Annotated in this window: 49 protein-coding genes, 1 tRNA gene and 1 pseudogene; 22 read left to right on the top strand and 29 right to left on the bottom strand. The window is 72.6% G+C overall.

The annotated features are described in order from the left end of the window. The first annotated feature begins 179 nt into the window (after nucleotides 1-179). The gene (locus ACFV3E_RS03805; RefSeq protein WP_499512825.1) at nucleotides 180-401 is read left to right on the top strand and encodes a hypothetical protein; all 222 of its coding nucleotides are present in this window, start codon (nucleotides 180-182) and stop codon (nucleotides 399-401) included. 16 nt (nucleotides 402-417) lie between these two features. Here ACFV3E_RS03805 and ACFV3E_RS03800 read toward each other — a convergent pair whose 3' ends face one another. Next, the gene (locus tag ACFV3E_RS03800) at nucleotides 418-2,235 is read right to left on the bottom strand and encodes an NHL domain-containing thioredoxin family protein (protein ID WP_500533191.1); all 1,818 of its coding nucleotides are present in this window, start codon (nucleotides 2,233-2,235) and stop codon (nucleotides 418-420) included. Nucleotides 2,236-2,452: 217 nt separating this feature from the next. Between ACFV3E_RS03800 and ACFV3E_RS03795 the strand changes: the two genes are divergently transcribed. Continuing rightward, a complete protein-coding gene (locus ACFV3E_RS03795) occupies nucleotides 2,453-3,832 on the top strand; it encodes an FG-GAP and VCBS repeat-containing protein (protein WP_500533190.1) in 1,380 nt (459 codons plus the stop codon). Between the two features lie 115 nt (nucleotides 3,833-3,947). Here the strand turns inward: ACFV3E_RS03795 and ACFV3E_RS03790 are convergent, their stop codons facing one another. From ACFV3E_RS03790 to pdhA (ACFV3E_RS03775), 4 genes are all read right to left on the bottom strand, one after another. Beyond that, nucleotides 3,948-4,142, bottom strand: coding sequence for a hypothetical protein (locus ACFV3E_RS03790; RefSeq protein ID WP_499512828.1), 195 nt, complete (start codon nucleotides 4,140-4,142; stop codon nucleotides 3,948-3,950). Between the two features lie 106 nt (nucleotides 4,143-4,248). After that, the gene (locus ACFV3E_RS03785) at nucleotides 4,249-5,670 is read right to left on the bottom strand and encodes a dihydrolipoamide acetyltransferase family protein (protein ID WP_500533393.1); all 1,422 of its coding nucleotides are present in this window, start codon (nucleotides 5,668-5,670) and stop codon (nucleotides 4,249-4,251) included. A 52-nt stretch (nucleotides 5,671-5,722) separates the two neighbouring features. Continuing rightward, a complete protein-coding gene (locus ACFV3E_RS03780) occupies nucleotides 5,723-6,688 on the bottom strand; it encodes an alpha-ketoacid dehydrogenase subunit beta (RefSeq protein ID WP_500331500.1) in 966 nt (321 codons plus the stop codon). 11 nt (nucleotides 6,689-6,699) lie between these two features. After that, nucleotides 6,700-7,851, bottom strand: coding sequence for a pyruvate dehydrogenase (acetyl-transferring) E1 component subunit alpha (gene pdhA / locus ACFV3E_RS03775; protein ID WP_500533189.1), 1,152 nt, complete (start codon nucleotides 7,849-7,851; stop codon nucleotides 6,700-6,702). A gap of 310 nt (nucleotides 7,852-8,161) precedes the next feature. On the opposite strand from pdhA (ACFV3E_RS03775), the gene ACFV3E_RS03770 reads away from it, so the two are divergent. The 3 genes from ACFV3E_RS03770 (at nucleotide 8,162) to ACFV3E_RS03760 (ending at nucleotide 10,945) form a co-directional block, all read left to right on the top strand. Beyond that, on the top strand, nucleotides 8,162-8,866 hold the full coding sequence (locus tag ACFV3E_RS03770; protein WP_500533188.1) for a response regulator: 705 nt from the start codon (nucleotides 8,162-8,164) through the stop codon (nucleotides 8,864-8,866). Nucleotides 8,867-8,960: 94 nt separating this feature from the next. Continuing rightward, entirely contained in the window at nucleotides 8,961-9,641 is a 681-nt protein-coding gene (locus ACFV3E_RS03765; protein ID WP_500533187.1) for a GntR family transcriptional regulator, read from the top strand. Then, nucleotides 9,641-10,945 (top strand): MFS transporter, encoded by a 1,305-nt coding sequence (locus ACFV3E_RS03760; protein ID WP_500533186.1) that lies wholly within the window; start codon nucleotides 9,641-9,643, stop codon nucleotides 10,943-10,945. The genes ACFV3E_RS03765 and ACFV3E_RS03760 overlap by 1 nt, the downstream gene beginning before the upstream one ends. A 15-nt stretch (nucleotides 10,946-10,960) precedes the next feature. On the opposite strand, the gene ACFV3E_RS03755 is transcribed toward ACFV3E_RS03760, so the two are convergent. Next, complete coding sequence (locus tag ACFV3E_RS03755) at nucleotides 10,961-11,791, bottom strand: maleylpyruvate isomerase family mycothiol-dependent enzyme (RefSeq protein WP_500533185.1); 831 nt, start codon at nucleotides 11,789-11,791, stop codon at nucleotides 10,961-10,963. Nucleotides 11,792-11,922: 131 nt separating this feature from the next. Here ACFV3E_RS03755 and ACFV3E_RS03750 point away from each other — a divergent pair, with 131 nt between their 5' ends. The 3 genes from ACFV3E_RS03750 to ACFV3E_RS03740 all read left to right on the top strand — a co-directional run bounded on the left by ACFV3E_RS03750 (nucleotide 11,923) and on the right by ACFV3E_RS03740 (nucleotide 14,208). Further along, nucleotides 11,923-12,723, top strand: coding sequence for a carbon-nitrogen family hydrolase (locus ACFV3E_RS03750; protein ID WP_500533184.1), 801 nt, complete (start codon nucleotides 11,923-11,925; stop codon nucleotides 12,721-12,723). A 91-nt stretch (nucleotides 12,724-12,814) separates the two neighbouring features. Continuing rightward, on the top strand, nucleotides 12,815-13,183 hold the full coding sequence (locus tag ACFV3E_RS03745; RefSeq protein WP_500533183.1) for a pyridoxamine 5'-phosphate oxidase family protein: 369 nt from the start codon (nucleotides 12,815-12,817) through the stop codon (nucleotides 13,181-13,183). Then, the gene (locus tag ACFV3E_RS03740; protein ID WP_500368053.1) at nucleotides 13,180-14,208 is read left to right on the top strand and encodes a phosphotransferase; all 1,029 of its coding nucleotides are present in this window, start codon (nucleotides 13,180-13,182) and stop codon (nucleotides 14,206-14,208) included. Before ACFV3E_RS03745 ends, ACFV3E_RS03740 begins: the two co-directional genes overlap by 4 nt. Nucleotides 14,209-14,227: 19 nt before the next feature. Here ACFV3E_RS03740 and ACFV3E_RS03735 read toward each other — a convergent pair whose 3' ends face one another. Next, nucleotides 14,228-15,793 carry a protein kinase domain-containing protein gene (locus ACFV3E_RS03735; RefSeq protein ID WP_500533182.1) on the bottom strand — a complete coding sequence of 522 codons (1,566 nt, stop codon included), beginning with the start codon at nucleotides 15,791-15,793 and terminating at the stop codon, nucleotides 14,228-14,230. A gap of 245 nt (nucleotides 15,794-16,038) precedes the next feature. Between ACFV3E_RS03735 and ACFV3E_RS03730 the strand changes: the two genes are divergently transcribed. After that, nucleotides 16,039-17,817: a Stk1 family PASTA domain-containing Ser/Thr kinase gene (locus ACFV3E_RS03730; RefSeq protein ID WP_500533181.1), complete on the top strand. Its 1,779-nt coding sequence runs from the start codon at nucleotides 16,039-16,041 to the stop codon at nucleotides 17,815-17,817. 129 nt (nucleotides 17,818-17,946) lie between these two features. Here ACFV3E_RS03730 and ACFV3E_RS03725 read toward each other — a convergent pair whose 3' ends face one another. The 9 genes from ACFV3E_RS03725 to pdhA (ACFV3E_RS03685) all read right to left on the bottom strand — a co-directional run bounded on the left by ACFV3E_RS03725 (nucleotide 17,947) and on the right by pdhA (ACFV3E_RS03685) (nucleotide 26,991). Next, nucleotides 17,947-18,510, bottom strand: coding sequence for a bacterial proteasome activator family protein (locus tag ACFV3E_RS03725; RefSeq protein ID WP_499512839.1), 564 nt, complete (start codon nucleotides 18,508-18,510; stop codon nucleotides 17,947-17,949). 185 nt (nucleotides 18,511-18,695) lie between these two features. Further along, complete coding sequence (locus tag ACFV3E_RS03720) at nucleotides 18,696-19,052, bottom strand: hypothetical protein (protein WP_500368047.1); 357 nt, start codon at nucleotides 19,050-19,052, stop codon at nucleotides 18,696-18,698. A 75-nt stretch (nucleotides 19,053-19,127) separates the two neighbouring features. Further along, nucleotides 19,128-20,099, bottom strand: coding sequence for an NAD(P)H-quinone oxidoreductase (locus ACFV3E_RS03715; protein WP_500533180.1), 972 nt, complete (start codon nucleotides 20,097-20,099; stop codon nucleotides 19,128-19,130). A gap of 10 nt (nucleotides 20,100-20,109) precedes the next feature. Continuing rightward, nucleotides 20,110-21,180, bottom strand: a complete 1,071-nt coding sequence (locus ACFV3E_RS03710; protein WP_500533179.1) for a potassium channel family protein — start codon at nucleotides 21,178-21,180, stop codon at nucleotides 20,110-20,112. After that, nucleotides 21,177-22,586: a molybdopterin molybdotransferase MoeA gene (locus tag ACFV3E_RS03705; protein WP_500533178.1), complete on the bottom strand. Its 1,410-nt coding sequence runs from the start codon at nucleotides 22,584-22,586 to the stop codon at nucleotides 21,177-21,179. The genes ACFV3E_RS03710 and ACFV3E_RS03705 overlap by 4 nt, the downstream gene beginning before the upstream one ends. Continuing rightward, nucleotides 22,583-23,512, bottom strand: a complete 930-nt coding sequence (locus ACFV3E_RS03700; RefSeq protein ID WP_500533177.1) for an NTP transferase domain-containing protein — start codon at nucleotides 23,510-23,512, stop codon at nucleotides 22,583-22,585. Before ACFV3E_RS03700 ends, ACFV3E_RS03705 begins: the two co-directional genes overlap by 4 nt. Nucleotides 23,513-23,540: 28 nt before the next feature. Then, entirely contained in the window at nucleotides 23,541-24,869 is a 1,329-nt protein-coding gene (locus ACFV3E_RS03695; RefSeq protein ID WP_500533175.1) for a dihydrolipoamide acetyltransferase family protein, read from the bottom strand. Further along, on the bottom strand, nucleotides 24,869-25,894 hold the full coding sequence (locus ACFV3E_RS03690; protein ID WP_500533174.1) for an alpha-ketoacid dehydrogenase subunit beta: 1,026 nt from the start codon (nucleotides 25,892-25,894) through the stop codon (nucleotides 24,869-24,871). The genes ACFV3E_RS03695 and ACFV3E_RS03690 overlap by 1 nt, the downstream gene beginning before the upstream one ends. Next, nucleotides 25,891-26,991: a pyruvate dehydrogenase (acetyl-transferring) E1 component subunit alpha gene (gene pdhA, locus ACFV3E_RS03685; protein WP_500533172.1), complete on the bottom strand. Its 1,101-nt coding sequence runs from the start codon at nucleotides 26,989-26,991 to the stop codon at nucleotides 25,891-25,893. Before pdhA (ACFV3E_RS03685) ends, ACFV3E_RS03690 begins: the two co-directional genes overlap by 4 nt. A 149-nt stretch (nucleotides 26,992-27,140) precedes the next feature. On the opposite strand from pdhA (ACFV3E_RS03685), the gene ACFV3E_RS03680 reads away from it, so the two are divergent. Then, nucleotides 27,141-27,683 (top strand): Lrp/AsnC family transcriptional regulator, encoded by a 543-nt coding sequence (locus ACFV3E_RS03680; protein WP_078619887.1) that lies wholly within the window; start codon nucleotides 27,141-27,143, stop codon nucleotides 27,681-27,683. Between the two features lie 47 nt (nucleotides 27,684-27,730). On the opposite strand, the gene ACFV3E_RS03675 is transcribed toward ACFV3E_RS03680, so the two are convergent. The 3 genes from ACFV3E_RS03675 to ACFV3E_RS03665 are packed head-to-tail and all read right to left on the bottom strand — an operon-like array spanning nucleotide 27,731 to nucleotide 30,633. Further along, nucleotides 27,731-28,459, bottom strand: a complete 729-nt coding sequence (locus tag ACFV3E_RS03675; protein WP_500533170.1) for an alpha/beta hydrolase family protein — start codon at nucleotides 28,457-28,459, stop codon at nucleotides 27,731-27,733. Between the two features lie 33 nt (nucleotides 28,460-28,492). Beyond that, nucleotides 28,493-29,110, bottom strand: coding sequence for a TetR/AcrR family transcriptional regulator (locus ACFV3E_RS03670; protein WP_500368030.1), 618 nt, complete (start codon nucleotides 29,108-29,110; stop codon nucleotides 28,493-28,495). Nucleotides 29,111-29,112: 2 nt separating this feature from the next. Then, complete coding sequence (locus ACFV3E_RS03665) at nucleotides 29,113-30,633, bottom strand: 3-hydroxyacyl-CoA dehydrogenase (RefSeq protein ID WP_500533168.1); 1,521 nt, start codon at nucleotides 30,631-30,633, stop codon at nucleotides 29,113-29,115. A 131-nt stretch (nucleotides 30,634-30,764) separates the two neighbouring features. Between ACFV3E_RS03665 and paaN the strand changes: the two genes are divergently transcribed. After that, entirely contained in the window at nucleotides 30,765-32,441 is a 1,677-nt protein-coding gene (paaN, locus tag ACFV3E_RS03660; protein ID WP_500368026.1) for a phenylacetic acid degradation protein PaaN, read from the top strand. Nucleotides 32,442-32,486: 45 nt separating this feature from the next. Here the strand turns inward: paaN and ACFV3E_RS03655 are convergent, their stop codons facing one another. From ACFV3E_RS03655 to ACFV3E_RS03645, 3 genes are all read right to left on the bottom strand, one after another. After that, nucleotides 32,487-33,176, bottom strand: coding sequence for a TrmH family RNA methyltransferase (locus ACFV3E_RS03655; RefSeq protein ID WP_500533166.1), 690 nt, complete (start codon nucleotides 33,174-33,176; stop codon nucleotides 32,487-32,489). Further along, complete coding sequence (locus tag ACFV3E_RS03650) at nucleotides 33,173-34,495, bottom strand: HTTM domain-containing protein (RefSeq protein WP_500533392.1); 1,323 nt, start codon at nucleotides 34,493-34,495, stop codon at nucleotides 33,173-33,175. The genes ACFV3E_RS03655 and ACFV3E_RS03650 overlap by 4 nt, the downstream gene beginning before the upstream one ends. Before the next feature lie 104 nt (nucleotides 34,496-34,599). Beyond that, nucleotides 34,600-35,283 (bottom strand): DUF5819 family protein, encoded by a 684-nt coding sequence (locus ACFV3E_RS03645; RefSeq protein ID WP_500533164.1) that lies wholly within the window; start codon nucleotides 35,281-35,283, stop codon nucleotides 34,600-34,602. Between the two features lie 205 nt (nucleotides 35,284-35,488). Between ACFV3E_RS03645 and ACFV3E_RS03640 the strand changes: the two genes are divergently transcribed. Continuing rightward, a complete protein-coding gene (locus tag ACFV3E_RS03640; protein WP_500533162.1) occupies nucleotides 35,489-36,616 on the top strand; it encodes an acyl-CoA dehydrogenase family protein in 1,128 nt (375 codons plus the stop codon). Nucleotides 36,617-36,672: 56 nt separating this feature from the next. Here the strand turns inward: ACFV3E_RS03640 and ACFV3E_RS03635 are convergent, their stop codons facing one another. From ACFV3E_RS03635 to ACFV3E_RS03625, 3 genes are all read right to left on the bottom strand, one after another. Beyond that, the gene (locus ACFV3E_RS03635; RefSeq protein ID WP_499512856.1) at nucleotides 36,673-37,005 is read right to left on the bottom strand and encodes a rhodanese-like domain-containing protein; all 333 of its coding nucleotides are present in this window, start codon (nucleotides 37,003-37,005) and stop codon (nucleotides 36,673-36,675) included. A gap of 49 nt (nucleotides 37,006-37,054) precedes the next feature. Continuing rightward, nucleotides 37,055-37,882: a hypothetical protein gene (locus ACFV3E_RS03630; protein ID WP_499512857.1), complete on the bottom strand. Its 828-nt coding sequence runs from the start codon at nucleotides 37,880-37,882 to the stop codon at nucleotides 37,055-37,057. Nucleotides 37,883-37,964: 82 nt separating this feature from the next. Next, entirely contained in the window at nucleotides 37,965-39,383 is a 1,419-nt protein-coding gene (locus tag ACFV3E_RS03625) for a DUF2252 domain-containing protein (protein ID WP_500533160.1), read from the bottom strand. Between the two features lie 153 nt (nucleotides 39,384-39,536). On the opposite strand from ACFV3E_RS03625, the gene ACFV3E_RS03620 reads away from it, so the two are divergent. Further along, nucleotides 39,537-42,020 carry an ATP-binding SpoIIE family protein phosphatase gene (locus tag ACFV3E_RS03620; RefSeq protein WP_500533158.1) on the top strand — a complete coding sequence of 828 codons (2,484 nt, stop codon included), beginning with the start codon at nucleotides 39,537-39,539 and terminating at the stop codon, nucleotides 42,018-42,020. 56 nt (nucleotides 42,021-42,076) lie between these two features. Further along, nucleotides 42,077-42,514 carry a MarR family winged helix-turn-helix transcriptional regulator gene (locus tag ACFV3E_RS03615; RefSeq protein WP_500533156.1) on the top strand — a complete coding sequence of 146 codons (438 nt, stop codon included), beginning with the start codon at nucleotides 42,077-42,079 and terminating at the stop codon, nucleotides 42,512-42,514. 7 nt (nucleotides 42,515-42,521) lie between these two features. Here ACFV3E_RS03615 and ACFV3E_RS03610 read toward each other — a convergent pair whose 3' ends face one another. Beyond that, the gene (locus tag ACFV3E_RS03610) at nucleotides 42,522-42,932 is read right to left on the bottom strand and encodes a winged helix-turn-helix transcriptional regulator (RefSeq protein WP_499512861.1); all 411 of its coding nucleotides are present in this window, start codon (nucleotides 42,930-42,932) and stop codon (nucleotides 42,522-42,524) included. A 114-nt stretch (nucleotides 42,933-43,046) separates the two neighbouring features. Here ACFV3E_RS03610 and ACFV3E_RS03605 point away from each other — a divergent pair, with 114 nt between their 5' ends. Beyond that, nucleotides 43,047-43,661: an FMN-dependent NADH-azoreductase gene (locus tag ACFV3E_RS03605; protein ID WP_500359617.1), complete on the top strand. Its 615-nt coding sequence runs from the start codon at nucleotides 43,047-43,049 to the stop codon at nucleotides 43,659-43,661. 67 nt (nucleotides 43,662-43,728) lie between these two features. On the opposite strand, the gene ACFV3E_RS03600 is transcribed toward ACFV3E_RS03605, so the two are convergent. Next, nucleotides 43,729-44,304 (bottom strand): TerD family protein, encoded by a 576-nt coding sequence (locus ACFV3E_RS03600; protein ID WP_431959002.1) that lies wholly within the window; start codon nucleotides 44,302-44,304, stop codon nucleotides 43,729-43,731. Between the two features lie 160 nt (nucleotides 44,305-44,464). On the opposite strand from ACFV3E_RS03600, the gene ACFV3E_RS03595 reads away from it, so the two are divergent. Beyond that, entirely contained in the window at nucleotides 44,465-44,986 is a 522-nt protein-coding gene (locus ACFV3E_RS03595; RefSeq protein WP_500533154.1) for a MarR family winged helix-turn-helix transcriptional regulator, read from the top strand. A gap of 174 nt (nucleotides 44,987-45,160) precedes the next feature. Here the strand turns inward: ACFV3E_RS03595 and ACFV3E_RS03590 are convergent. Both ACFV3E_RS03590 and ACFV3E_RS03585 read right to left on the bottom strand, forming a co-directional pair. Further along, nucleotides 45,161-45,457, bottom strand: a pseudogene (locus ACFV3E_RS03590) (hypothetical protein); the annotation flags it as partial. A 526-nt stretch (nucleotides 45,458-45,983) separates the two neighbouring features. Continuing rightward, nucleotides 45,984-46,067: transfer RNA gene (locus tag ACFV3E_RS03585), tRNA-Leu, on the bottom strand. Nucleotides 46,068-46,431: 364 nt separating this feature from the next. Between ACFV3E_RS03585 and ACFV3E_RS03580 the strand changes: the two genes are divergently transcribed. From ACFV3E_RS03580 to pknB, 6 genes are all read left to right on the top strand, one after another. Then, nucleotides 46,432-47,277 carry an FHA domain-containing protein gene (locus tag ACFV3E_RS03580; RefSeq protein ID WP_500331610.1) on the top strand — a complete coding sequence of 282 codons (846 nt, stop codon included), beginning with the start codon at nucleotides 46,432-46,434 and terminating at the stop codon, nucleotides 47,275-47,277. A 10-nt stretch (nucleotides 47,278-47,287) separates the two neighbouring features. Next, a complete protein-coding gene (locus ACFV3E_RS03575) occupies nucleotides 47,288-47,809 on the top strand; it encodes an FHA domain-containing protein FhaB/FipA (protein WP_500533152.1) in 522 nt (173 codons plus the stop codon). Nucleotides 47,810-47,866: 57 nt separating this feature from the next. Continuing rightward, a complete protein-coding gene (locus ACFV3E_RS03570; RefSeq protein ID WP_500533391.1) occupies nucleotides 47,867-49,417 on the top strand; it encodes a PP2C family protein-serine/threonine phosphatase in 1,551 nt (516 codons plus the stop codon). 25 nt (nucleotides 49,418-49,442) lie between these two features. Then, nucleotides 49,443-50,831 (top strand): FtsW/RodA/SpoVE family cell cycle protein, encoded by a 1,389-nt coding sequence (locus tag ACFV3E_RS03565; protein WP_500533150.1) that lies wholly within the window; start codon nucleotides 49,443-49,445, stop codon nucleotides 50,829-50,831. Next, a complete protein-coding gene (locus ACFV3E_RS03560; RefSeq protein WP_500533148.1) occupies nucleotides 50,828-52,291 on the top strand; it encodes a peptidoglycan D,D-transpeptidase FtsI family protein in 1,464 nt (487 codons plus the stop codon). Before ACFV3E_RS03565 ends, ACFV3E_RS03560 begins: the two co-directional genes overlap by 4 nt. A 151-nt stretch (nucleotides 52,292-52,442) precedes the next feature. After that, complete coding sequence (pknB, locus tag ACFV3E_RS03555) at nucleotides 52,443-54,422, top strand: Stk1 family PASTA domain-containing Ser/Thr kinase (protein WP_500533147.1); 1,980 nt, start codon at nucleotides 52,443-52,445, stop codon at nucleotides 54,420-54,422. The last annotated feature ends 139 nt before the right edge of the window (nucleotides 54,423-54,561 follow it).

Here is a 54,561-nt window from a genome sequence, read left to right as displayed (position 1 = left end):
ACGCCCGTGGCGCCCGCCCCCAGTGCGGGAGGTTGTTTTTGGCTCCCCGGGCCCCCGGAGTTTGCCGCGCGCCCGGGGCCACCATACACCACGGGCGGGGGACCGGTCATGAGATGTCCGCCCCGGGGTACACGAGTTCTACGAGTCCGTAGTGCCAACCCAGTTCGGAGGCGGACATCATGGGCATCGGCGGTTGCATCGGTCTGATCGCGGTGGGGGCCATCCTCACCTTCGCGACCGACTGGCACATGGCCGGGGTCAACCTGGACCTGGTCGGACTGATCATGATGGCGGTCGGCGTCATCGGTCTGGCCGCTTACGTCAGCATCTTCAAGAAGCGCCGGGTCGTGGAGCCGATGCCGGTGATGGACGAACGCGCCCGCAACTACCCGCACGTGTGACGGACGTGCGGGGGCGTCAGGCGTCCATCCCCGCGAGCACCAGGGCGAGCCGGGCGTCCCCCTCGGCCGTCAGCCGGACGGGGACACCCCAGTCCTGCTGGTGCACATGGCAGGCCGGGAACTCGTTGTCCGGGTCGTCGTCGCACGACGCGGCCATCGCCGACACGTGGAGCACCCCCTCGCCGACGTCCCCGTTCAGGACGACGTCGCGGAAGAGGTCCGTGCCCTTGCCGGCCCCCTCCAGCAGCAGCTCCGGCGGCGTCGCGCTGACCAGCAGCCGCGTCGAGGGGCCGTAGCGCTCGTCGAGCTTCTGGCCGGCCGGGGCGGAGAACACCACGTCCAGCCGCAGCGGCCCCGGTGCCACGTCGGTCGCGGGCCGCTGCGTACGGTGCGCGGCGCCCTCGACCCGTGCCGCCTCCTCCGGCAGGCGCAGCCGCGTCAGCCGGTGGCGGGCGGACTCCACCACCACGATCTCCGCGCCGTCCACCACCGCGCCCGACGGCTCCCGCAGGTCCGTCGCGAGCGTGCCGACCTCACCGGTCGCCGGATCGAAGCGGCGCAGCGCGTGGTTGTACGTGTCGCTGACCGCGACCGACCCGTCCGGCAGCGCGGTCACCCCCAGCGGATGCTGCAGCAGCGCCTGCTCCGCGGCACCGTCACGGTGACCGAAGTCGAACAGCCCCGTGCCGACGGCGGTGCGCACCACGTACCCCGCGCCGTCAGCGGCCCGCTCCACCCAGCGCAGCGCGCTCGTCTCGGAGTCCGCGACCCACAGCCGCTCGCCCGCCGCCGCCAGTCCCGACGGCTGCGCGAACCACGCCTGCTCCGCGGGCCCGTCGACCAGCCCCTCGTTCGTCGTCCCGGCCGCCACGGCGACCGTCCCGTCCGCCGGGTCGTACGTCCACAGCTGGTGGACGCCCGCCATGGCGATCCACACCTTGCCGTCCCACCACGCCACGTCCCACGGCGACGACAGGTCGGTCCCGAGCGCCGGGCCCGAGGTCGCCGACCCCTGCCACCACTGCCTGCCGGTGCCGGCCACCGTCTCCAGGACCCCGCCCGCCGGGTCGAACGTCCGCAGCCGGTGGTTCACGGTGTCCGCGACGACCACGGTGCCGTCCGGCAGCAGCGCCAGCCCCTGCGGCTCGCTGAAGTCCCCCGGCCCGCCGATCCGCCGCACGACGGTCTCCCCGTCCGGCTCCATCTCCACCAGCTGGTGCCGGGTCGAGTCCGACACCAGCAGGTTCCCCGACGGCAGCCGCAGCGCCTTCCCAGGGAACCGCAGGTCCGTCGCCACCGGCTCCGGCGGCACGTACGGCCCGTCCCCGCGGCGCAGCGTCCCCTTCGCCGCGTGCTCCGCCTCCAGCTCGGTGACCAGCGCCTCCAGCGCGTGGGCGTGCCCCTCCCCGGAGTGCTGGGCCACGACGTAGCCCTCCGGGTCGATCACGGTCAGCGTGGGCCACGCCCGCACGGCGTACTGCTTCCAGGTGGCCAGCTCCGGATCGTCCAGCACCGGGTGGTGCACCCCGTACCGCTCCACGGCGTCCACGACCGACTGGTGCTCCGCCTCGTGCACGAACTTCGGCGAGTGGACGCCGACGATCACCACGGTGTCGCGGTGCTTCTCCTCCAGCTCGCGCAGCTCGTCGAGGACGTGCAGGCAGTTGATGCAGCAGAAGGTCCAGAAATCGAGGATCACGATCGATCCCCGCAGGTCGGAAAGGTCCAGCTGCTTGCCGCCGGTGTTGAGCCAGCCGCCCTTCCCGACCAGCTCGGGGGCACGGACACGGGCACGGCGGGGCTTGGGGGAGGACGCGGGGGCGGAATCGTTCATGCTGCAAGGGTGCCACCCCGCGCGAGGGGCGATCACAGCCGTGGGCCCGGTACAACCCTTTCCCGTCGTGGACCGTCTCTCCTGTACCGACCGTCCCTCGTGCCACGGCACGACCAGGGGCACCGCAGCGCTCCGCCGCGTCGTGCTCCCCCGTCCGGACGGACGATCCAGACCGGCGCGGGCCGCCGAAAGGCCCCCGCACGCAGCAGGAGCTCGCATGCCCACGCGCAAGAACCTCCGCCTGGTCGCCGCGACGGCCGCAGCCGTCGCACTGACCGGAGGCCTGCTCACCGTCTCGGCGGGGACCGCGGCCGCCGCACCCGCCAAGTACGCCGACGACTTCAACGGCGACGGCTACCGCGACTACGCCACCGGCGGCAGCGGTTCGGTCACCGTCACGTACGGGACCGCGAGCGGTCCCGGAACCAAGGTCAAGGCCTTCACCCAGAACAGCGCCGGCATCCCCGGGACGGCGGGCGACAGCGGAGGCTACGCCGACATGTTCGGCGACTCCCTGGCGGCCGCCGACTTCAACCGCGACGGGTACGCCGACCTCGCGGTCGGCGACGGCTCCGAGAAGGTGGGCAGCCGCGCCGCCGCCGGCGCGGTCACCGTCGTCTGGGGCTCCAAGTCGGGGCTGTCGTCCACCGCCACCCGCATACCGCTCAAGTCCCCCCACGCCGGGTACGAGTTCGGCGCCTCACTCGCGACCGGCGACTTCAACGGCGACGGCAAGATCGATCTGGCCGTCACGGACGTCGAGTCCGTGTACATCTACCGGGGCGGCTTCGCCAAGTCCGGCACCACGGGCAAGGTCACCCGCCACACCCCGGCCCCGGGCGCGGGCAACATGCTCGAACCTGCCGGGCTCGTCGCCGGGAAGGTCACCAAGGACGCCGCCACGGACCTGTACGTCCTCGGCCAGGGCTACCGGAACGACAAGGCCACCTCGGTCGCCTGGTTCCTGCGCGGCGGTTCCACCGTCAAGGCGGGCAAGTTCACCACGTACAACACCTCGTCCCCGAACTACGCCCCCTCGGGCGTGATCGCGGACTTCGACAAGAACGGCTACGGCGACCTCGCTGTCGGCGACCACCCTTACAACAAGGGCGCCGGGGCCGTCTTCGTGCTGCGCGGCGGCTCCGGCGGCCCCACCACCGGCTACCGCCTCACCCAGGCCACCGCCGGTGTCGCCACCGGCGCCACCGGCGGCGACGCGTTCGGCTCCACGGTCTCCGCGGGTGACACGAACCGCGACGGCTACCCGGACCTCGCGGTCGGTGTGCCCGGGGAGAAGATCGGCACCGTCAAGCACGCGGGCGGCGTGCACGTCCTGCGCGGCGGCAAGAAGGGGCTGACGGGCACCCGCTCCCAGTGGTTCAACCTGCAGACCGCGGGCGTCCCCGGCGATGCCACGGAGTACTCCGGGTTCGGCTGGTTCGTCCGTCTGCGCGACCTCGACCGGGACGGCGACGCCGACCTCCTGGCCTCCGGTGGCAGCTACGAACAGTCGGGCGTGCTGCTGCCCGGCGGCACCAAGGGCATCACCGCGGCCTCCGCCCGGGTGATCCCGCTGCTCGCCGCGTTCCCGCAGTAGCGGGGGCGGGTCTCGACGGCGGAAGGAAGGGCCCGGGCAGCCGCTTGCCCGGGCCCTTTCCCGTGACGCCCGCTCCGGACGGCGGAGTCCGCCGGGAGGTCCGCCGGTGCGGGGCTCAGGGGCGCAGGTCGCTCACGACGTCCGTGGTGGCGACGAGGCCGGAGTGGATGGTGGGGGCGAGGCTGGAGCCGGCGAGGCAGAAGCCGAGGAGGACGCAGAGGATCGCGTGGGAGACCTTCAGCGACTTCGCCCGGAGCAGGATGAGCGTGATCACGATCAGGAGCAGGACCACGGAGATGGATACCGCCATGGCCGTATGACGTCACAGATCGCCGCCGGGGTGGGGGCGACACGCGCGGGAAGGGCCCGGACGCACAAATGTCCGGGCCCTTCCCGTTGCCGTGCCTGGGGGCGGATCAGGCCCAGGTGATCAGGCGCTTGGGGTACTCCAGGACCGCCGCGACGTCGGCGAGGACCTTGGAGCCGAGCTCGCCGTCGACCAGGCGGTGGTCGAAGGAGAGCGCGAGCGTGGTGACCTGACGGGGCTTGACCTTGCCCTTGTGGACCCAGGGCAGCTCCTTGACCGCGCCGAAGGCGAGGATCGCGGACTCCCCGGGGTTGAGGATCGGCGTACCGGTGTCGATGCCGAAGACGCCGACGTTGGTGATGGTGACCGTGCCGCCCTGCATGTCGGCCGGTGAGGTCTTGCCCTCACGGGCCGTGGCGACCAGGTCACCGAGGGCGGACGCCAGTTCGGGCAGGGTCTTGCCCTGGGCGTCCTTGATGTTGGGGACGATCAGCCCGCGCGGGGTGGCGGCGGCGATGCCCAGGTTGACGTAGCCCTTGTGGACGATCTCCTGGTTGGCCTCGTCCCAGGCGGCGTTGACCTCCGGGTTGCGGCGGATCGCGACCAGCAGGGCCTTGGCGACCAGCAGGAGCGGGCTGACCTTGAGCCCGGCGAAGGCCGGGTCGGTCTTGAGCTCCTGCACGAGCCGCATGGTCCGGGTGATGTCGAAGGTGACGAACTCGGTCACGTGCGGCGCGGTGAAGGCGCTGGCGACCATGGCCGCGGCCGTCGCCTTCCGGACGCCCTTGATCGGGACGCGGGTCTCCAGCGCGCCCGCGGCGGGGGCCAGGGCGGCGGGAGCCGGTACCGCCGCCGGGGCGGCGGTGACCTGCGCGGGGGCGACCGGCGCGGCGGCGGGGGCCGCCGCCTTCTGGACGTCCTCGCGGGTGATCGTGCCCTGCGGCCCGGTCGGGGTGACCGCGGCCAGGTCCACGCCCAGGTCCTTGGCGAGCTTGCGCACCGGCGGCTTGGCCAGCGGGCGGACCTCGGCGGGGGCGAACCCGGCGTGAGCCGCCGGGGCCGGGGCTGCGGCGGCCGGGGCTGCGGCGGCCGGCGCCGGGGCGTGGCCGTTCAGCTCGCCCTGGACGGCCTGCTGCGCCCCGGTCTGCGCCGGAACGGCGGGCTGCTTGCGCGCCCGGCGCTTGGTCGACGAGGCGGCGACGCCGTAGCCGACCAGCACGGGCTGGCGCTTCTGCGCCGGCTCCGCGGCGGGGGCCGGCGCGGCGGCCGGCTCCGGTGCGGCCCCGGCGGCCGGTTCGCCGCCCTCGCCCTCGCCGGTGTCGACGGCGATGATCACGGTGCCGACGTCGACGGTCTCGCCCTCGGGGAAGCGCAGTTCGTGCACCACCCCGTCGAACGGGATCGGAAGCTCGACCGCGGCCTTGGCGGTCTCCACCTCGCAGACCACCTGGCCGTCGGTGACGGTGTCACCGGGCTTGACGTACCACTTGAGGATCTCGGCCTCGGTGAGTCCCTCGCCGACGTCCGGCATCTTGAACTCACGGAAGCGCTGCGGTGCTGCCACTGTCGTCACAACCCTCTCCTCAGAACGCCAGCGATCGGTCGACGGCGTCCAGCACCCGGTCCAGGCCGGGCAGGTACTCCTCCTCCACCCGGGCCGGCGGGTACGGGGCGTGGAAGCCGCCGACCCTCAGCACCGGGGCCTCCAAGTGGTAGAAGCACCGCTCGGTGATGCGGGCCGCGATCTCCGCGCCCATGCCGAGCTGCACCGGCGCCTCGTGCACGACGACCAGGCGGCGGGTCTTCTCCACCGACGCCTGGACGGCGTCGAAGTCGAGCGGGGACAGCGACCGCAGGTCCACGACCTCCAGGCTACGGCCCTCCTCGGCGGCCGCGGCGGCCGCCTCCAGGCAGACCTTCACCATGGGGCCGTACGCGGCCAGGGTGAGGTCGGTGCCCTCCCGGGCGGTACGGGCCCTGTGGAGCGGCGCGGGGATGCCGTCGGTGTCGACCTCGCCCTTGTCCCAGTAGCGGCGCTTGGGCTCCAGGAAGATCACCGGGTCGTCGGAGTCGATCGCCTGCTGCAGCATCCAGTAGGCGTCCTGCGGGGTCGACGGGGAGACGACCTTGAGTCCGGCGGTGTGCGCGAAGTACGCCTCGGGCGACTCGCTGTGGTGCTCGACGGCGCCGATGCCGCCGCCGTAGGGGATGCGGATGACGACCGGGAGCTTGATCTTGCCCAGGGCGCGCGCGTGCATCTTGGCGAGCTGGGTGACGATCTGGTCGTACGCGGGGAAGACGAAGCCGTCGAACTGGATCTCCACGACGGGGCGGTAGCCGCGCAGGGCCAGGCCGATCGCGGTGCCGACGATGCCGGACTCCGCGAGCGGGGTGTCGATCACCCGCTGCTCGCCGAAGTCCTTGTGCAGGCCGTCGGTGATCCGGAAGACGCCGCCGAGCTTGCCGATGTCCTCACCCATGAGGACGACCTTGGGGTCGGTCTCCAGGGACTTGCGCAGTGCCTCGTTGAGGGCCTTGGCGATGGTCATCGTTGCCATGGTCAGTGACCCTCCGGGCTGTCGGCGAAGGACGCCTGGTACTCGGCGAACTGGGCGCGCTCCTCGTCGACGAGGGCGTGCCCGTCGGCGTAGATGTTCTCGAAGATCGACATGGGGTCGGGGTCGGGCATGGCGCGCACGGCCTCGCGGACCCGCTTGCCGAGCGCCTCGCTCTCCGCCTCGACGCCGGCGAAGAAGGCCTCGTCGGCGATGCCGTCCTTCTCCAGGTAGCTGCGCAGCCGCAGGATCGGGTCCTTGTGCTCCCACTGCTCGCGCTCCTCGTCGAGGCGGTAGCGGGTGGGGTCGTCGGACGTGGTGTGGGCGCCCATGCGGTAGGTGAAGGCCTCGACGAGCATCGGGCCCTGGCCGGAACGGGCGTGCTCCAGGGCGGCACGGGTGACCGCGAGGACCGCGAGGACGTCGTTGCCGTCGACCCGCACGCCGGGGAAGCCGAAGCCGGCGGCGCGCTGGTAGATCGGGACGCGGCTCTGCTTCTCGGTGGGCTCGGAGATCGCCCACTGGTTGTTCTGGCAGAAGAAGACCACGGGGGCGTTGTAGACGGCGGCGAAGGTGAAGGCCTCCGCGACGTCGCCCTGGCTGGAGGCACCGTCGCCGAAGTAGGCGATGACGGCGGAGTCCGCGCCGTCCTTGCTGATGCCCATCGCGTAGCCGGTCGCGTGCAGCGTCTGGGAGCCGATCACGATCGTGTACAGGTGGAAGTTGTTCTCGTTCGGGTCCCAGCCGCCGTGGTTCACCCCGCGGAACATGCCGAGCAGGTTGACCGGGTCCACCCCGCGGCACCAGGCGACGCCGTGCTCGCGGTAGGTGGGGAAGACGTAGTCGTCCGGCCTGGTGGCCCGCCCGGAGCCGATCTGTGCGGCCTCCTGGCCCAGCAGCGACGCCCACAGACCCAGCTCGCCCTGCCGCTGCAGGGAGGTGGCCTCCGCGTCGAACCGGCGGGTCAGGACCATGTCCCGGTACAGACCGCGCAGCTCTTCGGGGCTCAGGTCGATGGAGTACTCACTGTGCTGGACGCGCTCGCCCTCGGGGGTCAGGAGCTGCACCAGCTCCGGCTCGCCCTCACGGCGCTTCGCTCCACCGCGCGTGCCCGTACGGGGCGTACGGGGCTTCGCGGCAGTGCTTTTCACGCTCACGCTTGCTCCTCCGTCTGTCCGGCCCCCGGGATCCGCCGGCGGCCAGTGCGGCTCCTGCCCGACTCGTCGCGGCGCACGGGGTGTGTGCGGCACGGCCGAGCCGGGAGTGTTGGTCGACCCGGCAGGCAGCCCTGCGAAGTGAACGTTACCCACACCTCCCGCTTTCGCGCGAAGGGTGTTCTACCTGCGGTTTTGTTTGGATTTCCTAGTAAATGGGCGTTCTCGCAGGCCACCGGGACAACGGCACGGTATCCCGAGGATCGATTCTTCGTAAGAGGTCGGCGCGGGTCGCGTGTGCAACGCTGAAGTTGTGACCGAAAAGTCGGTAATCACGGTTTTCCTACTGGACGACCACGAAGTCGTCCGGCGCGGGGTGCACGAGCTCCTCGCCGCCGAGGACGGGATCGAGGTCGTCGGCGAGGCCGGCACGGCCGCCGAGGCGCTGGCCCGGATCCCGGCCGTGCGGCCCGACGTGGCGGTGCTGGACGTCCGGCTGCCGGACGGCAGCGGCGTCGAGGTGTGCCGGGAGATCCGCTCCTCGCAGCCCGGCGTCGCGTGCCTGATGCTCACCTCCTACGCGGACGACGAGGCGCTCTTCGACGCGATCATGGCGGGCGCGTCGGGCTACGTGCTGAAGGACATCCGCGCCACCGACCTGGTCGGCGCCGTGCGCGACGTCGCCGCCGGCCGGTCACTGCTGGACCCGGTCGCCACCGCGCGCGTCCTGGAGCGCCTGCGCGGCGGCGGGGAACGCCAGGAGGGCCGCCTCGCCGACCTGACCGACCAGGAGAAGCGGATCCTCGACCTCATCGGCGAGGGCCTCACCAACCGGCAGATCGGCGACCGGCTGCACCTCGCGGAGAAGACGGTCAAGAACTACGTCTCCTCCCTGCTCGCCAAGCTCGGGATGCAGCGGCGCACCCAGGCCGCCGCCTACGTCGCCCGGCTGCGCAGCGGCGGCTCGTCGCGCCCGGACACGGGAGCGGGGGAGCGCCCGGGTCCGCCCGGATCCTGACGCTCCGGACGCCGGCCCCGGCGACCCACGTACCAGTCCGTATGCCGGACGCGGACTGCTGGTGCATACGTCTTGTATCTATGATGTGCGCATCATGACCCGGAGCCCCGTCGCGACCGCCGGCACCACCGCCGAGCCGGCCGCCAAGCAGCCGCCCGCCGCCGAGCGGGTCTACACGCACGTCAAACAGGCGGTCCTCGACCGCCGCTACGAGGGCGGCACCCTCCTGAGCGAGGGCGAGCTGGCCGAGGCCGTGGGCGTCTCGCGCACCCCGGTCCGCGAGGCACTGCTGCGCCTGGAGGCCGAGGGCCTGCTGAAGCTCTACCCGAAGAAGGGCGCCCTGGTGCTGCCGGTCTCCGCGCAGGAGATCGCGGACGTCGTGGAGACCCGGCTGCTCGTGGAGCGCCACGCGGTGATGAAGGTGGTGCCCGCCCCGCAGCGGCTGCTGACCCGCCTGGAGGAGCTGCTGGACGAGCAGCGCGGCCACGCCGCGACGGGCGACCTGGCCGCCTTCGCGGCGGCCGACCGCTGCTTCCACGCCGAGATCGTGCGCGCCGCGGGCAACCGCATCCTGGCCCATCTGTACGACCAGTTGAGGGATCGTCAGCTGCGTATGGGGGTGGCGACGATGCACGCGGAGCCGGGCCGGATCGCCAAGAACGTCGCCGAACACACCGAGATCCTCCACGCGTTGCGCGCGGGGGACGCCGCCCTGGCGGCCACGCTGGTCGAACGGCACGTCAGCTGGGTGAACCACCTGGCCAGGGGGGAGTGATGGCGACGAGCGCCACCCCGACCGGCGAACCGCCCGGCGGCACCAGGGCGGTCGCGGTCTGGAGCATCGGCACCCTCGTCTACACGGTCGCGGTCGTGCACCGCACCAGCCTCGGCGTCGCCGGGATCGACGCCGCGGAGCGCTTCCACATCGGCGCCTCGGCGCTGTCCACCTTCTCCATCCTGCAGGTGCTGGTCTACGCGGGCATGCAGATACCCGTGGGCCTGATGGTCGACCGCCTCGGCACCAAGAGGGTGCTGAGCATCGGCGTCGTCCTGTTCACCCTGGGCCAGCTCGGCTTCGCCCTCTCCCACACCTACGGCACGGCGCTGGCCGCCCGCGCGGTGCTGGGCTGCGGCGACGCCATGACCTTCGTGAGCGTGCTGCGGCTCGGCTCGCGCTGGTTCCCGGCCCGCCGCGGGCCGATGATCGCGCAGGGTGCCGCGCTGTTCGGCGTGGCGGGCAACCTGCTGAGCACCGTGCTGCTTGCGCGGCTGCTGCACTCCGCGGGCTGGACCCCCACCTTCGTCGGCACGGCGCTGGGCGGCGCGCTCGTCCTCGTCCTGGTGCTGGCCTTCATGAAGGACCACCCCGAGGGCTTCGAGCCGGCACCCGCGGAGCACCCCGGACGCGGTTACGTGAAGCGGCAGATCGCCGCCGCCTGGCGGGAGCCCGGCACCCGGCTGGGGATGTGGACGCACTTCACCACCCAGTTCTCCGGGATGGTCTTCCTGCTGCTGTGGGGCCTGCCGTACCTCGTCGAGGCCCAGGGACTGTCCCGCGAGACGGCCGGCGCCCTGCTGACGGTCGTCGTGATCGCCAACATGGTCTTCGGGATGCTCTTCGGGCAGATCATCGGCCGCCACCACGGTGCCCGGATGCCGCTCACCCTGGGCGTCGTCGGGGCGACCGCGGTGATGTGGGCGGTGGTCCTGGTCTGGCCCGCGGACCACGCCCCGCTGTGGCTGCTCGTGCTGCTCTGCGTCGTGCTGGGCACCTGCGGCCCGGCGTCGATGATCGGCTTCGACTTCGCGCGCCCGGCGAACCCGCCCGAGCGCTTCGGCACGGCCTCCGGAATCGTCAACATCGGCGGCTTCACCGCCTCGATGGCCGCGCTGCTGGCCATCGGCGTCCTGCTGGACGCCAGCGGCGGCGACTACCGGGTGGCGTGGAGCAGCGTCTTCGTCCTGCAGGCGCTGGGCCTGGTCCAGATCCTGCGGCTGCGCGGCCGGGCGGCGCGGCTGGAGCGGCAGCGCATCGCCGTCAGCCGCGTCGAGAGCGTCCACGTCCCCGCGGGGACATGAACGCTCCCCCCGGCGTCACTGTGTGACGGCGATGTTCGCCAGGATCGCGTCCGCCAGCGCCTGGTCGCCCTCGGTCTTCAGCCGGTACTCCACCGCGTGCGGGCGGGTACGGCCGCAGGTCAGCCGGACGAAGGTCTCCCAGTCCAGGGTCAGCGTGACCGCGGGGCCGAGCGAGACGCTGCCGTCGATCGTGCCCTGGCCCTCGGTGTCGACCCGGACCGTCCGCATGAACTCCAGCTCGCCGTGGACGTCGAACACCACGGCGGAACCCGCCGGGGCGCCCGCGCGCTCGGCGACCACCTTGGGCAGCTCGGAGAGGATGTGGTCCCGGGCGACGACAGCGCCCGGAGAGTCGAGGTTGCCGGGCTCGCCCAGCGCCCGGCGCAGGTCCTGCTCGTGCACCCACACATCGAAGACCCGCCACTTCAGCAGCCCCTCGAGGGTCATCTCCTTGCCCATGGGGCCGCGGACGGTGTCCTGCGCGCCACGGGTCTCGTTCCGCAGCTGCCGGGACCGGCGGATGATCGTGTAGTCGAGCTCGCCGACGACCTCGGGCGCGGTGTGGTGCCGCCGCTTGTCGACCGGCACCTCCACGTAACGGGCGTGCTCCGTGGTCATGTGCCGCAGGTCGCTGGGGAGCGTGTGGATCGGCCGGGGATCGCCGAGCAGCTCGCACTCGAACCCGATCACGTGCGACACGATGTCGCGCACGGACCAGTACGGGCACTCGGTCGGCCGGTTCCAGGCGCCCGCCGGAACGGGGCGGACCAACTCGGCTATGGATTCTATGGAGTGGGTCCAGGCGTCGATGTACGGCTGGATCTGGCTGTGGACGGTGCCGGTCACGGGACCCCTCGACGGTCGGGCGCGGTCGTGGTGTGCGCCTTAAATTACGCTGCGCAGTGACACCACGGGAGTGCTTTCGTGTGACGATCGTAGGCCCGCAAGAACATGCCGAACTCACGGGCGGTGGTACTGTGCGCGTTTCCCTGCTCCAGATCGACGTCGACCCCGGCGAAGCGGTGGACGCCCGGCGTGAACGGGTCGCGTCGCTCGTCCGCGGACAAGCCGGGTCGGACCTGGTCGTCCTGCCCGAACTGTGGCCGGTCGGCGCCTTCGCCGCCGATCTTTTCCAGCCAGAGGCCGAGCCGCTCCAGGGCCCCACCGCGCAGGTGATGAGCGCCGCCGCGCTCGACGCGGGCGTGTGGCTGCACGCGGGCTCGATCGTCGAGCGCGCCCCCGACGGCGCGCTGTACAACACCTCGCTGCTCTTCTCCCCCGACGGCGAACTGCGCGAGACCTACCGCAAGATCCACCGCTTCGGCTTCGACCAGGGCGAGGCCGTGCTCATGCACGGCGGCGACCGCGTCGTCACCACCGACGTCCAGGGCGTCCCCGTGGGCCTGGCCACCTGCTACGACCTGCGTTTCCCGGAACAGTTCCGGCTGCTCGTCGACGCGGGCGCCACCGTCGTCCTAATCCCGGCCGGCTGGCCCGCGCGGCGCCGCGAGCACTGGACCCTGCTGGCCCGGGCCCGCGCGATCGAGTCGCAGGCCTACGTGGTGGCCTGCGGCACCGCGGGCACCCACGCCGGGGTGGAGCTTGCCGGGCACAGCATCGTCGTCGACCCCTGGGGCGCCGTCCTCGCCGAGGCCGGACCGGGCGAGGAGGTCATCACCGCCGACCTCGACCCCGGCCTGGTGGCCAAGACCCGGGCGGACTTCCCGGTGCTGCGCGACCGCGTGCTGGGCCTGCCGGTGCCGGATTCGGCCGGTTGAGGCGGTATGGCCCCATCAGGGACCATCGGCCCCGGAGGTGGGGGCGGAGTGCTCTGCGCCTCCGGGGGGCCGGCCCGGCAAGGTGGTTCCCATGGAACTCGAGGGGCGCGCTGCGCTGGCGCTGCTGGGAAAGGTCCGGTACGGGCGGCTGGCGCTGACGCGGGGGGCCCTGCCGTACATCGCCGTGGCCCGGCACGTCGTCGCCGACGGCTCCGTGCTGATCCGCACCGACCGCTCATGGGGCGTGGACGGCACGGTGGTGTCCTACCAGGCGGACGACGTCGAAGCGGGCTGGGCCGTGCAGTTCCTCGGGACGGCACGCGCCTTCCATCCCTCGACGGCGCAACGGGCGCTCTTCGGCACAGATCGTCAAAACGATACAAGCCGGGAGCCGGGCCATGTGTACGTACGTCTCGACCCGCGAGTCCACCACCGGAATGATCTAGCATCTGCCTGGTGATCGGGAGTTCGGCAACGGCGCCGCCCTCCGCCGGGACACTGGACACCCTGCTGCGCCGATACACGGACGCCGGCGCCCCGCTGTCCTGCGAACCCGTTGCCCAGGGCCTACTGAACCGAGGATTCCGGCTGGCCACCACCAGTGGCCGCTACTTCCTCAAGCTGTACGTCGACGGCGCCACCGCCGACTCCGCCGTCATCGCCCGCCAGCACCGGGCGACCCAGCGGCTGGACGAGGTGGGCCTGCCCGTCGCCTCTCCGGTGCCCGACGCCGACGGCCGCACCGTCGCCGTGGTCGGCGGCCGCTGCTTCGCGCTCTACCCGTGGGTGGAGGGGCGGCACCGCGAGGGCGGCGAACTCACCACCGCCGACTCCCGCCGCCTGGGCGCGCTGCTCGGTCTCGTCCACACCACCCTGGCCCAGGTGCAGCCCGCCCCCGAGCCGGGCCGGCACGCCAGCGCCGACCCCGAACTGACCTACGCGCTGATCACCGCGCTGCTGCGGCGGGTGCGCGCCAGCGCACCGCGCGAGACCTTCGACGAACTGGCCGAGCACCGGCTGCTGGAGCGCCGCGCCCTGCTGGAACGTCACGCCCACCGCCGCCCGCCCGACGCGGCCGGCCCGGTGTCCGGCTGGGTGCACGGCGACTTCCACCCGCTCAACCTGCTCTACCGCGAGGACGAACCCGTCGCCATCGTCGACTGGGACCGGCTCGGCGTGCAGCCGCGCGCCGAGGAGGCGGTACGCGCCGCCGTGATCTTCTTCGTGCAGCCCGGCGGCGCCCTGGACCTCGACAAGATCCGCGCGTACGCCCGTGCCTACCGCGCCGCCGCGGGCGTGCCCGGGGACGAACTGGCCGCGGCCGTGCACCGGGTGTGGTGGGAACGGCTCAACGACTTCTGGATGCTGCGCTGGCGCTACGTCCTCGACGACCGCAGGACCGACCCCCTCTTCCCGGCCTCGTCCGCCCTGGTCGTCTGGTGGACCGCGGCGTACGAGGCCGTGCTGGAGGCCTTCACGGGCTGACCCGGCGGTCGGCGGCCGGTCAGCCGCCCGTGAGGCCGCCGTCCGCGCCCTCGGTGCCGGCCGTGCCGCCGGACACGTCCCCCGAGGTCCCCTCGGTGCCGCCGGTCTCGGACGCGGTCGGCGTCGGCGTGGGCGGCGCGGAGGTGGCCGGGGTGCTCGGCTTCTGCGTCGGCGTCACGGGGGCCGAGGGGGCCTGCGTGGTCGGCTGCGTGTAGGAGGGGCTCGGGCTGTACGAGGGCTGCTCCGAGACGCTGCCGCTGCTGTCCTGCGTACCGCCCGTGGAGTCGTCCTGGGTCGGCTGCGACGTCGGCTTCTCCGGCTGCGACCGCGTGGGCGTCACCTGCTCCGCCGGAGGCGTCTTGTCGCCGGTCTTGGAGACGGCGAAGTAGATGCCGAGCGCGACCGCGAGCACCGCCGCGATCACGAACAGCACGGGCTTCACCCACCGTCCGCCGCCGTGCGGGGGCCGTCCGTCGTCGTAGCCGTGGCCGCCGCCGTCACCGCCGGGCGGACCGAGCAGCAGGGGCGGCTGCAACTCCGCGGTGGTGTGCGGGTGGTGCTGCCCGTACTGCGGGGGGACGCCCATCGGCGCGGTCGGGGCGGCGTTCGCCACGGGCACGTAACCGGTGTTCCAGGTGCCCGTGTGACCGCCGCGCTCGCTCAGCATGGCCAGCGCGTACTGGACGACGCCGCGCATCTCCTCGGCGGTCTGGAAGCGGTCGTCCGGTTGCTTGGCCAGCGCGTGCAGCACCAGCCCGTCCAGCTCCGGCGGCACCCGGTCGCTGAGCTCGGAGGGCGGGCGCGGCTCGTCCTGGACGTGCTGGTAGACCACCGACAGCGGGGTCTCACCGGTGAACGGCGGCCGCAGCGCGAGGAGTTCGTAGAGCAGGCAGCCCGTGGCGTACAGGTCGGAGCGGGTGTCGACCGTCTTGCCGAGCGCCTGTTCCGGCGACAGGTACTGCGGGGTGCCCATGACCATGCCGGTCTGCGTCATCGTGGTCGAGGCGCCGTGCAGCGCCCGCGCGATGCCGAAGTCCATCACCTTCACCGCGCCGGTGTTGGTGATGATCACGTTCGCCGGCTTGATGTCCCGGTGGACGATGCCGTGCGCGTGGCTGTAGGCCAGCGCCTCCAGCACGCCCGAGACGATGATGAGCGCCTGGTCGACCGGCGGCGGCTCGTCGGAACCCACCAGCAGGTCGCGGATCGTGCGGCCCTCCACGAGTTCCATCACGATGTAGGGCACGGTGCCGCCCGGCGTGACGTCCTCGCCCGAGTCGTACACCGCCACCACCGCATGGTGGTTGAGCCCGGCGACCGACTGCGCCTCGCGCGTGAAGCGGGCCTTGGAGACCGGGTCCTCGGCGAGGTCGGAGCGGAGCAGCTTCACGGCCACCGTCCGCCCCAGGCGCACGTCCTCCGCCGCGAAGACCTCGGCCATGCCGCCGCGTCCGAGACGCCCGGTCAGCCGGTAGCGGCCGTCGCCCACCAGGCCTGCGGCGCCCCACAGCTCGGGCGAGTCGGGCACGCCCCGGCCGTCGGCAGAGGGCTCGTCAGGGCCCCCGGCGGCTGTCGTCTGTGCCATCAGTCCTCGCCGTCGATCGTCGCCGTACAGGGTCCTCCGGCGCACCACGCTACCGCGTTCCACGACGGACGCGCTCCCGTGGCACCCGTGCCCCCGATGAAGGGATTCATACGCATCCGGTGACGAACAGGTCAACGAACTTGACCTGTCCAGGCCGTCCGGCAGACTGGGCGGTCAGGATCGGGGCAACTGTCTTGTGCGTACGCGCGGTGCGCCCAGGGGGATCGTCAAGGGGACGGGTACGGATGAGCGGGGACGGCACGCGGGGCACTCATTCGGGGCGTTCGGTCGGTAACGGTCGCTACGTCCTCCGCGACCTGCTGGGACAGGGCGGCATGGCGGCCGTGCACCTGGGACACGACACGGTGCTGGACCGGCCGGTGGCCGTCAAGACGCTCCACACCGACCTCGGCAGGGAACAGTCGTTCCGCGAGCGGTTCCGGCGCGAGGCGCAGGCCGTCGCCAAGCTCAACCACACCAACATCGTCTCGGTCTTCGACTCCGGCGAGGACACCGTCGACGGCGCGCTCGTGCCGTACATCGTCATGGAGTACGTCGAGGGCAAGCCGCTGCGCGAGGTGCTCGACGAGGACATCGCGCAGTTCGGGGCCATGCCCACCGAGAAGGCCCTGAAGATCACCGCGGACGTGCTCGCGGCGCTCTCCGAGAGCCACAGCATGGGCCTGGTCCACCGCGACATCAAGCCGGGCAACGTGATGCTCACCAAGCGCGGCGTGGTGAAGGTGATGGACTTCGGCATCGCCCGCGCGATGCAGTCCGGCGTCTCGTCGATGACGCAGACCGGCATGGTGGTCGGCACCCCGCAGTACCTGTCGCCGGAACAGGCACTGGGACGCGGCGTGGACGAACGCTCCGACCTCTATTCGGTGGGCTGTCTGCTCTTCGAGCTGCTCACCGGACGGCTGCCCTTCGACGGCGACTCCCCGCTGTCCATCGCCTACCAGCACGTCCAGGAGCTCCCGCCGGCCCCGTCGGCGCTCAACCGGGCGGTGCAGCCGGGCGTCGACGCGCTCGTCGCGCGGGCCCTGAAGAAGAACCCCGCCGAGCGCTTCCCCACCGCCGACACCATGCGCGACGAGGCCGAGCGGGTCGCCGCGCCGGCGCGCGGCGCCGGCACCACACCGCTGATCATCGGCGGCGGGCCGCGCCCGCGCGGCCGCGGCGAGGAGGTCTCCTCCGCGGTCTTCCCGCCGGTGCAGGGGGACCTGCGCACCCCGCCGCCGAACGTGCAGACCCCGTACCAGGCCCCGGCCCCGGCTCCTTACCCGCGGCCCCAGCCGCAGCCGCAGCCGCAGCCGCAGCAGCGCTGGGGCACCGCAGCTCAGGGCGGTCCCGCGCACACCCCGCCGCCCGGCCCCGGCCCGGCCTACGGCTACCCGCAGAACGCCCCGCACGCGCAACACCAGACCCACCAGCCCCACCGGCAGGCCGTGCAGCAGCACGCCACCCCGCCCTACACGATGCGCCCGGGCACCCCGGCGGGCGGCGGCCGCAGGGGCGGCGGCGCCTCGACGGCGGTCGTCGCCATCGGCGCCACGGTCGCCGTGATCGCCGTGGTCGTGGTCGTCATCATCGCGATGTCGATGGGCGGCAAGGGCGACACCGGGGACACCGGCGGCACCCCCACCTACGACTCCCGGGGCAGCGCCTCCGCCACCGCACGCGAGGAGACCCCCTCGCAGCCGGCGGATGACGAACCCGCGCCGGGCGTCAGCCAGGCCGACCAGACCCGCACCATCGACGCCTCGCGCTGCACCGAGGCCACCAAGAGCTACCTGGGCGACGACCCGGACGCCGTGGTGATGCCGGACTTCTTCACCAAGTACGTCGACTCCGTCAAGTCCTGCATGGACGCGGCCGGTTGGAAGTACGAGGTCAAGTACCGCAACGAGCAGATCTACGGGAAGGGCGCGGTCGTCGACCAGAAGCCCAAGACCTACACGGCGTTCAAGCCGGAGAAGGACAAGATCACCCTGTGGGTCTCCACCGGCCAGGGCGGTTGACCCGCCCCGGGCGTGCCCTCACGGCGACGGCGGACGGGCGACGACGAACGGGCAACGACGGACGGCGGGTGACCCCACGGGTCCCCGCCGTCTGTACCTACGCGTACGTACCGTCCTGATGCCGACCGCTCACAGATAGGGGCCGGTGCGCGCCCCGCCCGGGGCGTGCCCCTCCTCGTCGCCCTCGTGGCCCACACCGGGCGGCAGCGCGCGGCGCATCTGCTCCAGCTGGGCGCGGGCGGCCATCTGCTGGGCGAACAGGGCGGTCTGGATGCCGTGGAAGAGGCCCTCCAGCCATCCCACCAGCTGTGCCTGGGCGATCCGCAGCTCGGCGTCGCTCGGCACGCCGTCCTCGGCGAAGGGCAGCGAGAGCCGCTCCAGCTCCTCGACGAGCTCGGGGGCGAGCCCCGCCTCCAGCTCCTTCACGGAGCTGTGGTGGATCTCCTTCAGGCGCGCCCGGCTCGCCTCGTCCAGCGGCGCCGCCTTGACCTCTTCCAGGAGCTGCTTGATCATGCTGCCGATCCGCATGACCTTCGCGGGCTGTTCGACCATCTCCGTCACGGGCACCTCGCGCTGCTCGTCGCCTTCTCCGGCGCGGCCGGCGTGTCCGCCGCCGCCGAGGGCCATCCCGTCCGGGCCGACGACCAGGACCTGCGGGCTCTCCTGCGACCGTTCGTTCATCGGCATCTCCATGCCGCCATTGTCGCGCACCGTCGCCCCTCCGGGATTTGTGCCCCCCGCCGCCCCGCGCTACCCCTCCCGCGCGGCACTCGTCCGCCTCGGCCAGGTCGGCCCGGTGCGCGACTCGGGCGCGGTGCGCCGCCGGTGGACGTGTGCCGGGGACCTGTGTGCGGGGGCGGGGGCAGGGGCGGACGCCATCAGCGGCCACGGCGCAGCCGCAGGCCGAGGAAGCCCAGGCCCAGCCCGATCAGCACCAGCCCCGCACCGAGCGGCAGCACCTCCAGCACCCGTCCCACGGGCACCTGGACGGCGGCCGGGCCCTGGTCCTGCGGTTCCTCGACGTGGACGGGGAGCGGCGCGGAGGGCCGGCCGCCGCCGTCGCCCGGGGTCGCGGGCGGCTCCGCCCGCCCCGGATGCCTGCGCCCCTCGCCGGCCTCGCTGCCGGCCGGCCCGGAGGACGCCGCCGGATGGGGCGGGGGCGGCGCGGCCGCGCCGGTGACCAGGAGGGCGACCCCGGTCACCGTCGCCGCCACGACCACCTTCCGCAACTCCATGCTTTCAGCGTCACACGGAGCGTCATGGGCGGCCAGTCGTGCCCACCGGGCCCGTACCGGCCGTCCGGCGGCGGCTCAGACCGTGAGCAGCACCTTGCCGACGTGGGTGCTGGCCTCGACCAGCCGGTGCGCCTGTGCCGCCTCGCTCATCGGGAGGGCGCAGTCCACCACCGGGCGCACCACTCCGGACTCCAGCAGCGGCCAGACGTGCTCCCGCACCGCCGCCACGATGGCCGCCTTCTCCTCCAGCGGCCGTCCGCGCAGTGACGTCGCGGTGATCGCGGCCCGCTTGGCCAGCATCTTGCCGAGGTCGAGCTCGCCCTTGACGCCGCCCTGGAGCCCGATGACGGCCAGCCTGCCGTTGACCGCGAGGGCGTCGACGTTCCGGCCCAGGTACTTCGCGCCCATGATGTCGAGGATGACGTCGGCGCCGCCGAACGCCTCCCGCACCTCGGCCGTGAAGTCCTGCTCGCGGTAGTTGATCCCGAGGTCCGCGCCCAGCTCGCGGCACTTCGCGAGCTTGTCCTCGCTGCCCGCGGTGACCGCGACCTTGGCGCCGACCGCCTTGGCCAGCTGGATCGCCATGGTGCCGATGCCGCTGGAACCGCCGTGGACCAGCAGCGTCTCGCCGGGGCGCAGGTGGGCGACCATGAAGACGTTGGACCAGACGGTGCACACGACCTCGGGCAGGGCCGCGGCCTCGACGAGCCCCACGCCCTTGGGCACCGGCAGCAGCTGCCCGGCGGGGACGGCGACCTTCCCGGCGTAGCCGCCGCCCGCGAGCAGCGCGCACACCTCCTCGCCCACGGTCCAGCCGCTCACCCCCGGGCCGAGGGCGGCGACGCGGCCCGAGCACTCCAGGCCCGGGTAGGGAGACGCGCCGGGTGGCGGGTCGTAGAAGCCCTGCCGCTGCAGCAGGTCGGCACGGTTGACGGCGGTCGCGGCGACCTCGACCAGCACCTCGCCCTCGGCGGGTACGGGATCGGGGACCTCGGCCCAGACGAGCGCGTCCGGGCCGCCGGGTTCGGGGATGGTGATCGCATGCATGGGGCCGACGCTACCCCTGCGGGACGTGCGACGGGTCGTCCTGACTCGTCCTGTGGATGACGATGAGCCGATCGGTCAACTGCAGGGGGCTCGCCTCGGGGTTGTCGTGGTCGAGCATCCGGTGGCCGCGTTTGACGACCACCACCAGGTCGGCGACCTCCCGCGGCTCGAGCCCGGCCTCGGCCTTGGTGACGGGACGCTCGATCAGGTCCAGTCCGCTGCCGTAGGTGATCAGCTCCTCCATCACCTCGCCGGCGCTCGGGCTGAGCATCGACATCCCGAGCAGCCGGCCCGCCGCGCCGGAGCTGGTGACGACGGCGTTGGCGCCGGACTGGCGGAGCAGCGGGGCGTTCTCCTCCTCGCGCACGGACGCGACGATGTTGATCCGCTTGCTCAGCTGGCGGGCCGTGAGCGCCACCAGGACGGCGGTGTCGTCCCGCTGCGCGGCGATGATCAGCTCCTTGGCCCGCTGGATCTCCGCGCGCAGCAGGACGGCGTTGCGGGTCGCGTCCCCGGTGACGCCCGCGAACCCGGCGGCGACCGCGGACTCCACCGCCTTGGGGTCGGGGTCGACCACCACGATCTGCTGGGCGGGCACGCCGTGCCCGGTCAGCGTCCTGGCCGCGGAACGGCCCTTGGTGCCGTATCCGACGATGACGGTGTGGTCGCGCACGGTGGACCTCCAGCGCTGCTGCCGGTACTGCTCGCGGGTGCGCTCGGTGAGCACCTCGAGAGTGGTGCCGACGAGGATGATCAGGAAGAGCACGCGCAGCGGCGTCACCAGGAGCACATTGGTCAGCCGCGCGCTCGCGCTGTACGGGACGACGTCGCCGTAACCGGTGGTGGAGAGGGTGACGGTGGCGTAGTAGACGCAGTCCAGCAGCGACATCGAACCGCCGGCGTTGTCGTGGTAGCCGCCCCGGTCCAGGTACACGATCAGCACGGTGAGCACCAGGACGAACAGCGCCATCAGCAGCCGCCGGACGACCTGGCGCAGCGGGCCGACGGCGCTCTTGTGGGGCAGGTGGACGACGTCGCCGTCCGCCCACCCGGTGGTGCGTCCGCGGCCCGCGTCCCTCACAGCCGCCCCCAGCCCGTCTCCAGGACGGCCGTACGGTCGCCCTTGACGGATCCGCCGGGCGGGATGACGGCCATGCCGTCGGCCGTCGCGATGCCGCGCAGCATGGCAGGACCGCTGAAGTGCAGCGGGGCCGCCTGCGACTCCTCGTCGACGACCACCGGCACCAGGCGGGTGTCGGTGGGGTGGCCGTGCACGTCGCCGCTGAGCCGCGCCTCGTACGCCACCGGGGCCGGGCGGCCCGCGAGCGTGCGCAGCAGGGGGACGGCCAGGGTCAGCACCCCGGAGACCGCCGCGAGCGGGTTGCCCGGCAGGCCCACCAGGCGGCCACCACCGGGCAGTTCGGCCAGCAGCATGGGGTGACCGGGGCGGACCGCGACGCCGTCGACGAGCAACCGCGCGCCGATGCGCGCCAGCACGGGGTGGACGAAGTCCACCGGGCCGCCCGCCGTGCCGCCGGTGGTGACGACGAGATCGGCGGTGGACGCGGTGACGGCGTCCTGCAGCAGGCCGGCGTCGTCCTTCAGCCGCCGCGCGCGGACCGTGCCGGCCCCGAGGGCGGTGAGCCATGCGGGCAGCAGCGGGCCGAGCGCGTCCCGCACCCGGCCGCCGCCGGGGGCTCCGGCGTCCAGCAACTCGTCCCCCAGGACGAGGACCTCCACCGAGGGCCGCGCGGTGACGGTCAGTTCGTCGTAGCCCGCCGCCGCGGCCAGGCCGAGCACCGCGGGCGTGACCAGCACGCCGGCCGTCAGCAACTCGTCGCCGCCACGGCACTCCTGGCCGCGGGGCCGCACGTCCTGCCCGGGCTCGGGGCCGCCCCGCGTGGCGTGCAGGTGCCCGTCGGCGGTGACGCGTCCGTGCTCCCGGCGCAGCACCGCCGTCGTGCCGGGGGGCAGTGCGGCCCCGGTGGCGATGACGGTCGCGTGGCCGTCGAGCAGCGGGACCGCGGAACGCTGCCCGGCCAGGACGCTGCCTTCCGTGCGCCACGGGCCGGGACCCGCGACGGCCCAGCCGTCCATCGCGGAGGTGTCGAAGGCGGGCAGGTCCGTGAGCGCGGTCAGCGGCTCGGCCAGCGCGTGCCCCAGCGCGGCGCCGAGCGGCACGGACAGCCGTCCCAGCGGTCCCGCGGCGGAGCCTGCGATGCGCCGCGCCCGCGGCCACGGCAGGTCGTGGTGCCCGCCGTGGGCGCCGGCCCGGGTCCCGCCGTGCGTCCCGCCCTGGGTCCCGTGGGGACGGGGGAGGGGCGACCGGGAACCGTCGGGGGCGGTGCCGCCGGAGGGTGGCTGCACGGGGTCGTGCCGGCCGGCGGCCCGTCCGTTGGCCAGGGCGAGCGCCGCGGCCAACTCGTCGTCGGCGGCGTCCCCGGCACCGGTGTCGCGGGCACCGCCCGCCGCACCCGGCAGGTTCATGCGCCCGGGTCCCCGCTCTCCGCTTCCTTCGCCCACCGCTCGGCCAGCGCGGCGGCGCGCCTGACGGCCTCGGCGACGGCCTGCTCGCCGCCGCCCGCCGTGGCCGCCGCGTAGCCCACCAGGAAGGTGGTCAGCGGCGCGGCGGGGCGGTCGACGCCGTGCGCGGCGTCCCGGGCGAGATCGAGGAGCATACGGATGTCGACGTCGAGGTCGATGCCGAGTTCGGCCTTGGCTGCGGTGATCCATTCATCCAACACGCCCCCATGCTCCCTGATGCGGGCCCGGGCTGTGGAGAGGTCGTCCCAGGTGTCGCAGTCGAAGGAGGCCTGCCCGGTGGGGTCGGGCAGCCTCCGCAGGGCCAGTTCACCGGTGAGCAGACGCAACGGCAGCCCGGTGAGGGTCCCGTGCTCGGCGGCGATCAGCGCCAGGTGCTGGCGCAGCGCCTCCGTGCGGTAGGCGGCCGCCAGCGTCTGGTCACGGCCGTCGGGGTCGGTGAGCACGACCCCGTCCTCGCCCTGCCCGCCCCGCAGTGCGGCGAGCAGCGCGCCCACCGTCGTACGGGAGAGGAACGGCAGGTCGGCGGCGAGCACCAGCACGACGTCCGCGGTGACCTCGCGCAGCCCGGCGGAGAGCGCGGGCAGCGGGCCCCCGCCCGGTGGTTCCTCGCGGGCCCAGGCCACCGGGCGGACGGTGGGGCGGCGCGGGCCGACGACCACCGTGGTGGCCGCGCCCGCGCACGCGTCCAGGACACGGTCGATCAGCGCGCGCCCGGCGACCGGCAGCCCCGGCTTGTCGGCCCCGCCGAGGCGCCTGGCGGCGCCACCGGCGAGGACGACCGCGTCGTAGGGCTGCTCGTGCGGCGAACGCGGCGAACGCGGCGAAGGCGGCGAGAGGTGGTCACGCGGCTCACCTGGCTCCGGAGTCATGCCCGGAGTATCGCCCACCGTGACGCGTTCACACCGCCCGGAGCAACACCGCCGGTTGTTCCACGCAGTCCGCGACGAAGCGGAGGAAGCCGCCCGCCGTGCCACCGTCGCACACCCGGTGGTCGAAGGTGAACGACAGCTGGACCACCTGACGCACCGCCAGCTCGCCCTGGTGCACCCACGGCTTGGGGGTGATCCGGCCGACGCCGAGCATCGCGGCCTCGGGGTGGTTGATGATCGGCGTGGATCCGTCGACACCGAACACGCCGTAGTTGTTCAGCGTGAAGGTGCCACCGGTCAGCTGGGCCGGGGTCAGGCCACCGGAGCGGGCCGCCTCGGTGAGCCGGCCGATCTCCGCCGACAGCTCCTCGGTGCTGCGCCGGTGGGCGTCCCGGACGACCGGCACGACCAGACCGCGATCGGTCTGCGCCGCGAAGCCGATGTGCACCTCCGGCAGCACGACGATCTCGCCGCGCCCGGTGTCCACCGTGGAGTTGAGCTCCGGGTAGCGGGCGAGGGCCGCCGCGCAGATCCGCGCGAACAGCGCGAGCACCGAGACCTTGGGACCTCCCGCGGCGTTCATCGCCGCCCGTGCCGCGAGCAGCTCCGTCGCGTCGGCGTCCACCCAGCAGGTGGCGTCGGGGATCTCCCGCCTGCTGCGGCCCAGCTTCTCGGCCACGGCGCCGCGGATGCCGCGCAGCGGGATGCGGGTGCCCTCGGCGGCGGGGGCCGCGGCGGCGGCCACGGTGACCGGCGCCGCGGACCCGGTCGTGATGGCCCGCTCCACGTCGGAACGCAGGATCAGCCCGTCGGGGCCGGAGCCCGTCAGCGCGCGCAGATCGAGGCCGTGCTCACGGGCCCTGCGCCGCACCAGGGGGGAGATGACGGCGACGGGACCCTCGTGCCCGACCGGCGCGGCGACCGCGGCCACCGGGACCGGGACGGGCACCGGGGCCGGGGCGGCGGCAGCCGGCGCGGGGCGCACCCGGCGGCGCCGGGCCGCGGGGCCGCTGGTGCCGTAGCCGACCAGCACGTTGCCGGATCCGGAGTCGCCGTCGGCCGAGGCGGTCGGGGCGGCGGGTGCGGGCGCGCCGACGGCGTGCCCGTCGGGGGAGCCGACCGCGACCGTCAGCAGCGGCCGTCCGACGTCGAGGGTCTGACCCTCCTCGCCGAAGCGCGCGGTGACCACGCCGCCGTAGGGGCAGGGCACCTCGACCACGGCCTTGGCCGTCTCGACCTCGACAACCGGCTGGTCGATGGCGACGACGTCGCCGACCTGCACCAACCAGCGCACGATCTCGGCCTCGGTCAGCCCCTCACCCAGGTCGGGGAGGGCGAACTCGCGGACGACGGCCATCACGCCTCCTCCCACTGCAGGCGCCCGACCGCGTCGAGGATGCGGTCGACGCCGGGCAGGTGGTGCCGCTCCAGCATCGGCGGCGGGTAGGGGATGTCGAAGCCGGCGACCCGCAGGACCGGGGCCTCCAGGTGGTGGAAGCAGCGCTCGCTCACCCGGGCGGCGATCTCGGCGCCCACACCGCCGAAGCCCGAGGACTCGTGGACGACGACCGCGCGGCCGGTACGGCGCACCGACGCGGTGACCGTCTCGTCGTCGAAGGGCACCAGGCCGCGCAGGTCGACGACCTCCAGGTCCCAGCCTTCCTGCACCGCGGCCTCGGCCGCCTCCAGGCAGACCGTGAGCGACGGGCCGTAGGTGATGAGCGTCGCGGAGCGGCCGCTGCGGCGGACGACGGCCCGTCCGATGGGGGCCACCTCCTCCGGCGCGTCCGCCGACCAGTCGGCCTTGGACCAGTACAGCCGCTTCGGCTCGAGGAAGATCACCGGGTCGTCGGAGGCGATCGAGGCCCTCAGCAGCCCGTAGGCGTCCGCCACCGTGGCGGGGGTGACGACGTGCAGACCGGGGGTGTGCGCGTAGTACGCCTCGGAGGCGTCGCTGTGGTGCTCGACGCCGCCGATGCCGCCGCCGTACGGCACCCGGATGGTCAGCGGCAGCGGCATGGTGCCGCGCGTACGGTTGCGCATCTTGGCGACATGGCTGACGAGCTGCTCGAACGCCGGGTACGCGAAGGCGTCGAACTGCATCTCGACCACGGGGCGCATGCCGTACATCGCCATGCCCACGGCCGTGCCGAGGATGCCGGCCTCGGCGAGCGGGGTGTCGGTGCAGCGGCTGTCGCCGAACTCCTTGGCGAGGCCGTCGGTGATCCGGAAGACCCCGCCGAGGGTGCCGATGTCCTCACCGAAGAGGTGGACCGACGGGTCCTCGGCGAGGGAGTCGCGCAGCGCGCGGTTGAGCGCCTGGGCCATGGTGGCCGGCTTGCGTCCGGTGGCGACGGGGGTCGTGGTGGTGGCGGTGCTCATGACTGTGCCTCGGCCTCCAGCTCGGCCCTCAGCATCGCGGCCTGCTCGCGCAGCTGCGGGGTGGGCTCGGCGTAGACGTGTGCGAACAGGTCCATCGGGTCGAGGACCGGGTCCTCGTTCATCCGTTCGCGCAGTGCGGCGGCCATCCGCTCCGCGTCCTCCTCGGTGGCGCGGACCATCTCGTCGTCGAGCAGGTCGCGCTCGCGCAGGGCGCGCTCGAGCACGGCGATCGGGTCGTGCTCGCGCCAGGCCTCGACCTCGGCGTCCTCCCGGTAGCGGGTGGCGTCGTCGGCGTTGGTGTGGGCGTCCATGCGGTAGGTGATCGCCTCCACCAGGGTCGGGCCACCGCCCTCGCGGGCGCGGGCCACGGCCTCGGCGAGCACGGCGTGGACGGCCGCGATGTCGTTGCCGTCGACGAGCCGCCCGGGCATCCCGTAGCCGACGGCCTTGTGGGCCAGCGACGGGGCGGCGGTCTGCTTGGCGAGCGGCACCGAGATGGCGAAGCCGTTGTTCTGCACGAGGAAGACGACGGGGGAGTGCCACACGGCGGCGAAGTTCAGCGCCTCGTGGAAGTCGCCCTCGCTGGTGCCTCCGTCGCCGACCATGGCCAGGGCGACGACGTCGTCGCCCTTGAGCCGGGCCGCGTGCGCGAGGCCCACGGCGTGCGGCAGCTGGGTGGCCAGCGGCGTGCTGAGCGGGGCGACCCGGTGCTCGCGCGGGTCGTAGCCGGTGTGCCAGTCACCGCGCAGCAGCGTCAGCGCCTCGACGGGGTCGACGCCGCGGGCGACGGCGGCCAGGGTGTCGCGATAGCTCGGGAACAGCCAGTCCTGGGGCTCCAGGGCGAGTGCCGCGGCGACCTCGCACGCCTCCTGACCGGTGCTGGAGGGGTAGACGGCCAGCCTGCCCTGCTTGGTGAGCGCGGTGGCCTGCCGGTTGTAACGGCGGCCGCGCACCAGCTGTCCGTACATCGTGGTCAGCAGTCCGGCGTCGAGCGCGCCTGCCTCGGGGGTGCCGAGCAGTCGGTACGGCTCAGGGTCGGGCAGCAGCGGCGCCGGGTCGGTGCGGGGTTGCCAGACGTGCTGGTCCAGGACGGTCATCGCGAGCACCTCCTCGTGGGCGTGTTCGGTGGGGGGAGCGGGTATCGCTCCCCTACCGATTGTTCGGTCGCCGGAGGCATTTTGGCTACAGGTGTGTCCCGCCTGTGGACAAACGGTTCTCCACACCCTGAGATGGAGCCAGTACGTCCATGCTAGGGAGGCTCGGGGGCGTGACGGATTCCCAAATTTCTCGGGGCGGCGCCCCGGGACCGCAGGCAGCGGCGCCGGACACCGGTCCGGCGGCGGTGCGTCCGCTGGACGCCATCGACCGCGCGATCCTGCGCTACCTGCAGGAGGACGGGCGGGCGTCCATACGATCGGTGGCCGAGCACGTCCACGTGTCCCGCGCCAACGCCTACGCCCGGATCAACCGCCTCATCGAGGACGGGGTCATCCGCGGCTTCACGGCCCGGGTCGACCACGAACGCGCAGGTCACGGCGCATCCGCCTACATCACCTTGAAGATCGTGCAGAACTCCTGGCGCACCGTGCGGGAGAAGCTGCTGGAGCTGCCGGGGGTGGCGCACATCGCCCTGGTGAGCGGGGACTTCGACGTGCTGCTGCTCGTCCACACCCCCGACAACCGCAGCCTGCGCGAACTGGTGCTCACCCGCATCCAGGCGGTGCCCGAGGTGCTCAGCAGCCGTACGCTGCTGGTCTTCGAGGAGACCGACCGGGTGCTGACCGACTGACCCACCGGCACCGCCCACCGGCACCGCCCGCGGGCTCCCCGGCACGGCTATCCGGCGTACTTCCGCAGGAAGGCCGTCACGGTGGCCCAGTTGGGGTCGTAGGTGAGCATGCCCACGCCGTGCTGGGGTCCGCTGACGATGTCGAGCCGGTTCTCGGCCGCCTTCTTCGTGGCCTTGCTCAGCGCCCCGGTCGACTCCGCGAACGCGGTGTCGCCCGCCGCCGCCATGTAGAGCACGGGCGCGGTCAGCCGCTGCACCGCGGAGCTCGCGTCCATGGTCCCGTAGGTCTCGGGCGCGGAGAGCGAGACCACGGCGTCGACCGGCGGATCCACCGACGCGGCTCCTTCCAGGACCGCCGTGCCGCCCTTGGACGCGCCCATCAGCAGGACGTGCCGCGCGCCCTTGGCGCGCAGGAACGCCACCCCGCCCACGACCTCGGGCACCTCGCTGCCGTTGGAGTCGACGACCAGGACGCGGTAGCCGTCCTTCAGCAGGAGGTCGGCCTGCGGCATCCACTGGCACATGTCGCCGTCCGCCTGGTGCATCAGCAGGACGGCGGTGTCGCCCTTGCCGGCGAACCAGGCGTCCACGGGGTTGTCGTCGGTGTCGTCGTAGCTGACGGACCCGGACTTCGCCTGGGCGGCCGTCAGGCAGCCGAAGTCCTCCGGCGGTGCGGCGTCGGCGACCTGACCGCCGCCGTCACCCCCTCCGCACCCGGCGAGCAGCAGGACGGCGGCTGAGACGGCGCACAGGCGGGCACGGAGGGTGAAGGACATGGCCCTGATCGTGAGGGTTGGTCTGGACCAGCGTCAAGAGACGCGCAAGCCGTCGAAGGCCAGCCGCACCACGGCGTCCACGACCGCGGCGTCGTCGTGCTCCCGGGTACCGGCCGTGTGCGGCTGGTACCACTCGACTATGGAATTGATCATTCCGAAGAGCAGCCTGGTCGCGAGCCTGGGCTCCACGTCACCGCGCAGGTCCCCCTCCGCGACGGCCGACTTCAGCAGGTCGGCGACCCGGTGGTCGAACTCCCTGCGGCGCTCCAGGGCGGCGCGCTCGGTCCTGGTGTTCCCGCGCACCCGCAGCAGCAGCGTGACGTAGGGCAGCTCCGCCATCAGCACCCCGGTGGTGCGGCGCGTGACGTACTCCAGCCGCTCCACGGCGCGCCCGCCGCGCGCTCCGGGCTCCTCCAGGATGCCGAAGAGACCGTCCAGAGCACGGCCGACGGCGCGCTCCAGGAGCTCTTCCTTGCCCCGCACATGGTGGTAGATCGAGGACTTGGAGATGCCGGCGGCCCGCGACAGGTGCTCCATGGACGTGCCGTCGTAACCGCGCTCGATGAAGACCGTCACGGCCACGGCCAGCAGCGAGTCCGGGGTGTAGGTGTCCCTCTTGGGGGCGGAGCTGTCGCGCTGTGCCATGGTCATGATTAGAGCAGTCTCCCCTCGGCCGCCGCGCGGCGGTTCAGCAGACGGGACGGCGCGTAGCGCCCGCCGGGGTACGCCTGGTGCAGGTTGCGCAGCACCTCGCGGACCCACTCCGGGCCGAGTTCGGCACCCCAGGCGAGCGGACCGCGCGGGTAGTTCACGCCGAGCCGCATCGCGGCGTCGACGTCCTCCGCTGAGGCCACCCCCCGGGCGACGGCGTCGGTGGCGAAGTCCACCAGCATCGCCACGGTACGGGCGACGATCATGCCCGGCACGTCCTCGATGACGCTGACCTTCTTGCCCAGCGCCTGGAACAGCCCGATCGCCGCCTGCACGGTCTCCGGGCGTGCCGAGTCGGACGGCGCGATCGCGACCCGGGTGGCCACCCGGTAGTCCAGCGCGAGGTCGAACTGCACGTAGTCGACGGCCGGGCCCGTGGTGGCCGGGCCGCCGTCCGCCAGGTAGAGCCGGCCGCCGCCGGGCAGCTCGAGGTACCCGTCGTCCGGGTCGGCGACCTCGCCGTCCAGCACCTCGATGCCCGCCTCGGCGATCAGCTGGGGCAGCACCGCGGCCGGGCCGCGGCCGCCCATGCACACGGTGACCTCGGCGGGCGGCTTCTCCGGTCCCGCGGTGCGGGGGGCCGGGGCGGCGGCGCCCTCGGCATGGTCGTACCAGCCGTGCCCGCTCTTGCGGCCGAGCCGCCCGGACTCCACCAGCCGCCGCTGGGCGAGGGAGGGGGTGAACTTGGGGTCCTGGAAGAAGGAGTCCCACACCGAGCGCGTGACGGCCTCGTTGACGTCCTGGCCGATGAGGTCGGTGAGCTCGAACGGGCCCATCCGGAAACCGCCGCTCTCCCGCAGCACCGCGTCGATGGTGGCGGGGTCGGCCACGCGCTCCTCGTGGATCCGGAAGGCCTCGGCGTAGAAGGGGCGCGCGACCCGGTTGACGATGAAGCCGGGGGTGTCGGTGCAGCGCACCGGCGTCTTGCCCCAGGCGGCGGCGGTGTCGTACGCGGCCTGGGCGGCGGCCTCGTCGGTGGCGGCGCCGGAGACCACCTCGACCAGCGGCAGCAGCGGGGCGGGGTTGAAGAAGTGGAGGCCGACGAAGCGGCCCGGGCACCGCAGCGCGCCGCCCACGGCGGTGACCGACAGGGAGGAGGTGTTGGTGGCCAGCAGGCAGTCCTCGGCGACCACCGACTCCAGGGCCGTGAAGAGCTGCTGCTTGGCGCCCAGGTCCTCCAGGATCGCCTCGACGACGAGCGACACGCCCGCCAGTTCCTCGATCTCCCGGACGGCCGAGAGCCGGCCGCGGGCCGCGTCACGCTCGGCGGCGGGCAATCGGCCCTTCTCCACCAGGCGGTCCAGCCGTTCCGCCAGGGCCCGCTCGGCCTGCTCGGCCCGGCCGGGGCCCGCGTCGTAGAGCCGTACGGAATGGCCCGCCACCAGCGCGACCTGGGCGATCCCCTGGCCCATCGTCCCCGTGCCCACCACCGCGACCGTGCTGGATCGGTCAAGAGCGCTCATCGCCGCCACTGCTCCTCGCCAGTTGTCCACAGCTTCGGCCGGCCCCCTTGTCCCGACCGAACATTCGGTTAATCTAGCGGGGAAGCCAGCACCCTGCCCACCCCAATCCAGCTCGACGAGGAGTTGGCCCCATGGCTGCCGATCTCACCGCTGTCCCGTCGGTCGCACAGCACCGCGAGACGCTCGACAAGGCGCTCGAGGCGATCCGTACCCGCGAGTACTGGTCTCCGTACCCCGAGCACCCGAAGGCATACGCGGACGGCGAGACCGCCCAGGCCGCGTTCGACGCCCTGCGCGGCACCCGCTTCGACCTGGACCAGCCCGGCACCGACGGCTGGACCGGCGGCGAGGTGTCCCCGTACGGCATCGAGCTGGGTGTGGAGTACCCGCACCCGGACGTCGACGTGCTCCTCCCCGCGATGAAGGCCGCGATGCCCGCCTGGCGCGAGGCCGGCCCGGAGAACCGGGCCCTGGTCTGCCTGGAGATCCTGGCCCGGATCAACGCGCGCACCACGGAGCTGGCCCACACGGTCATGCACACCTCCGGCCAGGCCTTCATGATGGCCTTCCAGGCCGGCGGCCCGCACGCGCAGGACCGCGGCCTCGAAGCGGTCGCGTACGCCTACGTGGAGCAGGTGCGCACCCCCGGCACGGCCGAGTGGGTCAAGCCGCAGGGCAAGCGCGACCCGCTGACCCTGCGCAAGGACTTCACGACGGTGCCGCGCGGCATCGCGCTCGTGATCGGCTGCAACACCTTCCCCACCTGGAACGGGTACCCGGGCCTCTTCGCCTCCCTGGCCACCGGCAACGCGGTCGTGGTCAAGCCGCACCCCCGCGCGGTGCTCCCGCTGGCGCTGACGGTCAGGATCGCCCGCGAGGTGCTCGCCGAGACCGGCTTCGACCCGAACCTGGTCTGCCTGGCCGCCGAGCGGCCCGGCGAGGGCCTGGCCAAGACACTGGCGCTGCGCCCCGAGGTCCGCGTCATCGACTACACGGGCTCCACCGCCTTCGGCGACTGGCTGGAGGAGAACGCCCGCCAGGCCCAGGTCTTCACCGAGAAGGCCGGCGTCAACACCGTCGTCGTCGACTCCACGGACGACTACAAGGGCATGCTGTCCAACCTGGCCTTCTCCCTGTCCCTGTACAGCGGCCAGATGTGCACCACCCCGCAGAACCTGCTGATCCCGCGTGACGGCATCGCCACCGACGACGGCCACAAGGGCTTCGACGAGGTGGTGGGCGATCTGTCGGCCGCCGTGGGCGGGCTGCTCGGCGACGACGCCCGGGCCAACGCCCTGCTGGGCGCCCTGGTCAACCCCGACGTGAAGGCCCGCCTGGAGGCCGCCGCCTCCCTCGGCGAGGTCGCGCTCGCCTCCCGCGAGGTCGCGCACCCCGACTTCCCGGACGCCGTGGTCCGCACCCCGGTGATCGTGAAGCTGGACGGCGCCAAGCCGGACGACGAGGCCGCCTACATGTCGGAGTGCTTCGGCCCGGTCGCCTTCGCGGTCGCCATGGACTCCTCCAAGGACTCGGTCGACCTGCTGCGCCGCACCGTGCGGGAGAAGGGCGCCATGACGGTCGGCGCCTACACCACCTCCGGCGAGGTGGAGCGGCAGATCGAGGAGGTCTGCCTGGAGGAGGCCGCCCAGCTCTCCCTCAACCTGACCGGCGGGGTGTACGTCAACCAGACGGCCGCCTTCTCCGACTTCCACGGCTCCGGCGGCAACCCGGCCGCCAACGCGGCCCTGTGCGACGGCGCCTTCGTCGCGAGCCGCTTCCGGGTCATCGAGGTCCGCCGCCAGGCCTGATCCGGCCCGCCCGCACCACCGACAGCCCCGTCCGGAGCAGCCCTGTCACTCCGGACGGGGCTGCTCCGTACCCACCTGACCCACCTGCGCGTAACGCTGGATCCAGGCGTGCATGGCGATGGCCGCCGCGGCGCCCGCGTTGATCGAGCGCGTGGAGCCGAACTGGGCGATCGAGCAGACCGCCGCCGCGTGCTTCCACGCCTCGTCGGTCAGCCCGGGCCCCTCCTGCCCGAAGAGCAGCACGCAGCGCCGTGGCAGCTCGGTGGTCTCCAGCGGCACGGCACCGGGGAGGTTGTCGATCCCGATGATCGGCAGGTCCTCCGCGGCCGCCCACGCGGCCAGCGCCGCGACGTCCAGGTGGTGGCGCACGTGCTGGTACCGGTCGGTCACCATGGCGCCGCGCCGGTTCCAGCGGCGCCGCCCCACGATGTGCACCTCCTTGGCCAGGAAGGCGTTGGCGGTGCGCACCACGGACCCGATGTTGAAGTCGTGCTGCCAGTTCTCGACGGCGACGTGGAAGTCGTGGCGCCGGGTGTCGAGGTCGGCGACGATCGCCTCCCGCGTCCAGTAGCGGTACCCGTCCACCACGTTGCGGCGGTCGCCCTGCGCGAGCAGCTCGGCGTCGTAGCGCGGGTCCTCCGGCCAGGGCCGCGGGTGCGGCCCGACCCCGACCTCGGGGCCGAAGCCGTCGTCGTACTGCAGCGGCTCGGCCGCGTCGTCCTGGCTGGTGCTCACACCACGAGATTAGAGGGGGTGGGCTCGCCGGCCGGTCCCGGCCCTCGCTGCCCCGCGACTGCCCGCGCCTGCGCGTCCTCCGTGCCCTCCGCGCCTTCCGCGTCCTGCGGCCGGCCGTCCTCCGGCTCCCCGGCGGCGCCCGCTCCCCCGTCGCGTCCCGCGCCGCGCCGCAGCGGACGCGCCACCCGGTCGCCCGCCCAGCGCAGGAAGCCGGTGGGCAGGAAGACCGCGTCGGCGGCGATCATCGCCAGTGAGAAGAACGGCAGTCCGAGGACGACGGCGATCGAGGCGTGCTCCAGCATCATCAACGCGAGGAGCACGTTCTTCACCCGGCGGTTGAAGAGGGTGAAGGGGAAGGCGACCTGGACGATCACCGTGCCGTAGGTGATCACCATGACCATCAGCCCGCTGGCGGCCATCGCGTGGGACAGCCCCGGCCAGGGGCTGAAGTCGTCCAGGTGGAGCGGGTAGTACACCGCCGTGCCGTCCTGCCAGCGCGAACCCTGGACCTTGTACCAGCCCGCCGTGGCGTAGATCAGGCACACCTCGACGACGATCACCAGCAGACCGGCGGCGTGCAGGATGTCGGCGAGGATCCCCAGGACCGCCTTCGGCTCGCCCGGCGCGTACCGGCGCACCGCCCACCACACGGCCTGCAGCAGCAGGAAGCCCCACAGGAACGGGGTCCAGCCGAGCCAGGGCAGCAGGCCGTCGGTCCAGTTCAGGCCGGTACGCCCGAGCAGCTGCGCCACGGTGAGCACGAGCCCGAGGACGATCCACAGCGCGATCCCCGCGCCGTCGCCGTCCCGCCCCTTGGCGCGGCGGCGGGCGTCGAGCGACCAGACCTGCCCGCACCGGGTGAAGACGAGGTAGATCGCCATCAGGTGGATCACGTTGTCGCCGCCGTCGCCGACGAACACGCTCCGGTTCTGCAGGGAGAGCACGCCGATCATGAACAGCAGCGAGGCCGTGCGGGTCCGCCAGCCGAGCAGCAGCATCGCGCTCGCCACGATCGCACCCGCGTACACGACCTCGAACCACGCGTCGGCCCTGCCCCACAGCAGCAGGGTGAAGGCGTGGTTGTCGGCGACGAGCCGGTTCGCCAGGTCCCAGCTCCACGCGCCGTCCGGCCCGTAGAGCTCGTGGCGGTGCGGCCACTCGCGCAGCAGGAACAGCAGCCAGGCCAGTGAGATGCCGATCCGCACCACGGCGGTCTGGTACGGGCCGACGGTGGTGCCGGTGATCCGGGCCAGGCCACGCGACAGACCGCCCGCGGCGGAGTCGAGCAGTCCGGCGAAGGGGGACGGGACGGGGGCCAGGCGGACGGCGGGGGCCGGGCGGCCACGGGCCGCCGCCGGCTCGGGTACGGGGCGGTCCACGGGCTCCCCGGCCGCGCCGTGCGCGGACTCGTTCACGGCTTCGCTCACGACGCGTCCTCCCCGCTCTCGTCTCCCTCGTCCTCGTCCGCCGTGTGCGCGTTCCACCAGGGCAGCACCTGGAAGGTGGTGCGCGTATCGATCTCCTCGGGGCTCCAGGTGGGGGCCGCGACCGGCGTGGTGCCGGTGCGCACCTGCAGGCGGACGACGTCGCCACCGTCGAGCCGGGGCCCGATGCGGTCCTCCACGATGCGTTCCAGGTACTGCCTGCTCAGCTCGCCGCGCACGCCGATGGGCTTGTCCTTCTCACCGTGGGAGGCGGCGTAGAAGCTCCACGCCCGGCGCAGCTCGTTCTGCTGGGTGTGGCTGGGCAGGACGTTGTGCCTGATGGCGGCGATGTCCATGGCCGTGAGGTCGACCCAGCCGGTCACCCGGTCGGTGCCGTCGTCCTTGTGGACATCGGCCCGCGCCCAGACGTGGATGTTCTGCTGGAGCGGATTGGGTGCGAAGAGTTTCCAGTTCTGCTCGAACTCAGGGTAGATGTAGCTGCCGACCAGATCGCCGTGCTTCTTGGTGGCCGTGTTCGTGGGCGCGACGTGCAGGAAGACCATGAGCAGGTGCACCGCGACGCCGACCGCGGCCGCGGCCAGCGCCAGCGCGACCACGGCCCGGGCGGGTGGCGACAGCGCGGCTATCCCGGCCGGTCCCCCGGACTCCTCGGGTGGCTCCATCGTGGTTCTCCGCTCGTGTTCCCCGTGTTCCGCTCAGCACGGAACGGTACTCATGCCACACACGTGCGGTACAGCCGTCCCGGTCAGCACGGGCCGCGGGCGCCACGGGGAGGGGCAGGGAGGCGGCGACGGGGATGTGGACTTCCCCGCCCGGTCCGCCTAATCTGACACACCGTCAGAATGGACGCGTCCGGGAGGTCGGGCCATGGACTTCAGCTTCAGCGAGGAGCAGCTGGCGGCCGTCGAGGCGGCACGGGCGGTGTTCTCCGACGTGGCCGCCGACGCCGTACCGAGCCCCGCACTCACCGCCGGCGCGGTGGCGGAGGACTTCGACCGCCCGCTGTGGCGCCGGCTGGCCGCCGCCGACCTCCTCGGGCTGGTGCTCGACGAGACGTACGACGGGGCCGGCCTCGACCCGGTCGCACTGTGCCTGGTGCTGCGCGAGGCCGGGGCCGTACTCGCCCGGGTGCCGCTGCTGGAGACCTGTGCCGCCGCGCTCGCCGTGCAGAGCGACGGCCCCGAGGAGCTGCGCGCCCGGCTGCTGCCCGCGGTCGGCCGCGGCGACCTCGTCCTGACCGTCGCCTCCGCGGGCCGCACCGGCCACGACGGCGCGGAGCTCGCCGTCACCGCGCGGCCCGTGGACGCGGACAGGGACGCGGACGGGGACGGCGCCGCCCACGACTGGCTGCTCGACGGCGTCCAGACCGCCGTCCCCTGGGCCCCGCACGCCGACCTCGTCCTGGTCCCGGCCTCCGCCGCCGGAGGCCGCACGGTCATCGCCCTCGTCCCGCGCGAGGCGGTCACCGCGGCCGAGCAGATCTCGACCAGCGGGGAGCGCCACGCCGAGCTCCGGCTGGACGCCGTCCGCGTCCCCGCGGGCGACGTGATCACCGCCGACGGCGCCTGGGACCGGCTGCGCCGGCTGCTGACCACCGGCACCTGCGCCCTGGCGCTGGGGCTGGGCACCGCCGTCCTGCGCATGACTGGCTCCTACACCGCCAAGCGCGAGCAGTTCGGGCACCCGCTGGCCACCTTCCAGGCGGTGGCCATGCAGTCCGCCGACCGCTACATCGACCTGCGGGCGATGGAGGTCACCTGCTGGCAGGCCGCCTGGCGGCTGGACCCCGCCGACGTCGCGGTCGCCAAGATCTGGGCCTCGGAGGGCGTACGACGGGTGGTGCAGACCGCGCAGCACCTGCACGGCGGCTTCGGCGCCGACACCGACTACCCGCTGCACCGCTACCACGCCTGGGCCAAACAGCTGGAGCTCTCCCTCGGCCCCGCCGCCGCCCACGAGGAGGAGCTGGGCGACCTGCTGGCCGCCGAGGCCTGAGAGCGCCCGAGCGCCCGCCCACGGCCCGTCGCCGCCGCCCCACAGCCCCGCGGGCCTCAGAGCACGTGCGCCGGGCCCGCGCCGTCCGTCACCAGCGGACGGCCCGCGGCCTCCCAGCCCAGCATGCCGCCGTCGACGTTCACCACGTCGAGGCCCTGCGCGATCAGGTACTGGGCGACCTGCGCCGAGCGGCCGCCGACCCGGCACACGACGTGCACCCGGCGGTCCGCCGGGACCTCCTCGATGCGGGCCACGACCTCGCCCATCGGGATGTGCACCGCGCCCTCGGCGTGCCCGGCGTCCCACTCGTCGTGCTCCCGGACGTCGAGCAGGTAGCCGTCGGCGGGGACCTGCGCCGCGTCCACCGCGGGCAGCTGGGCGTAGAACATGGAACGGACTCCTTCGGTCGGGGCGTGCACGTCGAACGTACCCGACCCGCTAATCGGACCCCTTCGAGGAGCGCACCAGCTCCGCCAGCCGGGCCTCCCGGTTGGCGACCTGGTTGAGGAGGTTCTCCGCGATCTCGTTGAGCAGCCCGTCCGGGTCCTCCGGGGCGAGCTTCATCATCTGCGCGATCGCGCTGTTCTCCAGGTCGGCGGCGAGCGCGGCCAGCCGCTCCTTGCGCTGCGCGAGCCACTCCAGCCGCGCGTACAGCACCTCGGCCTCGCTCGGCTGCTCCTCCTCCGGGACCGGCCCGGCCTCCCACTCCTCCGCGAGCTCCCGCAGGCGCTGCTCGTCGGCGTAGGTGTACGCCTCGTTGACCCGGGCGATGAACTCGCTGCGGCGCTCGACCTCGGCCTCGTCCTGCGCCAGGTCCGGGTGGGCCTTGCGGACCAGCTCGCGGTAGAGCCGCTGCGCCTCCTTGCCCGGCCGCACGCGGCGCGGCGGGTTCGGGTCCTCCTGGGGCCGGACCCCGTCCGAGCCGAGCAGGCCCTCGAAGAGCTCCTCCACCCCCGGCATCGGCATCACGAGGGCGCGCGCCTCCCAGGCACGCTGGATGTCCTCGCGGGAGCCGCTCTTCGCCGCGACCGCCTCCGCGATCAGGGCGTCGAGCTCGTCGAGCCGGGCGTACATCGGGCCGAGCTTCTGGTGGTGCAGCCGGGAGAAGTTCTCGACCTCCACCCTGAAGGTCTCCACCGCGATCTCGAACTCGATCAGGGCCCGCTCGGCGGCACGCACCGCCTGGGCCAGCCGGTCCTGGGGTTCGGAGGATGCGGCGGCCGACTCGGTGCCGGGGGCCGACTCGGTGCCGGGGGAATTCGTCACCGGTCCAGCCTACGAGGAGTGGGGGGCGCCGGTCACAGGGTACGGCCTCGTACCTGCCCCCGGCACACCGGCGCCCGGGCCCTCACACGCCCTGTTCCGCGGCGATCCGCCCGGCCCGCACCTCCGCCACCAGCTCGGCGTGGTCCGCCTCGGTCCGGTCGGCGTACGCGACCGCGAAGGCCGCGACCGCCTCGTCGAGTTGCCCGCCCTTGCCGCAGTAGCCCGCGATCAGCCGGGGGTCCGCGGAGTGCGCGTGCGCCCGGGCCAGCAGCGCGCCCGTCATCCGCGCGTAGTCGTCTATCAGGCCGGCCTCCAGTGCCGCGGGGTCGACGCTGCCCTTGCGGTTGCGGAACTGCCGCACCTGGTGGGGACGGCCGTCCACGTCGGCCCAGCCCAGGAGGCTGTCGCTGACGACCTGCATACGCTTTTGGCCCAGCACCACGCGCCGCCCCTCGTGCTCCACCGCGGGCGCGTCGAACCCGGCCTTCCCCAGGTACGGCAGCAGCGCGGAGGGCCGGGCCTCCTTCACCTGGAGCACCAGCGGCTGACCGAGGTGGTCCAGGAGCAGCACCACGTACGACCTCGTGCCCACGCTGCCCGTCCCGACCACCCGGAACGCCACGTCGTGCACCGCGTACCGGGCCAGCAGCGGCCGCCGGTCCGCACCGATCGTCGCCAGGTAGCCGCCCTCCGACAGGGCCCCGGCGACCGCCGCCGCCTCCCCGTCCGGCACCCGGCGCAGCACAGGGGGCGCGTCGACGAAGCGGCGGCCGCCGCCCTCGACCTCCTCCGTGGCCCGCGCCGCGAACTTGGCGCTGGTGTTGCGGCGCGCCTTCCCGGCCACCAGGCGCAGCGTGCCCGCCAGGTCGCGGGCGTCGGCGTGCGCGACCAGTTCCTCGTCGGCGATGGCGTGCCAGGCGTCCAGCACCGGCATCTTCGCCAGCAGCCGCATGGTGCGCCGGTACGCGCCCACCGCGTCGAAGGCGGCGCCCCGGCACGTGTCCTCGTCGGCCCCGGCCTCGCGCCCGGCCAGCACCAGGGAGGCGGCCAGCCGCTTGACGTCCCATTCCCAGGGGCCGTGGACGGTCTCGTCGAAGTCGTTGATGTCCATGACCAGCCGGCCGAGGTGGTCCCCGTACAGGCCGAAGTTGGCGGCGTGCGCGTCCCCGCAGATCTGGGCGCCGATCCCGGTGACCGGGCCGCCCGCGAGGTCGGCCGCCATCAGCCCGGCCGAGCCGCGCAGGAAGGCGAAGGGGCTCGCCGCCATCCTCCCCACCCGCAGCGGGACGAGTTCCGGGATGCGCCCGAGGCTCGAATCGCGCACCGCCTCTGCCGCGCCCGGCCGGTCGGCGCCCGGAGTGAACACCGCGTGCGCCTCGCGCGGCACCGCCTCCCGGAGCGCCTTGCCCTCCTGCTTGGGCGCGCCGTCGTGCGGCCATCTCTGGAACCCCGCGATGTGCGGAAGCCTGTGCTCCACGTGCTCTTCCTCCCCACGGGCCATGCCCGGTTGGTCACTCCTGGGGGCAATCTAGCCATTTACCGGACCGCGTCCGATGTTTCATGCTTGCCTGGACGGTGAAGACCCGACCCTGATGCTCTTTCAGCCTTCCGCGCCGAACCGCAGCCGAACCGCAGGTGCCCGACGTTGGACGAGATGACCAGGCTTCCCACGACCACGACCCCGCTCGCAGCCACCGGTGTCTCCGCGCTCGTACGCCTCGCCGTGCTCTGCGTCGGTCCCGACGGTGACATCTCGTACTGGAACCGCGGCGCCGAGGAGCTCTTCGGCCACCGCTGGGAAGGCGTGTTCGGCCGCCCGGCGGCCGGACTGCTGCCGCACACCGCGGGCCGGCACCCCGGCGAGCAGGACGCCCTGGAGGTGCTGGACGAGTTCACCCGGTCCGCCTGGGCGGGATCGCTGCCCACCACCGACCGTGACGGCGGCGTCAAGGACGTGGTGTGGTGGTCCTACCGCATCATGGAGCCGGCCGGCCCGAGCCTGCTGGTGATCGCGGCCAACGCCCGCCCGTTGCGGGACACCGGGCCGCGCCTCGCGCTCGGCGACCACCTGCTGCCTTACACCGCCGACGGCACCACCGCCCGCGGCGCCGTCCGCATCATCCCGCGGCTCGCCCCGGCCGCCGACCCCGCGCACGCCGAGCACCTGGCCGGCCGGCTGGGCTCGGTGCTGCCCCGGGTCAGCGCGGGCCGGCTGGACCGGATCGTCCGTCAGATCGTGCCCCTGGGCTACCCGGCGGTGGAGGTCGACGGCACCGTGCTGCTCCCCGTGCTCCCCGAGGAGCACGGCACGACCGTGGCCCAGCCCGCCGCGAACCCCGCCACCGGCCGCACCGCGCGGCCCACCCGGCCCGCCCGGCGCACCCGGCCCGCGCACCCGGAGCTGCTGCCCGGCCCCCGCGGCGACGTCCCGGCGCCGGTACTGGTCCCGGTGGCCGCCCCCAGCGTCTCGCTCGCCCCGGGCCACGTGCTGGACGAGCAGCTCGCCCTGCTCCGGGAGACCGGGGCCAAGGTCGGCACGACCCTCGACCTGGCGACGACCGCCCGCGAGCTGTGCGCCGTCACCGTGCCGCGCTTCGCCGACTTCGCCGCCGTCCTCGTCGTCGACCAGTTGTTCTCCGACGCCGAGCCGCCGAAGGACGACCTGACCGGGGACACGATCATCGCGCGCCGGGTCGCCGTCGCCCACACCGACACCACTCCCGGCCCGTGGGCGGCCGCCCTGCCGGAGGGCGAACTGATCCCGCTGCCCGCCGACTCCACCCCGCGGCTGGGCGAGCCGCTGCTCGTGCCGGTGATAGACCCGGCACTGGCCCGGGACATCGCGCTCGACCTGGGCGTCCCTGGACTCGGCCCGTTACTGCCCGAGCGGTCGATGGTCGTCGTACCGCTCACCGCACGGGGCACGGTGCTGGGACGGATGTGCTTCCTGCGCCACCCCGGACGCCGTCCCTTCGACGCCAAGGACGCCGCGACCGCCGCCGAAGTCGCCGCCCGCGGCGCCGTGCACCTGGACAACGCCCGGCTGCACCGCCTGGAGTCGCGCGCCGCCGCGACCCTGCAGCGCAGCATGATGCCGACCCGCCCGCCCCGCATCCCCGGGGTGCGGATCGCCCACCGGTACATGCCCGGCGACCGTCAGGCCCAGGTCGGCGGCGACTGGTTCGACGCCATCCAGCTGCCCGGCGGGCGCGTGGCGCTGATCGTCGGCGACGTGATGGGCCACGGTCTGCTGTCGGCGGCCGTGATGGGCCAGTTCCGCACCTCCGTGATCACGATGGCCGCCCTCGACCTGCCGCCCGCGCAGTTGCTGCGGCACTTGGACAACCTCGCCCACCGCCTCGGCGCCGAGCACCTGGCGACGTGCGTGTACGCGGTCTACGACCCGATCCACCGGACCCTGACCCTGGCCAACGCCGGCCACATCCCGCCGGTGCTGGCCCGGCACGACGGCCGCAGCGAACTGCTGCAGATCCCCAAGGGCGCCCCGATCGGCGTCGGCGGCGTGCCCTTCGAGACGGTCGAGATCCCGGTACCGGACGGCAGTTGGCTGGTGCTGTGCACCGACGGCCTGGTGGAGGTGCGCGGCCAGGGGATAGACGCCGGCCTGGCGGCGCTGTGCTCCAACGTCATCGAGCCCCAGCAGACCCCCGAGGACGTCTGCGAGCAGATCCTCAGCCGGGTCCACTCCGACGACCGTCGCGACGACGTGGCGCTGCTGGTCGCCAACTTCCAGGGCATCCCCCCCGAGGACGTCGCCGAGTGGCGGCTGTCGATGGACCTCTCCGACGTCCGGCGGGCACGCGCGCTCACCCGTGAGCAGCTGTCGCGATGGGGGCTGGAGGGGGTCAGCGACCTGACCGAGCTCCTGGTCAGCGAGCTGGTGACCAACGCGCTGCGGGTCGCCTCGCACGAGGTGTCGCTGCGGCTGATGCGGGTGGGCAAGCTGCTGGTCGAGGTCAGCGACGACGACCACAACCTGCCGCAGCTGCGCCGCGCGGACGCCGACGACGAGGAGGGCCGGGGCCTGGCCCTGGTCAGCAACCTCTCCCGGCGCTGGGGCACCAGCCGCAAGGCGGTCGGCAAGGTCGTCTGGTTCGAGCTGCCGCTGCCCGTCTGAGCCTGGGGGCGAACCGGGTCGGACCACCCCGATCCGGTCAGATGTAACCTACAAGCATGCAGGCCGGCAAAGGCGCGTCCGTCGAGACGATCCATCGCGAGATGACCGCGTTCGCCCGCCGCGCACGCACCGCGGCGGCCCGTATGCACCCGCAGCTGTCCCTGGTGGCGTACACGCTGCTGGCCCACATGAGCGAGCACCGGGACTGCCGGGCCACGGACCTCGCGCAGGCGTTCCTGCTCGACAAGTCGACGGTCAGCCGCCAGGTCGCCACCCTGGAGCGGCTGGGTCTCGTCGAGCGGCGCCCCGACCCCGCCGACCACCGCGTCCAGGTGCTGCTGCCGACCGCGGCGGGCGCGGCCGTGCTCGCCGAGGCGACCCGCGCCGCACGGCGCATCGTGTGCGGGAGGCTCGCGGACTGGGACGACACCGACCTGGAGCGCTTCGCCGCCTACCTGACCCGCTACAACGACGCCGCGGAGCAGCAGGGCTGACCCGGCGTCAGCCGGTCGCCCCCGCCCCTGAGCCGCAGGCCTCCGCGCCCTCCGTGCAGGCGGCGGCGCCGTCGGGGAGGTACTTCTCCGCCCACGACCCCAGCTCCCCCAGGGCCGGACCGAGCGCCTCGCCGGCTTCGGTGAGGCGGTAGCTCACCCTCAGCGGCGGGCCGGGGTCCACCTCGCGGACGACGATGCCCGCTTCGGCCAGCTCCGTGAGCCGGTCGGAGAGCATCCGTTCGCTGATCTTGGGGATGGCCCGGCGCAGCTCGACGAAGTACGCCGGCCGCTGCGTGAGGACGGCCACGATCAGGCCGCTCCAGCGCTTGCCGAGGATCCCGAAGACGCGGGTCAGCCCGACGTCGACCTTGGCGCACGGCTCCGCGTCGTGCGCGGCCGGCTCAGTCCCCTGTCCCATGGCCACAAGGGTACCCGGCTTGCCGTTGCGTGCTGCAGAAAAGTAAGGTCCTGTGATAGCAATAGCAACGCACGAATTTTTCACTCCGAACTTTACGGAAGTGGAGGCACCCCCATGCCCACGCTGCTGCACCTCGACTCGTCCATCTGGCCCTCCGAGACCTCCGCGTCCCGTGACGTGGCGAACTCCTTCCGCAAGGAATGGGAGGCCCAGCACCCGGGCGGCGTCGTCATCTACCGCGACCTGAACGCCGAGCCCGTGCCGCACCTCGACGCGACCCACTACGTGGGCGGTGCCGAGCACCCGCTGCGCAGCGAGCTGGCCGACGAGCTCGAACGGGCCGACGCCCTCCTGATCAGCGCGCCGATGTACAACTTCTCGATCCCCAGCACCCTCAAGGCCTGGCTCGACCAGGTGATCATCCTGGGCCGCACCGCGGGCGAGCAGCCCTCCGCCGCGGACACCCCGGTCGTCGTGGTGGCCAGCCGCGGCGGCGGCTACGGCCCCGGCACCCCGCGTGAGGACTTCGAGTTCGTGACCAACTACCTGGAGAAGGTCCTGCAGGGCTGCCTCGGCATCACCGACGTCGAGTTCATCGTCCCCGAGCTGACCCTGGCCCGCGTCGTCCCGGCCATGTCCGGCCTGATCGAGGCCTCCGACGCCTCCCGCACCAAGGCCCACGAGCAGGCCACCGCCAAGGCCAAGGAGCTCGCGGCGCGCGTCGCCTGACCCCCGTCCCGGCCGCCCCTCCGTCGTCGTACGTGCCCGGCCGCCCGGGCGTACGGCTACCCCAGGCTCACAGGTTGACGCCGAAGTCCTGCGCGATGCCGCGCAGGCCCGAGGCGTAGCCCTGGCCGACGGCGCGGAACTTCCACTCGGCGCCGTTGCGGTACAGCTCGCCGAAGACCATCGCCGTCTCGGTCGAGGCGTCCTCGGAGAGGTCGTAGCGGGCGAGCTCGTTGTTGTCGGCCTGGTTCACCACACGGATGAAGGCGTTGCGGACCTGGCCGAACGACTGCTGGCGGCTCTCGGCGTCGTAGATCGACACCGGGAAGACGATCTTCTCGACCTCGGCCGGCACGGTGGCCAGGTTCACCTTCACCTGCTCGTCGTCACCCTCACCCTCGCCGGTGAGGTTGTCGCCGGTGTGCTCCACCGAGCCCTCCGGGCTCTTCAGGTTGTTGAAGAACACGAAGTGCTTGTCCGAGACCACCTTGCTCTCGGCGTTGACCAGGAGCGCGCTCGCGTCGAGGTCGAAGTCGGTGCCGGTGGTCGTACGGACGTCCCAGCCCAGACCGACGGTGACCGCGGTCAGTCCCGGGGCCTCCTTCGTCAGCGAGACATTGCCGCCCTTGGAAAGGCTGACACCCATGGGATCTCCCTGCTCATTCCGGCGCGGGCCGCGCCCCTTGACGATTCCTTTGCCCAATCGGTCAACGGTTCTCCCGCGCCGCGGGTTCCCGGCGCCGCACCCGTTCACCTGAGTGCCGTACACGCCCGTGCGACGGGCGTGGGAGCGGTAGAAAGGACCCATGGCCACCGGCTCCCGCGCTCCGTCCGACTCCCCCACCGGCGCCGACGACCCCGGGAGCACCGCCGAGGAGATGGTCGGCGCCCTGCTGACCGCGTCCCGGCTCCTCGTCGCGGTCTCCGCCCGCTCGCTCGCCGCGGTGGAGGAGGCCCTGACCCTGCCGCAACTGCGCATGCTGGTCGTCCTCGAGACGCACGGGGCGCTGAACCTCTCGCAGCTCGCCGCGGAACTGGGCGTCCAGCCCTCCACGGCGCTGCGCATGCTGGACCGCCTGGTGGCGATCGACATGGTCACGCGCGACGCCTCCCCCACCGACCGGCGCACGACCGTCATCTCGCTGACCACGACCGGCCGGCGCACCGTGAACGACGTCACGGAGCGCCGCCGGGCCGAGATCGCCCGCATCGTCGACGCGATGCCCGCAGGACAACGCCGCCACCTCGTCCAGGCCCTCCAGGCCTTCGCCGAGGCCGGCGGCGAGCCCCCCGTCGGCGAGCGCGACGCACATCACGCCGGCTGGTGATCCTCCCGCCGGCATGCGGCGGTCAGGACGGCTGGACACCGCCGACCTGCGGGTATTCCCCAGCCACCCCGAGCTTCGCGGCGGTCGGCTCGACACTGCCCTTCCCGGTGGGCCGGGTGGACGTGCCGGGCAGGACCCAGACCGCGCCCTTGACGTTGTCCTCACCCTGGCGCCGACGATCACTTCGGGGTGACCGTCCTTGTTGACGTCGCCGAGCGCCAGGGTGGTGCCGAACCGCTCCTCGGGTTCCGACGCGCTCGGGCACCGGGGGGGGGGGTCGTTGTAACCGTCGCCGTTGACGTCCCCGACGGCGGTGGTCGTGCCGTCACCGGCCAGCGGACCTCGGCCCACCTCCGGGTTGACGTAGACCAGGCCGCCGGTCCGGCCGCCGATCCGGATCGACGTCACGATCAGGTCGACGGACCCGTCGCGCCGCAGGTCGGCCGGCTGGACGCCCGCGACCGAGGGCATGACGTCGTTGAGCGACTTCACGCCGACCGAGCCGTCCCCCTTGAAGGTGCCGCCGAACTCCACCGAGCCGTCGTAACCGCCGACCAGCACCCGCGCGCCGCGCTGTCCGGGACGCCGGCGGTGTTCTGCGTGATGACGGCCTTGCGCGTGGTGGACACCCCGCTCTTGGAGCCGTGGAGGACGACGACCGCGCCCGCGCGCCCTTGCCCCCGACCTTGGCCGTGGGAGCCGGGACGACCAGGTCCCCGTAGCCGTCGCCACCGCGGCGGCCGCCACGGCAACCACCGTCGCGACACGCCCCGTTCGGATCTTCCCCGCCCTGATTCCCCTCCTGTGTCCACAGTGAGACGCCAGGGAGGGCAGAGGCGGAAGATGAACTCTCCACGAACGGGCCGCACTAGACCCGCAACGCCGGAAGCCGTGGCCGTCGCGTGGCCTGCGTCACTTCCGGGCGCAGGACGCGGAGCACGAGAAACGGGCCCCCGACTGCGACTTTCGTCACGATCGGAGACCCGTCTCCACTGTGTGCGCGAGGGGGGAGTTGAACCCCCACGCCCTTTCGGGCACTGGAACCTGAATCCAGCGCGTCTGCCTATTCCGCCACCCGCGCATGGGTGTTGTCTTCCGGATCCCTTCACACCTTGGGGTCTTCCCCGTCCGGTGCGTCAGCCCCTTCCGACACCCAGAACATTAGCACGCTGCTCAGGGTGGAATCACATCCGTTTCCGGGCACCCCCGAGCGAGGGGAACCGTCCTCTGTTGCGGGACACTGGCATGAGCCGCCTCTACCATCCCTGTGGGGGAGCGGCCGCGGACCATGGCACTGTTGACACCGGTCCCGTGGGACCGACCGGGGAACCAGCGGTTTTCCCAGTGCGTGGATACGATCAGTAAGCAGTACCGGAAGGATCGGACCGGAAGACCACGGCGGACCGCCGTGCGCAACCGCAGGACCTCGAGGAGGGAGGTGCACCGTGGGAGTACTCAAGAAGTTCGAGCAGCGTCTCGAGGGCTTCGTGAACGGCACCTTCGCCAAGGTGTTCAAGTCCGAGGTCCAGCCCGTGGAGATCGCGGGTGCCCTGCAGCGCGAGTGCGACAACAACGCGACGATCTGGAACCGGGACCGCACTGTGGTCCCCAACGACTTCATCGTCGAGCTCAGCACCTCCGACTACGAGCGGCTGAGCCCGTACGCCGTCCAGCTCGGCGAGGAGCTCGCCGGCATGGTGCGCGACTACGCCAAGCAGCAGCGCTACACCTTCATGGGCAACATCAAGGTGAACCTGGAGAAGGCCGACGACCTCGACACCGGCCTGTACCGGGTGCGCAGCCGCACCCTCGCCTCCAGCGAGTCGCAACAGCAGCAGTACCAGCAGCAACAACAGCCCCCCGCCGGCCGCGGTGGCTACGGCTACCCGCCGCAGGCCCCGCAGCGCCCCGCGGGCCCGCCGCCGATGCCGGCCGGTCCGCCGCCCGGCGCCGCGCCGGTCACCAGGCTCCCCGGGAGCGGCCCCACGGCCCCCGGTGGCGCCGGCATGAACGTACGCCGCTGGATCGAGATCAACGGCACGCGCCACCAGATCTCCCGTCCGACCCTCGTGCTCGGCCGCAGCACCGAGGCCGACGTCCGGGTCGACGACCCCGGTGTGTCCCGCCGCCACTGCGAGATCAGGGCGGGATCGCCCTCGACGGTCGTGGACCTCGGGTCGACGAACGGCATCGTGGTGGACGGACAGCACACCCAGCGCGCTACGCTCCGCGACGGTTCACGGATCGTCGTGGGCAGTACCACCATCGTGTACCGGCAAGCCGAAGGGTGAAGCGGGGGCAATGTCAGAGCTGACCCTGACGGTCATGCGGTTGGGTTTCCTCGCCGTACTGTGGCTGTTCGTCATCGTGGCCGTGCAGGTCATCCGCAGCGACCTGTTCGGCACGCGGGTGACCCAACGGGCGGGCGGGCGCCGCGAGGCCCAGTCGCGCCCGCCGCAGCAGCGCCAGCAGGCGCAGCCCGCGCAGGGCCGCCAGCAGCAGAACAACAACAACCGGGCCCGGCGCGGTGCCCCCACCAAGCTGGTGGTCTCCGAGGGCTCGCTCGCGGGCACCACGGTCGCGCTCCAGGGGCAGACGATCACCCTGGGCCGGGCTCACGATTCCACGATCGTGCTCGACGACGACTACGCGTCCAGCCGCCATGCCAGGATCTACCCGGACCGCGACGGCAACTGGATCGTCGAGGACCTGGGATCCACCAACGGCACCTTCATGGACCGGAACCGGCTCACCACGCCGACCCCGATCCCGCTCGGTGCCCCGATCCGCATCGGCAAGACCGTCATCGAGCTGCGGAAGTAGTCGCACAATGGGCGAGCACAGCCAGCGAGCGCGAGCGAGAGGGTGGGCAGCGTGCGGATGTACCCGGAGCCGACGGGCGAGGTGCGCATGACTCTGTCGCTGCGCTTCGCCGCCGGCTCTCACAAGGGAATGATCCGGGAGGGCAACGAGGACTCCGGCTACGCCGGCCCGCGGCTGCTCGCCATCGCCGACGGCATGGGCGGCCAGGCCGCCGGTGAGGTCGCCTCCTCCGAGGTGATCTCCACCCTCGTCCCCCTCGACGACGACATCCCCGGCTCGGACATCCTCACCTCCCTCGCCACCGCCGTGCAGCGGGCCAACGACCAGCTGCGCGTCATGGTCGAGGAGGACGCCCAGCTGGAGGGCATGGGCACCACGCTCACCGCCCTGCTCTGGACCGGCCAGCGGCTCGGCCTGGTGCACGTCGGCGACTCCCGTGCGTACCTGCTGCGCGACGGCGTGCTCACCCAGATCACCCAGGACCACACCTGGGTGCAGCGGCTCGTCGACGAGGGCCGGATCACCGAGGAGGAGGCCGGCACGCACCCGCAGCGCTCGCTGCTGATGCGCGCCCTGGACGGCCGCGGCCAGGTCGAGCCCGACCTGTCGGTCCGCGAGGTCCGGGCCGGCGACCGCTACCTGATCTGCTCCGACGGCCTGTCCGGCGTCGTCAGCCACCAGACCCTCGAGGACACCCTCGCCGGGTACCAGGCGCCCGCCGAGACCGTGCAGGAGCTGATCCAGCTCGCCCTGCGCGGCGGCGGCCCCGACAACATCACCTGCATCGTCGCCGACGTCCTGGACATCGACGACGGCGACACCCTGGCCGCGCAGCTCCACGACACCCCCGTCGTCGTGGGCGCCGTCGCCGACAGCCGGCACCACTCGCCGCTGTCCGACCCGCGGCATCTGCAGACCCCGGCCGGCCGCGCCTCCGAGCTCGGCCGTCCGCCGGCCCCCGACGGTGCCTTCGGTCCGCCCGGGAGCGGGAACCCGCAGGTCGGCGCCCCCGTGGGCGGCTTCGGCGCGTTCGAGGACGAGGAGCTGAGCAAGCCCCGCAGACGCGGCCGGTGGCTCAAGCGCTCGCTGCTCCTGCTGGTCGTCCTCGGTGTCATCGGCGGCGGCCTGTACGGCGCGTACCGCTGGACCCAGACGCAGTACTACGTCGGCGTCAAGGGCGACCACGCGGCGATCTACCAGGGCATCGAGCAGAAACTGGCCTGGGTCAACCTGTCGAAGGTCCATGAGGACCGCCCCGGTATCGAACTCAAGTACCTACCGCAGAACCAGCGCAAGTACGTCACGGCCACGATCGCCGCCAGCGGACTCGGCGACGCGCGCCGGACCGCGGACGAGCTCGAGCACCAGGCGAAGGTCTGCCAGACCAAGGAAGCCATCGACAAGTCCAAGGCCGCCGCGGCGGAGAAGGCCAAGAAGGACGCGCAGAAGGGCGCCGACACCGCCACCGGCAAGACCACCGGCAGCCCGTCCCCCGACGCGTCCGGCTCTCCCAAGCCCGGCACGACCCCCTCCACCAGCCCGTCGACCAGCCCCACCCTCTCCGACGAGGACCAGTCGCTGGCCCAACAGTGCCCCAGCGGCAGCTAGTGAGCAGGAGGGGCGTCAGTCCAGCATGAGCGTTGTCACCAACACCACGACCATCACATCCGTCGGCGCACCGAGCCGCCGCAACACCGAGCTCGCGCTCCTGGTCTTCGCGGTCCTGATCCCGGTCTTCGCGTACGCGAACGTCGGGCTGGCGAAGAAGGGCACCCTGCCCGCCGGCATGCTCGCGTACGGCCTCGGCCTCGGCGCCATCGCCGTCGTCGCGCACCTGGTCGTCCGCAAGTTCGCCCCCTACGCGGACCCCCTGATGCTGCCGATCGCCACCCTGCTGAACGGCATGGGCCTGGTGTTCATCTGGCGGCTGGACCAGGAGCCCACGCTCCCCGGCGGTTCCTCCGCGCCGACGCAGCTGATGTGGTCGACGCTGGGCGTCGCGCTCTTCCTCGGCGTCCTGGTCTTCCTCAAGGACCACCGCATCCTGCAGCGCTACACCTACATCTCGATGGTCGTGGCGCTGGTCCTGCTGATCCTCCCGGTGTTCTTCCCGCCGGTCTACGGCGCGCGGATCTGGATCACCGTCGCGGGCATGTCCATCCAGCCCGGTGAATTCGTGAAGATCATCATCGCGGTGTTCTTCGCGGGCTACCTGATGGTCAAGCGGGACGCGCTCGCGCTCGCCAGCCGCCGCTTCATGGGGATGTACCTGCCCCGCGGCCGTGACCTCGGCCCGATCCTGGTGATCTGGGCCCTCAGCATCCTCATCCTGGTCTTCGAGACCGACCTGGGCACCTCGCTGCTCTTCTTCGGCCTCTTCGTGATCATGCTCTACGTCGCCACCGAGCGCACCAGCTGGATCGTGTTCGGTCTGCTGCTGTCCGTGGGCGGCGCGGTGGTCGTCGGCAGCTTCGAGTCGCACGTCCACAGCCGTGTGGAGGACTGGCTCAACCCGTTCCGCACCGTCGAGGCCGGCCAGGGCGCCAGCCAGCCAGCGCAGGCCATGTGGGCCTTCGGCTCCGGTGGCCTCTTCGGATCGGGTCTCGGCCAGGGTTACTCCCGGCTCATCGGCTTCGCGGCCAAGAGCGACTACATCCTGGCCACCGTCGGGGAGGAACTGGGCCTGGCGGGCCTGATGGGCATCCTGCTGCTCTACGCACTCCTGGTGGAGCGCGGCGCCCGCACCGCGCTGGCCGCCCGTGACCCCTTCGGCAAGCTGCTGGCGATCGGCCTGTCCGGGGCCTTCGCGCTCCAGGTGTTCGTCGTGGCCGGCGGTGTCACCGGGCTCATCCCGCTGACCGGTATGACCATGCCGTTCCTGGCACAGGGCGGTTCCTCGGTGATCGCCAACTGGGCCCTGGTCGCCATCCTGCTGAGAATCAGCGACACCGCGCGCCGCCCGGCGCCGACCCCCGCCTCGTCCCCCGATGCCGAACCGACCCAGGTGGTGCGGACCCAGTGAACAAGCCCCTGCGCCGAGTCGCCATCTTCTGCGGACTGCTCGTGCTCGCCCTGCTCGTCAGGGTGAACTACATCCAGTTCGTGCAGGCCGACGAGCTCAAGAACGACGCGAACAACCGACGGGTCACGATCAACCAGTACGCGACGCCGCGCGGCGACATACTCGTCGACGGCAAGGCGATCACCGGCCACACCGAGACCACGGGCAGCGACTTCAGGTACAAGGCCACCTTCAAGAACGGGAAGATGTGGGCGCCGGTCACCGGCTACGCCTCGCAGGCCTTCGGAACGACCCTGCTCCAGGGCGTCGAGGACAAGATCCTCACCGGTGACGACGACCGGCTCTTCTTCACCCGCACCGTCGACGTGCTGTCCGGCAGGCAGAAGCAGGGCGGCGACGTCGTCACGACCCTCAACGGCGCCGCCCAGAAGGCGGCCTTCGAGGGCCTGGGCAACAAGAAGGGCGCGGTCGCGGCCATCAACCCGCAGACCGGAGCCATCCTGGCCCTGGCGAGCACGCCTTCGTACGACCCCTCCTCCTTCGCCGGCAACTCGCAGAAGGACAGCGAGGCCTGGAACGCCCTGCAGAAGAAGAACAACCCCGACGACCCGATGCTGAACCGGGCACTGCGGCAGACCTACCCGCCGGGCTCCACGTTCAAGGTCGTCACGGCGGCCGCGGCGCTGCAGGACGGGCTGTACGACGACATCGACGAGCCGACCGACTCCGAGGTGCCGTACATCCTCCCGGACACCAACAACCAGGAACTGAAGAACGAGGGCGGCATCGCCTGCAAGAACGTCTCCCTGAGGGAGGCGCTGCGGGTCTCGTGCAACTCCGTCTTCGGCAAGCTCGGAGCGACCCTCGGCCGCGACAAGATGGTCGAGGAGGCCGAGAAGTTCGGCTTCAACGAGGAGCAGTTCGTCCCGGTCCGCGTGGCGGCCAGCAACTTCTCCACCAAGATGGACAGGCCGCAGACGGCACTGTCGTCCATCGGCCAGTTCGAGACCGCCGCCACCCCGCTGCAGATGGCGATGGTGGCCGCGGCGATCGCCAACGACGGCAAGCTGATGAAGCCGTACATGGTGAGCGAGCTCCGCGGCTCGAACAACAAGCTCGTGGACAGCATCAGCCCCGAGGAGCTCTCGCAGCCGCTCAGCGCGGAGAACGCGCAGAAGCTCCAGCAGATGATGGAGACCGTCGTGCAGTCGGGCACCGGCACCAACGCCCAGATCCCGGGCGTCACGGTCGGTGGCAAGACCGGTACCGCCCAGCACGGCGTCGACAACAGTGAGAAGCCTTACGCATGGTTCATCTCATACGCGAAGACGGACAGCGGCTCCCCGGTGGCCGTCGCCGTCGTGGTCGAGGACGCCAGCGCGAACCGCGGCGACATCTCCGGTGGCGGCTTCGCCGCGCCGATCGCCAAGAGCGTCATGGAGGCCGTGCTGAACAAGTGATGCCGGTCACACCGTATCCATGGATGTGCGCTATGTCGCACGTCGCGATACCGGTCGTATATCGGCTACCGGCGAGGACCGGGATCGGCACGCGGCGACGGGTACGGTATGCCCGAGCAGCCACACGGACGGTTTAGGAAGGGCAAGCGCTATGGAAGAGCCGCGTCGCCTCGGCGGCCGGTACGAGCTGGGCTCGGTGCTCGGCCGTGGTGGCATGGCCGAGGTGTACATCGCCCATGACACCCGGCTCGGCCGCACCGTCGCCGTGAAGACGCTCCGGGTGGACCTCGCCCGCGATCCGTCCTTCCAGGCCCGGTTCCGCCGTGAGGCCCAGTCGGCCGCCTCGCTGAACCACCCGTCGATCGTCGCGGTCTACGACACCGGCGAGGACTACGTCGACGGGGTCTCCATCCCGTACATCGTCATGGAGTACGTGGACGGCTCCACCTTGCGTGAGCTGCTCCACTCCGGGCGGAAGCTCCTGCCGGAGCGTTCGCTGGAGATGACCATCGGCATCCTCCAGGCCCTGGAGTACAGCCACCGGTCCGGCATCGTGCACCGCGACATCAAGCCCGCGAACGTGATGCTGACCCGGAACGGCCAGGTCAAGGTCATGGACTTCGGCATCGCCCGCGCCATGGGCGACTCCGGCATGACCATGACGCAGACCGCGGCCGTGATCGGCACCGCCCAGTACCTCTCCCCGGAGCAGGCCAAGGGCGAGACCGTCGACGCGCGCTCCGACCTGTACTCCGCCGGCTGCCTGCTCTACGAGCTGCTCACCGTGCGGCCGCCCTTCGTCGGGGACTCCCCGGTCGCGGTGGCGTACCAGCACGTACGCGAGGAGCCGCAGCCGCCGAGCGTCTACGACCCCGAGGTCACGCCCTCGATGGACGCCATCGTGCTCAAGGCGCTGACCAAGGACCCGGACTACCGCTACCAGTCCGCCGACGAGATGCGCGCCGACATCGAGGCCTGCCTCGACGGCCAGCCCGTCGCCGCCACGGCCGCGCTGGGCGCCGTCGGCTACAACGGCGGCGGCTACGGGGGCTACGGCAACGACGCCCCCACCACGGCCCTCCCGCCCCAGCAGGACGCCGGCACCTCGATGCTGCCGCCCATGCGCGAGGACGACGGCGGCTACGGCTACGACCAGCCCCAGGGCAACGGCCGGCGCAAGCCGAAGAAGAGCAACACCTCCACGATCCTGCTGGTCGTCGCGGCCGTCCTGGTCCTGATCGGCGCGATCTTCATGGGCAAGGCGCTGTTCTCCGGGAACAGCAGCGGCAACGACACGGTGGCCGTCCCGCAGTTCGTTGGCGACACCAAGTCGGAGGCCGAGGACCGGGCCTCGAACGGCGGGATCACCATCACCTTCGGTCAGGCGATCTTCTGCGCCGACCAGCCCAAGGACCACGTCTGCAAGCAGTCGGCCGAGGTCGACAGCAAGATCCCCAAGGACCAGAGCGTCACCCTGCAACTCTCCAAGGGCACCGAGAAGGTCGAGGTCCCGGACGTCACCGGTGACTCCTTCGAGGACGCCGAGGCGAAGCTGAAGGAAAAGGGCTTCGAGGTCGACAAGCAGTCCAAGACCTCCAACGAGGAGGAGGGCACGGTCCTCAAGCAGAACCCCGAGGGCGGTGCGAAGCGGGACAAGAACTCGACGATCACGCTCACCGTGGCCGTGGCGCCTGAAGAGGTCACGATCAAGGACGTGAGCAACAAGAGCCAGGCGGAGGCCACTCAGATCCTCGAGGCGGACGGCCTGAAGGTGACCGTCACCGAGCAGGAGTCCGCCGACCACGCCCAGGGCACGGTCATCTCGACCAACCCGACGGCCGGGAGCACGATCAAGGCGGGCCAGACGGTCACCCTGTTCATCGCCAAGCCCCCGTCCACCAACGCGATCCCCGACCTGAAGAACAAGACGGTCGGGGAGGTCAGCGGCATCGCGCAGGAATTCGGCGTGGTGCTGGCGTTCGCGCCCGGCTCGTCGCAGGACGGGAACGCCATCGTCCAGGCCCAGAACCCGCAGCCGGGCACCCAGATGAAGCCGGGTGACACCCTGACGATCTTCGCCCGGGACCAGAACGGTGGCGGAGGCTTCATCAACGGAGGCAACGGCGGCTGACGCCGAACGCACCGGAAACGGAAGGGGGGGGGGGGCACACCAGCCCCGGGCCCAGCCGGTGTTGGCGCCCCCCGGGCGGGGGGGGGGCGGGCCCGCCGCCCCCCCCGCCCCGCCAACCATCAGCCGCATGCCCCTGCCC

Source organism: Streptomyces sp. NPDC059718 (assembly GCF_042733315.1).
In the GTDB taxonomy this organism is placed as follows: domain Bacteria; phylum Actinomycetota; class Actinomycetes; order Streptomycetales; family Streptomycetaceae; genus Actinacidiphila.
Note: the sequence above shows the minus strand (reverse complement) of the source record. Positions and strands in the feature narration are given on the sequence as shown.

Bases quoted from the DNA above. Each gene is read 5' to 3' on its own strand.
- ACFV3E_RS03805 (WP_499512825.1), top strand. From the start codon at position 180: ATGGGCATCGGCGGTTGCATCGGTCTGATCGCGGTGGGGGCCATCCTC.
- ACFV3E_RS03800 (WP_500533191.1), bottom strand. From the start codon at position 2,235: ATGAACGATTCCGCCCCCGCGTCCTCCCCCAAGCCCCGCCGTGCCCGT.
- ACFV3E_RS03795 (WP_500533190.1), top strand. From the start codon at position 2,453: ATGCCCACGCGCAAGAACCTCCGCCTGGTCGCCGCGACGGCCGCAGCC.
- ACFV3E_RS03790 (WP_499512828.1), bottom strand. From the start codon at position 4,142: ATGGCGGTATCCATCTCCGTGGTCCTGCTCCTGATCGTGATCACGCTC.
- ACFV3E_RS03785 (WP_500533393.1), bottom strand. From the start codon at position 5,670: ATGCCGGACGTCGGCGAGGGACTCACCGAGGCCGAGATCCTCAAGTGG.
- ACFV3E_RS03780 (WP_500331500.1), bottom strand. From the start codon at position 6,688: ATGACCATCGCCAAGGCCCTCAACGAGGCACTGCGCAAGTCCCTGGAG.
- ACFV3E_RS03765 (WP_500533187.1), top strand. From the start codon at position 8,961: ATGACCCGGAGCCCCGTCGCGACCGCCGGCACCACCGCCGAGCCGGCC.
- ACFV3E_RS03760 (WP_500533186.1), top strand. From the start codon at position 9,641: ATGGCGACGAGCGCCACCCCGACCGGCGAACCGCCCGGCGGCACCAGG.
- ACFV3E_RS03745 (WP_500533183.1), top strand. From the start codon at position 12,815: ATGGAACTCGAGGGGCGCGCTGCGCTGGCGCTGCTGGGAAAGGTCCGG.
- ACFV3E_RS03735 (WP_500533182.1), bottom strand. From the start codon at position 15,793: ATGGCACAGACGACAGCCGCCGGGGGCCCTGACGAGCCCTCTGCCGAC.
- ACFV3E_RS03730 (WP_500533181.1), top strand. From the start codon at position 16,039: ATGAGCGGGGACGGCACGCGGGGCACTCATTCGGGGCGTTCGGTCGGT.
- ACFV3E_RS03725 (WP_499512839.1), bottom strand. From the start codon at position 18,510: ATGGAGATGCCGATGAACGAACGGTCGCAGGAGAGCCCGCAGGTCCTG.
- ACFV3E_RS03720 (WP_500368047.1), bottom strand. From the start codon at position 19,052: ATGGAGTTGCGGAAGGTGGTCGTGGCGGCGACGGTGACCGGGGTCGCC.
- ACFV3E_RS03715 (WP_500533180.1), bottom strand. From the start codon at position 20,099: ATGCATGCGATCACCATCCCCGAACCCGGCGGCCCGGACGCGCTCGTC.
- ACFV3E_RS03705 (WP_500533178.1), bottom strand. From the start codon at position 22,586: ATGAACCTGCCGGGTGCGGCGGGCGGTGCCCGCGACACCGGTGCCGGG.
- ACFV3E_RS03700 (WP_500533177.1), bottom strand. From the start codon at position 23,512: ATGACTCCGGAGCCAGGTGAGCCGCGTGACCACCTCTCGCCGCCTTCG.
- ACFV3E_RS03695 (WP_500533175.1), bottom strand. From the start codon at position 24,869: ATGGCCGTCGTCCGCGAGTTCGCCCTCCCCGACCTGGGTGAGGGGCTG.
- ACFV3E_RS03690 (WP_500533174.1), bottom strand. From the start codon at position 25,894: ATGAGCACCGCCACCACCACGACCCCCGTCGCCACCGGACGCAAGCCG.
- pdhA (WP_500533172.1), bottom strand. From the start codon at position 26,991: ATGACCGTCCTGGACCAGCACGTCTGGCAACCCCGCACCGACCCGGCG.
- ACFV3E_RS03680 (WP_078619887.1), top strand. From the start codon at position 27,141: ATGCTAGGGAGGCTCGGGGGCGTGACGGATTCCCAAATTTCTCGGGGC.
- ACFV3E_RS03675 (WP_500533170.1), bottom strand. From the start codon at position 28,459: ATGTCCTTCACCCTCCGTGCCCGCCTGTGCGCCGTCTCAGCCGCCGTC.
- ACFV3E_RS03670 (WP_500368030.1), bottom strand. From the start codon at position 29,110: ATGACCATGGCACAGCGCGACAGCTCCGCCCCCAAGAGGGACACCTAC.
- ACFV3E_RS03665 (WP_500533168.1), bottom strand. From the start codon at position 30,633: ATGAGCGCTCTTGACCGATCCAGCACGGTCGCGGTGGTGGGCACGGGG.
- paaN (WP_500368026.1), top strand. From the start codon at position 30,765: ATGGCTGCCGATCTCACCGCTGTCCCGTCGGTCGCACAGCACCGCGAG.
- ACFV3E_RS03645 (WP_500533164.1), bottom strand. From the start codon at position 35,283: ATGGAGCCACCCGAGGAGTCCGGGGGACCGGCCGGGATAGCCGCGCTG.
- ACFV3E_RS03640 (WP_500533162.1), top strand. From the start codon at position 35,489: ATGGACTTCAGCTTCAGCGAGGAGCAGCTGGCGGCCGTCGAGGCGGCA.
- ACFV3E_RS03635 (WP_499512856.1), bottom strand. From the start codon at position 37,005: ATGTTCTACGCCCAGCTGCCCGCGGTGGACGCGGCGCAGGTCCCCGCC.
- ACFV3E_RS03625 (WP_500533160.1), bottom strand. From the start codon at position 39,383: ATGGCCCGTGGGGAGGAAGAGCACGTGGAGCACAGGCTTCCGCACATC.
- ACFV3E_RS03620 (WP_500533158.1), top strand. From the start codon at position 39,537: ATGACCAGGCTTCCCACGACCACGACCCCGCTCGCAGCCACCGGTGTC.
- ACFV3E_RS03615 (WP_500533156.1), top strand. From the start codon at position 42,077: ATGCAGGCCGGCAAAGGCGCGTCCGTCGAGACGATCCATCGCGAGATG.
- ACFV3E_RS03610 (WP_499512861.1), bottom strand. From the start codon at position 42,932: ATGGGACAGGGGACTGAGCCGGCCGCGCACGACGCGGAGCCGTGCGCC.
- ACFV3E_RS03605 (WP_500359617.1), top strand. From the start codon at position 43,047: ATGCCCACGCTGCTGCACCTCGACTCGTCCATCTGGCCCTCCGAGACC.
- ACFV3E_RS03600 (WP_431959002.1), bottom strand. From the start codon at position 44,304: ATGGGTGTCAGCCTTTCCAAGGGCGGCAATGTCTCGCTGACGAAGGAG.
- ACFV3E_RS03595 (WP_500533154.1), top strand. From the start codon at position 44,465: ATGGCCACCGGCTCCCGCGCTCCGTCCGACTCCCCCACCGGCGCCGAC.
- ACFV3E_RS03575 (WP_500533152.1), top strand. From the start codon at position 47,288: ATGTCAGAGCTGACCCTGACGGTCATGCGGTTGGGTTTCCTCGCCGTA.
- ACFV3E_RS03570 (WP_500533391.1), top strand. From the start codon at position 47,867: ATGTACCCGGAGCCGACGGGCGAGGTGCGCATGACTCTGTCGCTGCGC.
- ACFV3E_RS03565 (WP_500533150.1), top strand. From the start codon at position 49,443: ATGAGCGTTGTCACCAACACCACGACCATCACATCCGTCGGCGCACCG.
- pknB (WP_500533147.1), top strand. From the start codon at position 52,443: ATGGAAGAGCCGCGTCGCCTCGGCGGCCGGTACGAGCTGGGCTCGGTG.